Annotated in this window: 47 protein-coding genes and 1 riboswitch (1 of these 48 running past the window's edge); of the genes, 33 read left to right on the top strand and 14 right to left on the bottom strand. The window is 52.4% G+C overall.

All coding sequences use genetic code 11. From position 1 onward, the window contains the following. The 4 genes from H583_RS0101375 to H583_RS0101360 all read left to right on the top strand — a co-directional run. Positions 1–409: the final stretch of an LLM class flavin-dependent oxidoreductase gene (locus H583_RS0101375; RefSeq protein ID WP_028558904.1), read on the top strand. 962 nt of this gene lie to the left of the window's left edge; 409 of the gene's 1,371 nt are visible here — the last part of the coding sequence; its start codon lies beyond the left edge, outside the window; it ends in the stop codon at positions 407–409. 310 nt (positions 410–719) lie between these two features. Continuing rightward, the gene (locus H583_RS0101370; protein WP_028558903.1) at positions 720–1,688 is read left to right on the top strand and encodes an aldo/keto reductase; all 969 of its coding nucleotides are present in this window, start codon (positions 720–722) and stop codon (positions 1,686–1,688) included. A 27-nt stretch (positions 1,689–1,715) separates the two neighbouring features. Then, positions 1,716–3,932 (top strand): SfnB family sulfur acquisition oxidoreductase, encoded by a 2,217-nt coding sequence (locus H583_RS37310; RefSeq protein ID WP_211228300.1) that lies wholly within the window; start codon positions 1,716–1,718, stop codon positions 3,930–3,932. Positions 3,933–4,276: 344 nt separating this feature from the next. Beyond that, positions 4,277–5,998 (top strand): methyl-accepting chemotaxis protein, encoded by a 1,722-nt coding sequence (locus H583_RS0101360; RefSeq protein WP_028558901.1) that lies wholly within the window; start codon positions 4,277–4,279, stop codon positions 5,996–5,998. 94 nt (positions 5,999–6,092) lie between these two features. On the opposite strand, the gene H583_RS0101355 is transcribed toward H583_RS0101360, so the two are convergent. Continuing rightward, positions 6,093–7,076: an HD domain-containing phosphohydrolase gene (locus H583_RS0101355; RefSeq protein ID WP_028558900.1), complete on the bottom strand. Its 984-nt coding sequence runs from the start codon at positions 7,074–7,076 to the stop codon at positions 6,093–6,095. Between the two features lie 542 nt (positions 7,077–7,618). On the opposite strand from H583_RS0101355, the gene H583_RS0101345 reads away from it, so the two are divergent. From H583_RS0101345 to H583_RS31535, 5 genes are all read left to right on the top strand, one after another. After that, positions 7,619–8,635 (top strand): ABC transporter substrate-binding protein, encoded by a 1,017-nt coding sequence (locus tag H583_RS0101345; protein WP_081666927.1) that lies wholly within the window; start codon positions 7,619–7,621, stop codon positions 8,633–8,635. Between the two features lie 58 nt (positions 8,636–8,693). Further along, positions 8,694–10,019 carry an FAD-binding oxidoreductase gene (locus H583_RS0101340; RefSeq protein WP_028558898.1) on the top strand — a complete coding sequence of 442 codons (1,326 nt, stop codon included), beginning with the start codon at positions 8,694–8,696 and terminating at the stop codon, positions 10,017–10,019. 61 nt (positions 10,020–10,080) lie between these two features. Continuing rightward, positions 10,081–11,817, top strand: a complete 1,737-nt coding sequence (locus tag H583_RS31540; protein WP_081666926.1) for a CocE/NonD family hydrolase — start codon at positions 10,081–10,083, stop codon at positions 11,815–11,817. Between the two features lie 17 nt (positions 11,818–11,834). Next, positions 11,835–12,263, top strand: coding sequence for a cupin domain-containing protein (locus H583_RS0101330; protein WP_036708057.1), 429 nt, complete (start codon positions 11,835–11,837; stop codon positions 12,261–12,263). Between the two features lie 107 nt (positions 12,264–12,370). Next, positions 12,371–13,702 carry an amidohydrolase family protein gene (locus H583_RS31535; protein WP_081666925.1) on the top strand — a complete coding sequence of 444 codons (1,332 nt, stop codon included), beginning with the start codon at positions 12,371–12,373 and terminating at the stop codon, positions 13,700–13,702. Between the two features lie 211 nt (positions 13,703–13,913). Here the strand turns inward: H583_RS31535 and H583_RS0101320 are convergent, their stop codons facing one another. Further along, positions 13,914–14,423 carry a hypothetical protein gene (locus H583_RS0101320; RefSeq protein ID WP_028558896.1) on the bottom strand — a complete coding sequence of 170 codons (510 nt, stop codon included), beginning with the start codon at positions 14,421–14,423 and terminating at the stop codon, positions 13,914–13,916. Between the two features lie 888 nt (positions 14,424–15,311). On the opposite strand from H583_RS0101320, the gene H583_RS0101315 reads away from it, so the two are divergent. Both H583_RS0101315 and H583_RS0101310 read left to right on the top strand, forming a co-directional pair. Next, a complete protein-coding gene (locus H583_RS0101315) occupies positions 15,312–16,607 on the top strand; it encodes a homocysteine synthase (protein ID WP_028558895.1) in 1,296 nt (431 codons plus the stop codon). Between the two features lie 20 nt (positions 16,608–16,627). Further along, positions 16,628–17,107 carry a GAF domain-containing protein gene (locus tag H583_RS0101310; RefSeq protein ID WP_028558894.1) on the top strand — a complete coding sequence of 160 codons (480 nt, stop codon included), beginning with the start codon at positions 16,628–16,630 and terminating at the stop codon, positions 17,105–17,107. A gap of 200 nt (positions 17,108–17,307) precedes the next feature. On the opposite strand, the gene H583_RS0101305 is transcribed toward H583_RS0101310, so the two are convergent. After that, on the bottom strand, positions 17,308–17,811 hold the full coding sequence (locus H583_RS0101305; RefSeq protein WP_028558893.1) for a GNAT family N-acetyltransferase: 504 nt from the start codon (positions 17,809–17,811) through the stop codon (positions 17,308–17,310). Positions 17,812–18,124: 313 nt separating this feature from the next. Here H583_RS0101305 and H583_RS0101300 point away from each other — a divergent pair, with 313 nt between their 5' ends. Continuing rightward, positions 18,125–20,560, top strand: a complete 2,436-nt coding sequence (locus H583_RS0101300; protein ID WP_028558892.1) for a heavy metal translocating P-type ATPase — start codon at positions 18,125–18,127, stop codon at positions 20,558–20,560. 2 nt (positions 20,561–20,562) lie between these two features. On the opposite strand, the gene H583_RS0101295 is transcribed toward H583_RS0101300, so the two are convergent. Beyond that, entirely contained in the window at positions 20,563–20,919 is a 357-nt protein-coding gene (locus H583_RS0101295; RefSeq protein WP_036708052.1) for an aminoacyl-tRNA hydrolase, read from the bottom strand. 467 nt (positions 20,920–21,386) lie between these two features. Here H583_RS0101295 and pyrH point away from each other — a divergent pair, with 467 nt between their 5' ends. Next, on the top strand, positions 21,387–22,124 hold the full coding sequence (gene pyrH / locus H583_RS0101285) for a UMP kinase (RefSeq protein ID WP_028558890.1): 738 nt from the start codon (positions 21,387–21,389) through the stop codon (positions 22,122–22,124). Positions 22,125–22,172: 48 nt separating this feature from the next. Here the strand turns inward: pyrH and H583_RS0101280 are convergent, their stop codons facing one another. The 5 genes from H583_RS0101280 to H583_RS0101260 form a co-directional block, all read right to left on the bottom strand. Next, the gene (locus tag H583_RS0101280; protein WP_028558889.1) at positions 22,173–22,406 is read right to left on the bottom strand and encodes a hypothetical protein; all 234 of its coding nucleotides are present in this window, start codon (positions 22,404–22,406) and stop codon (positions 22,173–22,175) included. Between the two features lie 91 nt (positions 22,407–22,497). Next, positions 22,498–23,211, bottom strand: coding sequence for an ABC transporter permease (locus H583_RS31530; RefSeq protein ID WP_051235831.1), 714 nt, complete (start codon positions 23,209–23,211; stop codon positions 22,498–22,500). Next, complete coding sequence (locus tag H583_RS0101270; RefSeq protein WP_028558888.1) at positions 23,204–24,124, bottom strand: ATP-binding cassette domain-containing protein; 921 nt, start codon at positions 24,122–24,124, stop codon at positions 23,204–23,206. Before H583_RS0101270 ends, H583_RS31530 begins: the two co-directional genes overlap by 8 nt. Positions 24,125–24,208: 84 nt before the next feature. Beyond that, positions 24,209–25,162: a sensor histidine kinase gene (locus tag H583_RS0101265; RefSeq protein ID WP_028558887.1), complete on the bottom strand. Its 954-nt coding sequence runs from the start codon at positions 25,160–25,162 to the stop codon at positions 24,209–24,211. Continuing rightward, complete coding sequence (locus H583_RS0101260) at positions 25,159–25,866, bottom strand: response regulator transcription factor (protein WP_028558886.1); 708 nt, start codon at positions 25,864–25,866, stop codon at positions 25,159–25,161. Before H583_RS0101260 ends, H583_RS0101265 begins: the two co-directional genes overlap by 4 nt. Before the next feature lie 303 nt (positions 25,867–26,169). Here H583_RS0101260 and cas5c point away from each other — a divergent pair, with 303 nt between their 5' ends. After that, a complete protein-coding gene (gene cas5c, locus H583_RS0101255; protein ID WP_028558885.1) occupies positions 26,170–26,841 on the top strand; it encodes a type I-C CRISPR-associated protein Cas5c in 672 nt (223 codons plus the stop codon). 86 nt (positions 26,842–26,927) lie between these two features. Here the strand turns inward: cas5c and H583_RS0101250 are convergent, their stop codons facing one another. Together H583_RS0101250 and H583_RS0101245 are read right to left on the bottom strand one after the other, a co-directional pair. Further along, on the bottom strand, positions 26,928–27,224 hold the full coding sequence (locus H583_RS0101250) for a YesK family protein (protein ID WP_028558884.1): 297 nt from the start codon (positions 27,222–27,224) through the stop codon (positions 26,928–26,930). Positions 27,225–27,481: 257 nt separating this feature from the next. Then, the gene (locus tag H583_RS0101245; protein ID WP_028558883.1) at positions 27,482–27,847 is read right to left on the bottom strand and encodes a hypothetical protein; all 366 of its coding nucleotides are present in this window, start codon (positions 27,845–27,847) and stop codon (positions 27,482–27,484) included. Between the two features lie 237 nt (positions 27,848–28,084). Between H583_RS0101245 and H583_RS0101240 the strand changes: the two genes are divergently transcribed. The 3 genes from H583_RS0101240 to H583_RS0101230 all read left to right on the top strand — a co-directional run bounded on the left by H583_RS0101240 (position 28,085) and on the right by H583_RS0101230 (position 32,472). Continuing rightward, positions 28,085–28,894 carry a YwmB family TATA-box binding protein gene (locus tag H583_RS0101240; protein ID WP_028558882.1) on the top strand — a complete coding sequence of 270 codons (810 nt, stop codon included), beginning with the start codon at positions 28,085–28,087 and terminating at the stop codon, positions 28,892–28,894. Positions 28,895–29,186: 292 nt separating this feature from the next. Next, the gene (gene zwf, locus H583_RS0101235) at positions 29,187–30,743 is read left to right on the top strand and encodes a glucose-6-phosphate dehydrogenase (protein ID WP_028558881.1); all 1,557 of its coding nucleotides are present in this window, start codon (positions 29,187–29,189) and stop codon (positions 30,741–30,743) included. Positions 30,744–30,885: 142 nt separating this feature from the next. Beyond that, positions 30,886–32,472 carry a peptide chain release factor 3 gene (locus tag H583_RS0101230; RefSeq protein ID WP_028558880.1) on the top strand — a complete coding sequence of 529 codons (1,587 nt, stop codon included), beginning with the start codon at positions 30,886–30,888 and terminating at the stop codon, positions 32,470–32,472. Between the two features lie 137 nt (positions 32,473–32,609). Here the strand turns inward: H583_RS0101230 and H583_RS31525 are convergent, their stop codons facing one another. Next, positions 32,610–32,975, bottom strand: a complete 366-nt coding sequence (locus H583_RS31525; RefSeq protein ID WP_051235828.1) for a TM2 domain-containing protein — start codon at positions 32,973–32,975, stop codon at positions 32,610–32,612. A gap of 229 nt (positions 32,976–33,204) precedes the next feature. Between H583_RS31525 and H583_RS0101220 the strand changes: the two genes are divergently transcribed. The 16 genes from H583_RS0101220 (at position 33,205) to purD (ending at position 51,986) form a co-directional block, all read left to right on the top strand. Continuing rightward, entirely contained in the window at positions 33,205–34,368 is a 1,164-nt protein-coding gene (locus H583_RS0101220; protein ID WP_051235826.1) for a LacI family DNA-binding transcriptional regulator, read from the top strand. Between the two features lie 130 nt (positions 34,369–34,498). After that, entirely contained in the window at positions 34,499–35,662 is a 1,164-nt protein-coding gene (locus H583_RS0101215) for a Gfo/Idh/MocA family protein (RefSeq protein ID WP_028558878.1), read from the top strand. 24 nt (positions 35,663–35,686) lie between these two features. Further along, entirely contained in the window at positions 35,687–36,412 is a 726-nt protein-coding gene (locus H583_RS0101210) for a ThuA domain-containing protein (protein ID WP_028558877.1), read from the top strand. Positions 36,413–36,512: 100 nt separating this feature from the next. Continuing rightward, the gene (locus tag H583_RS0101205) at positions 36,513–37,601 is read left to right on the top strand and encodes a Gfo/Idh/MocA family protein (RefSeq protein ID WP_028558876.1); all 1,089 of its coding nucleotides are present in this window, start codon (positions 36,513–36,515) and stop codon (positions 37,599–37,601) included. 175 nt (positions 37,602–37,776) lie between these two features. Further along, positions 37,777–37,878, top strand: a riboswitch (purine riboswitch). A 272-nt stretch (positions 37,879–38,150) separates the two neighbouring features. Further along, entirely contained in the window at positions 38,151–38,636 is a 486-nt protein-coding gene (purE, locus tag H583_RS0101200) for a 5-(carboxyamino)imidazole ribonucleotide mutase (RefSeq protein ID WP_028558875.1), read from the top strand. After that, positions 38,633–39,808 (top strand): 5-(carboxyamino)imidazole ribonucleotide synthase, encoded by a 1,176-nt coding sequence (purK, locus tag H583_RS0101195; RefSeq protein WP_028558874.1) that lies wholly within the window; start codon positions 38,633–38,635, stop codon positions 39,806–39,808. Before purE ends, purK begins: the two co-directional genes overlap by 4 nt. A gap of 6 nt (positions 39,809–39,814) precedes the next feature. Continuing rightward, positions 39,815–41,110 (top strand): adenylosuccinate lyase, encoded by a 1,296-nt coding sequence (gene purB, locus H583_RS0101190; protein WP_028558873.1) that lies wholly within the window; start codon positions 39,815–39,817, stop codon positions 41,108–41,110. Between the two features lie 20 nt (positions 41,111–41,130). Continuing rightward, on the top strand, positions 41,131–42,030 hold the full coding sequence (locus H583_RS0101185) for a phosphoribosylaminoimidazolesuccinocarboxamide synthase (RefSeq protein ID WP_425414492.1): 900 nt from the start codon (positions 41,131–41,133) through the stop codon (positions 42,028–42,030). Positions 42,031–42,177: 147 nt separating this feature from the next. Further along, positions 42,178–42,420: a phosphoribosylformylglycinamidine synthase subunit PurS gene (gene purS, locus H583_RS0101180; RefSeq protein WP_028558871.1), complete on the top strand. Its 243-nt coding sequence runs from the start codon at positions 42,178–42,180 to the stop codon at positions 42,418–42,420. Between the two features lie 3 nt (positions 42,421–42,423). Next, positions 42,424–43,119 carry a phosphoribosylformylglycinamidine synthase subunit PurQ gene (gene purQ, locus H583_RS0101175; RefSeq protein ID WP_028558870.1) on the top strand — a complete coding sequence of 232 codons (696 nt, stop codon included), beginning with the start codon at positions 42,424–42,426 and terminating at the stop codon, positions 43,117–43,119. Beyond that, complete coding sequence (gene purL, locus H583_RS0101170) at positions 43,097–45,340, top strand: phosphoribosylformylglycinamidine synthase subunit PurL (protein ID WP_028558869.1); 2,244 nt, start codon at positions 43,097–43,099, stop codon at positions 45,338–45,340. Before purQ ends, purL begins: the two co-directional genes overlap by 23 nt. Next, entirely contained in the window at positions 45,325–46,803 is a 1,479-nt protein-coding gene (purF, locus tag H583_RS0101165; RefSeq protein WP_028558868.1) for an amidophosphoribosyltransferase, read from the top strand. Before purL ends, purF begins: the two co-directional genes overlap by 16 nt. Positions 46,804–47,067: 264 nt before the next feature. Next, positions 47,068–48,111, top strand: a complete 1,044-nt coding sequence (gene purM, locus H583_RS0101160) for a phosphoribosylformylglycinamidine cyclo-ligase (RefSeq protein WP_028558867.1) — start codon at positions 47,068–47,070, stop codon at positions 48,109–48,111. Next, positions 48,111–48,746 (top strand): phosphoribosylglycinamide formyltransferase, encoded by a 636-nt coding sequence (gene purN / locus H583_RS0101155; protein ID WP_028558866.1) that lies wholly within the window; start codon positions 48,111–48,113, stop codon positions 48,744–48,746. Before purM ends, purN begins: the two co-directional genes overlap by 1 nt. Before the next feature lie 133 nt (positions 48,747–48,879). Beyond that, on the top strand, positions 48,880–50,427 hold the full coding sequence (purH, locus tag H583_RS0101150) for a bifunctional phosphoribosylaminoimidazolecarboxamide formyltransferase/IMP cyclohydrolase (protein ID WP_028558865.1): 1,548 nt from the start codon (positions 48,880–48,882) through the stop codon (positions 50,425–50,427). Between the two features lie 278 nt (positions 50,428–50,705). Next, positions 50,706–51,986 (top strand): phosphoribosylamine--glycine ligase, encoded by a 1,281-nt coding sequence (purD, locus tag H583_RS0101145; RefSeq protein WP_028558864.1) that lies wholly within the window; start codon positions 50,706–50,708, stop codon positions 51,984–51,986. A 1,019-nt stretch (positions 51,987–53,005) separates the two neighbouring features. Here the strand turns inward: purD and H583_RS0101135 are convergent. Beyond that, positions 53,006–54,286: a glycoside hydrolase family 125 protein gene (locus H583_RS0101135; protein ID WP_051235823.1), complete on the bottom strand. Its 1,281-nt coding sequence runs from the start codon at positions 54,284–54,286 to the stop codon at positions 53,006–53,008. Between the two features lie 381 nt (positions 54,287–54,667). Further along, a complete protein-coding gene (locus tag H583_RS0101130; RefSeq protein ID WP_028558862.1) occupies positions 54,668–57,496 on the bottom strand; it encodes an alpha-mannosidase in 2,829 nt (942 codons plus the stop codon). Between the last annotated feature and the right edge of the window lie 175 nt (positions 57,497–57,671).

Below are 57,671 nucleotides of genomic sequence, written 5' to 3'. Positions count from 1 at the left end.
GGCGGAGTATAACGATCCTGAGGCTTACTTTGAATACAAGCACACCGAGCATGGACAATCCAGAGCGGCCTCCTTGACGAAGGAGGCGCCCAAGAAGCTGAAGGTGCGGGAGGTATTGGAGAGCTTTGACAAGTTGAACGGAAAGTTCACCATCCTGGGCAATCCGCAGGAGGTGGCCGACCAGATTCAGACTTATTTTGAGGAGACGGGTGTGGACGGCTTTAATCTGGCCCACTTCATCACGCCTGGCAGTTTGGCTGACTTTGTGGAGCTGGTCGTACCTGAGCTCCAGAGACGAGGCATATACAAGACTGAATATAAGCCGGGAACCTATCGGGAGAAGCTGTTTGGCCCGGGGCTGGCGAGACTTCCGGAGGATCATCCGGGTGCCAGACTGCGCACCTTTTGACAGCGTATAAACGGGAAATGATCATTGTTGGCTGCTGCGGATTTAGACAAAATACAGGGATCATTTTTGTCTCTTTGTAATGGGAGCGATTATTTTTCTACTACTATATACCCGAATTTACGGGGCTGAAATGCAAATCAATTAGAGCGGATTTCATATCTAAATCCGGTGACAGGGGAGTTAAAACACTTAAACTTACTTTACTTATGGGAATTGTTGTAATACCATCAGTTTAAAGTTGCTTAGGCGTTTCACGGTTACGGCTGCAATTACTTTTAATTACTTTTTCAATCGGGCGGTGTATGCAGGCATGGACTATAGGACAGTTGGGAAAACGGGCATTCAAGTTTCACCACTTTGTTTTGGCACGATGTCATTCGGGGGAAATGCGGATAAGGAGCATTCCAGGGCGTTGTTTCAGAGAAGCAGGGAGGCTGGCATTAATTTTTTTGATACCGCAGATGTGTATAACGGGGGATTGGCAGAAGAATGGCTCGGGGAATTTATCCGGGGCAGCAGGGATGAACTGGTGCTGACCACGAAGGCCGGCTTTCCTTCCGGCACTGATATTAATGCCCGCGGAGCTTCCCGCCGCCATTTGCGGCTATCGGTGGAGCGAAGCCTGAAGCGGCTGGGAACAGACCGAATTGAGTTTTATTTCATTCATCATTTCGATTCGTTGACGGCGATTGAGGAGACGGTACGGGCATTGGACGATTTGCAGCAGGAAGGAAAAATTTTGTATCCGGCAGTCAGCAACTGGTCAGCTTGGCAGATTGCCAAGGCTTTGGGTATTGCGGAGCGGGAGGCGCTTGCCCGCTTTGAACTGATTCAGCCGATGTACAATCTGGTGAAAAGGCAGGCGGAGGTTGAGCTGCTGCCGCTGGCTGCTTCAGAGCAGTTGGGTGTGATCAGTTACAGCCCTCTCGGCGGCGGTCTCCTGACGGGCAAATACGGACAAGGCAAGCAGCCGGAAGCCGGGCGGCTGGTGGACCAGGCGAACTATGCCAGACGTTATGGAGAGGCGGATTATTATACGGCTGCCGACCGGTTCAATGCATATGCCAGTCAGTATGGCGCGCACCCTGCTGCCTTGGCGGTCGCTTGGGTACTGCATCATCCGGCAATCACAGCGCCAATTATAGGGGCGCGGAGCGTGGAGCAGTTGGAGCCGTCAATTGCGGCACTGGATATCAGGCTAACCCCTGCAGCCCGCAGCGAGATTTCTTCCTTGTCGGCAGCGCCGCCACTGGCAACTGACCGCAGTGAGGAAGGATGACCCTAACATCAGGAAGCGAGGCATGATATGACCGTTATCATGAAATCAGATGTCACGGCCGTAAGCTCCGTCTTACCTTCTGCGCTTGCTCTGGCCTGGCAGCTTGGCGAGCTGCGGCTGGATTGCAGAAGGGGCGGTGTGAAGTTAGAACTGCTTGCCGCCGGAAGACAGCTGAGGCTTACGCTGCCTTCCGGAGGGAGCTTTACGCTGCAATGCTCAACAGTAACGGAATGGTTGAAGCTTCTGTCGGATACATCGTATAACAGGCTGCTGGGAACATGGGTTGTAAGGCGGCACCCCGTGCTGCTGGTAAAGGAAGAATCGTCATACCGCAAGGTGGCGGATTTGGCAGGTGCGCGAATCGGCGTTCCGGCAGATGGAGCTGAAGCGGCTCTGACAGGTGTTGACAGCCGGGCAATTGCCGAGGCGGAGGGCTGGCACCATGCAGAGATGCGTTGGACGGTTCTGGACATCGCGGAGGGGATTTCTTCACCCGGCAGGGAAGTCCTGGGGCTCGTCCAGGCGCTTGCAGCGGAAGAGGTTGATGCCGTCCTGGCAAATGGCATACAGGCGGCGCTCCTCCAGCCGCTGTTGGGCTTGCGCCCGCTGATTAGCAGCGCTGTGCAGCCGGAGCAACTGGTGCTGTCCGTATCCGGGCTGGAGCAGGAAGAGCAGCTGCATTGGGCGGGCAAGGTGCTGGCCCATCTCAGGCAGGCGGCGAGATGGGCAGCTTATCACCCGGCTGATGCCAGCCGTCTGCTGGCACAGCAGCTTGGCATTCCTGAGCAGGCGCTGGAGCTGGCTTATTCACCTCAACTGCACAAGGAGTTGGAGCCGCTGCTTGAGCCTGCTGCCCTTGGGGATCTGGAGCATTTGCGGAAGAGTCTGATTCAGGAAAGAGTGCTGGCGGAGGCTGTAGAAGTCGCTCAAGCCGTACAGCAGGAGATTGCCGATGCGGCTCAAGCCCTTCTTGACCGGGGTGAGATCGGTATGCCGCAGGCAGAAGGCTTGCCCCGGTTTGCATTGGAGGAGGTTCCTCCGGACTACTTTGTCCGCCGCAGGCCTGGCCGGGTCATTGCCGATGATGCAGAGGCGGTTGCCGCAGCACATGCCTATGCAGCCCGCATTAAGGCCGGGGCTTCCGAACGTGATCTCGGCCGCAGGCTGCCTTGGGAGGAGCTCCGGCTGCTTGGGGAAAGCGGCCTGCTGGGACTGATGGTGCCAAAGGCATACGGCGGGCCCGGAATTGCTGTAGCGACGCTGGTGGAGGTATTTAAAATCATTTCTGCCGCCGACGGCTCCATTGGACAAATCCCCCAGAACCATCATTTTTTTGTGAAAAGCCTGGAGCTGGCCGGTACCGAACAGCAAAAGGAATATTTTTTCAAAGAAGTGCTGGAAGGAGCCCAGTTGGGCAATGCGCTCGCAGAGCGGGGAATAAAAAGCATGAAGGAAATGAATACCCGCCTGACGAAGGAGGGGGAAGGGCAGTATCGGCTTTCAGGAACCAAATTTTATACTACAGGCGCACTGTATTCCCACTGGCTTCCGGTCACTGCACTGGATGAGGAGGGAAAGCGTGTCACAGTGTTTGTCCCCCGCGGAGCAGAGGGTGTTGATATTATCGATGATTGGAATGGCATTGGCCAGCGGACTACAGCAAGCGGCAGCGCATTATTCAGCGGGGTGCAGGTAAGCCCGGAGCAGATTGTAGAGCATTGGCGAATCTTCGAAGTTCCGCAGGTATTCGGTGCCTTCGGCCAGATTATGCATGCTGCGGTGGATATCGGCATTGCCCGGGCTGCCCTTGACGATGCCGCCTGGTTTGTCAGGGAAAAGACGCGTCCCTCCCCATTCAGCCAGGTTGCCAAAGCGTCGGATGATCCGGAGCTCATCAGGCGTTTCGGAGAGCTGGGCATCCGGCTGCAGGCTGCTGAGGCATTGCTGGATAAGGCTGCAGCTGCCATCGACAACGCTGAGCGCGGACTGACAGAAGAGAGCGCCGGACAGGCTGCGCTGCTGGTGGATTCAGCCAAATATTTGGCTGCTGAAATTTCTGTCGAAATTACAAATGCCCTGTTTGAAGTGGCAGGAACCTCTTCCATGGACCGCAAGTATAACTTTGACCGCCACTGGAGGAATGTAAGAATTCATACCCTGCATGATCCGGCCAGATTGAAGCTGCACCATGTGGGCGGCTTTATTCTGAACGGAGTTTACCATAATCCGGTCCCGCCGGGATAGGCTGCGTCAAAAATACAGTTACCGATGTGGTATATAAATGAAACTGTTATATTGAATGTACAAAGAAACCGTCCCTTTTTAAATGGTTGGATGCTCTTCCATTTTACTAAAGGAACGGTTTTTTTTGTGATTTAACAACAGGTTGGCCCCATTCTCTTTCATGACTTGATATAATAAGTAAAGTTGAGGTTTTCCCCCAGTAACATCTCCTTGTACTTGTTTAAATTTTTGACCGGCCATTCGCCGGATGAGCATGCTGCCATGAGGCGGTAATAGACCGGATTCAGCAGCAGTATGAATCATGAAAAGGCATACATATATAAAAATAAGCGGGGTCGAATTTATTGAAAAGCTTACATTTACGCATTATGCTTGTTTTTTCAGTTCTAATCATTGTTTCCGGCAGCTTGCTGGGTTACAGCATCTATTCATCATCTGTGCGGCTCATTACCCAGTCTATTGGGGAGCAAGCCCACAGTATCGCCCAGTATGCCGCCAGGCAGATTGATATTCGGCAATACCAGGAGATAACGCCCGAGACCGGTGAGACACCCTACTATACCGAGCTGCGCCTCAAATTCAATGAGCTGAGAGAGGCCAATAATCTGAAGTATCTGTACACAATGGCAGCAAGGGATAACGGCAGCAAGAAGGAATATTATTATATCGTGGACGGCCAGCCGCTGGATGCTCCCGAGGATGGCAGCTCGGAGCTGGGCGAGATTGAGATGATAGACAATCCGTACATGATTGAAGCGTTCGCTGAACGCAAGGCCCGGGTCGGGGAATTGACCAAGGATGAGGTGTATGGCGCGACGATTACCGCCTATGTCCCGATCGCAGGTCCAAACGGCGAATTTGTTGGTGTGCTGGGCGCTGATTTTGACGCCTCGAACATCTACGAACTGCTCCAGACAAATCGGCGCAATATGCTGATGATAGCCGGGGGGATATTGTTAGGGGCGGTGATTATGATTTATTTCTTCTCCAAAATGATCGTTTCCCCCATACTCAGACTTACCCGCAATATGAATACAATCGGGCAGGGAGATTTAACCGCCGCGATTGAGGTGAAAGGCAGAGATGAAATCAGCCGCCTCACGGAAGCGTTCCGTTCCATGGTGCAGGTGCTGCGGACCATGATTGAGGCGATGCGCGGCGGCTCAGGCAAGCTGCGGCAGTCTGTGCTGGAGCTGGCTCACAGCGCGGAGATGACCAATGCTTCCAGTGAGCGGATTAGCGGCCATTTGAAGGAAGCGGCAGTCAATGCTGAAGCCCAGGCGAAATACAGCAGCGAGACAGCGCGCGCAATCGGGGAGGTCGGCAGCGGAATGGAGCGGATCGCCGATACACTCTCGTATGTTGCCCGCGCTTCTGAGGGAGCAGCCGAGGTCTCCCGTACGGGTAATGGACTGATCCGGGAGGCTGTCGGGAAGATGGAGGCGATTGGACGATCCGCACAGGCGGCCTCTGGCGACATGGAGCAATTAGCTGAGCGGACTCGCGAGGTGAGCGAGATTGTCGGCGAGATCCGGGATCTGTCAGCACAGACCAATCTGCTTGCGCTGAACGCTTCGATTGAAGCAGCAAGGGCGGGTGAGCATGGTCAGGGCTTTACGGTCGTGGCGGATCAGGTGCGCAAGCTGGCTGTGCAATCTGAAGTATCCGCGAACCGCATCAGTGAACTGATGCTCGCCATGAATGAAGATACAGCCCGGGCAGTCAGCGGCGTGCGCGAGGAGACAGCACAGATAGAAGATGGCTTGTCGGCTGTACGTATGGCTGGCGGGGCGTTTGGAGACATTTTGTCCGAGGTGGAGAAGGTAGCCGGAGAAATTCAGGACATATCGGCCGTATCCGAGGAAATATCCGCAGGTACCGAGCAGGTAGTCGCTTCGGCTTCGGAAATGGAAAGTCTGTCCCGGCGCACATCTGATCATTTTAGCGGCATTGCCGCGGCTGCTGTGGAACAGCTTGATGCAGTCAAGCAGATGAAGACATCATCGGACCGGCTGGAGGAAATGTCCGCAGAGCTGGAGCAGCTGGCGAAGCAGTTCAGACTCTAAGTGAACGGGTATTCGAATGTATAGTCATAATTAAGCCGTAAAAAGCCGGCAGGCGTGAACCAAATTCACGCCTGCCGGCTTTTCGTTTATGCGGTTAAGCTTGCCGGATGATGGAGAGGAAGGACGTAATCATTTCCGGATCAAAGGCTTTGCCCTTCTGTTCTACCAGGTAAGCCAGCGCCTGCTCCTGATTCCAGATTTCTTTGTAGGGCCTGCGCGAGGTCAGGGCATCGAACACATCTACCACACTGACAATCCGTGCCTCAAGCGGAATTTCTTCTCCCTTGAGCTGATGCGGGTAGCCGGTTCCGTCCCATTTTTCATGATGATGCAAAATAATATTCCGCGCGACGGACATCTCATCCTTGAAGAAGCTGTCATTCAGCTCTGAATTGATTTTCTCCAATATATCGACGCCAATCAGGGGGTGCATCTCGACAATTTGCCGTTCATAGACCGTCAGAGGTCCGGGCTTATACAGAATGCCCTCGGGTACCCCTGATTTGCCGATATCATGCATAATGCTGGAATGGACGATGCTCTGCATATAGTCATGGTCGAGTCCGAGCGAGAGACGGTTATTATGGGCGTGGATCAGTTGTGCGGTCAACTGCTGAACCCTGGTCAGATGTTCTTCAATGGCCGGGTCCCGGATTTCACAGGAGATTGCCAGTACCTTGAGCAATACACCCTGAATGCTGCTGCGCCGCTCTTCGGCTACATAGATGCCTTCCGGAAGATGCTCAAGCTCGCGGAATACACCGATGTAATACCATGTTCCATCTGCCTGATAAGGAGTAATGGAGATCGAGGAATGCCATAATTGTCCGTTGCTTTTCTTATTAATGAATACGCCGGACCAGCCCTGCTTGCGGTTTAAGGCTGCGTGCATGCTGCTATAGGTGGAGGAGCTTGTGAATTGAGTCTTTACAATACTGGCACGGGCACCGAGAATCTGCTTCCGTTCAAAGCAGGTAATCCGTTCATAGGCTGCATTGACATCGACAATGTGGTGACGCTCATCTGTAATGATGACCGCATCTGTCAAGGCTAAAAAGGCTCGCAATGTTTCATTCATGAAATAAACTCCCCGCCTTGATTGAATTTCTGTCTTAAATTATAGGCCAAGCAGGGTCGGCACAGCAACAGGCAGGGGTCCTGTCAATGGAAAATAATAGATTTATCTATAATAGAATGCTAATGCACAAGGTTGGGTCACTACCGGCAGTCTATATGGCTGTGGCGATACTAGCAATACTTACGGATCCTGAAAGTGCACCAATGATAGTAGCAGTCGTTTAATGTCATATTAATGTTATATATATATATAAGAATTAGTTGTTTTTCTTTACTTATCTTTGTGAAAAACAGGTTTTAATGTTATGTAAATTAACATTAGTTATTGACGCCATTCTTTCAAATCGATATAATGTGTTTATCTTAGGTGAACGAATTGAATGTTTATATTGATTTTTTCAATCGAATAGTTTATTTTTACTTGAATTATTTAGATAAAATGAAATAAGTTTTATATTCTTCATTTTTGCAATTGTATTGGGCTGGTTGAACATGCTTTTTTGTTTGTTTGTAATGAAACATAACATAAAGGTGGTTTTGCTCATGATAAACAAAAAAAATCTACTGATGACATTGCTGGCTGCCATGACGCTGCTGGCCGCTTGCGGAAGCAAGACGGAGAGTGTGAATACCCCCGCTTCACCAGACGGCGGCTCCAATTCTGCTGCCGGCAAGACCACCAAAATCACCCAGGTAACCAACTGGTTTGCACAGGCTGAGCATGGCGGACTCTATGCGGCACTTGACCAAGGCTTTTACAAGGATGGCGGACTGGACATGACCATTCAGCCGGGAGGGCCGCAAATATCCGCTACCCAGATTGTTGCCTCCGGCAAAGCACAGTTTGGGATGGCGCAGGCAGATGAGCTGTTGCTTGCGAGGGAGAACGGCATTCCGCTCGTAGCGGTAGCGACGTCCTTTCAGAAGAGTCCGCAGATCCTGATGTTTCATAAAGGCGCGGGCATTCATTCACCCAAGGATCTGAACAACCGCAAGGTGTATGTGGCAAGCGGCGCGGCTTACTGGGAATATCTCAAGAAAGCGTACAAGCTGGACGGAGCCCAGGAGATGGCTTACACCGGTTCGATGGCCCCCTTCCTGGAGGATAAGAATGCCGCGATTCAAGGCTATATAACAAGCGAGCCATTTGAGATGAAGAAGCAGAATGTTGAGGTCGATTCCCTGTTGATTGCGGATGCGGGCTACTCCCCGTATGCCAATATTCTGTTCACAACCGAGCAGTACCTCAAGGATCATCCGGATATTGTAAAGGCGTACGTGGAGGCGACAGTCAAGGGGTTCAAATATTACGAGAACCATTACAGCGACATCAACAAGCTGATTCAGAAGGAAAATCCCGATCTTCCGCTTGAAAATCTGGATTATGCTGCGGGAACGATGATGCCGCTTGTATTCGGAGGAGATGCCGCATCGCACGGCCCGGGTTATATGTCCAAGGAGCGCTGGGAGGAGCTGGCGAAGCAAATGGTCGGGATCGGCATGCTGAAAACGATGCCGGATGTGACCGGGGCGTTCACAACAGAGTTTTTGCCCAAGTAACAAACAATAGCGCGAGGTTGTTCAGTTTCTATCCAATATGGCGAGGGAGTGTGTGGGCATGAGTGACAACTGGAAGACAAAGTTGCAAAATCAGCCGCATCTGGGGCTGCTGTGGGATGAGGCCTCGAGGATCAAATACTCGATGGATTATCATCATTTTTCTCCGATTCTTGTACGGGATTTGCAGGGCAGTCTTGGCGAGTGCATCGCCAGTCCGACGACGGAGGAAGAGCTGGATGAGCTGCTGGCCTTTGCAGCGCGGGAGAAGGTTCCGGTCACAGTAAGGGGGAATGGCACCGGGAATTACGGGCAGTGTGTGCCCGTCACCGGCGGCCTGGTCCTGAACTTGTCCAAGTACAACAAAATATTGGAGACCAGCGACGGAATAATGCGTGTACAGGCGGGGGCGCGCCTGGGCAAGATGGAGTCAACGGCCAGACGCGCAGGTTATGAGCTGCGCACAATGCCTTCAACCTTTCAATCGGCAACCATCGGGGGCTTCCTGTGCGGCGGCTTTGGCGGAATCGGCTCGATCCGCTGGGGGACGATCTGGGACGGCCTGGTGACCTATTTGAAAATCAAGACGGTTGAGCCGGTCCCGCGCACGATCGAGCTGTACGGCAGCGAGGTGCGACCATATTTGCATACTTATGGCACGATCGGAATTTTGGCCGAGGTGGGGATTAACCTCGCTCCCCGCATGGAGTGGATGCAATGGGCGGTTGCCTTTAACAGCTTCGCGGATGCTTTCCGCTTCGGGCGTGAAGCTGCGGAGGCGGCTGACATTGACAAGAGGCTGATTTCCGTCCACGAATGGCCGATCCCTGCCTGTTTTGAGCCGCTCAAGCTGGAGCCGGACCAGGCAGTTGTGCTGATGGAAGCGGATGAACAATCCGAGGAACAACTGCGGGCGCTAATTACGGCTCACCAGGGCAGTGTAGCGCTGAAAGTCGCAGCAGACCGCTATCATAAAGGTGTGGGAGTATCGGATTTTAGCTGGAATCATACGACACTATGGGCCCGCAAACAAAATCCGGATCTGACCTATTTGCAGCTTGGCTTTGACAATGCCCGTGCCGGGGAACAGCTTGCGCTGATGAAGCAGGAGCATCCTGAGGTGATGAACCATATCGAGTTCGCTTCTCAAGGGGGAGAGCTGCTGATTTCGGGCTTGCCGCTGCTTGCATACAAGTCGGATGAGCAAATCAACGGCATTATCCGGCGGTATGAAGAAATGGGGGTCAGCGTCAGCAACCCGCATACTTGGGATTTGGATGAGGGAGGACGCTCCTATTCAAATGAGAAGCTCTGGGCGATCAAGCGCAGTCAGGACCCGTATGAGTTGTTGAATCAGAAGAAGCTCAAGCAGGCCACGACAGGTTAGCCGGACTTGAAGAACGTAAGGCATTCTATAACAGGCTAGCTGAATCAGAGGAGGCGGAGCAATGAAATTCGGGAACGTCGCCATAGAGCGAAGGGTCCCTTGTGTGATGAGGGACGGCATTACTCTCTACGCAGATATTTATACGCCTGCTGTTCCCGGGCCGCACCCGGTGCTGCTGATGCGCCAGCCATATGGCCGGGCGCTGGCCTCGACGGTCAGCCACGCTCATCCCGTATGGTATGCGGACAAAGGGTACATGGTCGTTATTCAGGATGTCAGAGGACGGGGGGAGTCTGAGGGCTGGTTTGATCCGTTCGTTCATGAGGCTGAGGACGGCTTCGACACGGTCAAATGGGCGGCGCGGCTTCCGGGCTCAAGCGGCAAAGTCGGCATGTACGGATTTTCCTATCAGGGGCTGACCCAATGGGCGGCAGCCTCGCTCCGTCCTCCTGCTCTTGCGGCAATGGCTCCGAGCATGTGCCCGGCGGATTTGTATCACGGCATGTTCTATCCGCATGGTGCCTTCGCGCTTGGGGATCATCTGCCTTGGGCATTTCAGCTGGCACGGGATACGGCACGCAGGGCAGGTGATGATGAGGCGGTCATGCTGTGCTCCCGCATGATGCGCCAGCCGGACAATGAGCTGTGGAGCCTGCCGCTTGCCCGGAAGCATCCGGTCATGGAGCAGTATTTTCCGGCATACTACGACTGGCTTGCACATCCCTCTTACGACGCTTACTGGGCGCAGCGCAACTGGCTGCCTGAACTGCTGGCATCACCAATCCCCGCGCTACAGATTGGAGGCTGGTACGACAGCTTCCTGATGGGGACGTTGCAGTCCTATGAAGCCTTGCAGGAGCTTCCGCGGACCCGGGAATGCTTCCACCGGCTCATTGTTGGCCCGTGGTCGCATATTCCGTGGGGGCGGAAGGCGGGCGGTGTCGATCATGGAGCGGATGCCATGGGCGGCATCCATATGGAACAGGTCCGATGGTTCGACTACTGGCTCAAGGGCAGCCGCGATATAGAGTTGTTTGAGGAGCCGCCTGTCCGTTATTTTGAACGGGGAAGCCTTTCATGGAAGGCAGCGGAACGGCTGCCTGCATTGTCCGGCGAGAAGCCTGGCCGCCTGCTGTTCCTGTCCGGGTCGCAGGAGCCGGCAAATGGTGCGCTTGGCGGCGGACTTCTGACGGCATCCGGCGAGGCGATTCTGCCTGCTGCTCCCGACGTATTTGTCTACGATGCGAGATTGCCGATGCGCTCGGAAGGGTATCTGCCGGCAGACCGCAGCGCGCAGCAGGACAGGTTCGAAATTCTCGTCTATACAGGTGAACCGCTCAAGGACAGTCTGTCTTTGTTCGGTGTCCCGAGTGTCGAAGCGTGGGTTCAGGTACTGTCCGGGCCGACGGATCTGGTGGCCGTCTTGTCTGTTGTGGAGGAAAGTGGAGCCGCCCGCTTCCTGTCTGTGGGGCGGACGGAGATTGTGCAGGGAGATGGAGGGGCGGACGATGGCTGGGTGAAGGCGGTCATTGCCATGCGCCCATTGGCAGCCGAGCTTCCCGCCGGAAGCGCGCTCCGTCTGGAACTGAGCGGGAGCGCCTTCCCGCTGTTCACACGCCACCCTAACGGAGAGAATGGGGTTCGCCACACTGCCGGTGAAGGGGCGATGAATATGGCGTCTGTTGCGGTATCGAGCCGTCAGGATCGTCCATCCTGGATAGGGCTGCCGCTGCAAGGCGGGGGAGAGCAGCAAATGCTGAACTGGCAGAGAGATGTTATTGAAACTCAATTCATATAGAGAAAGGCAGATGTGTGATGGTTATTCCAGGCTTGGTTGCAGGGCATTTCGAGGATTGTCCGGTCTATAAAATTTCCGAAAAGGATACGAACAAATTCGTGCTCCTGTGCGACAGGGGACAGGTTCCTTTCGTCTCCTTCATTGAAATCTTTGATGTGGGCGGCAGAACGCCATCCAATGAGCATAAGGAAGCGTATGAGTATTTTTATGTGCTTAAGGGTGAGGGCGAAGCCAAGGTTGGTGATTATAGCACCCCGATCCGCCAGGGTTCATTTATTATTGTTCCTCCCGGCAATCATCATGATATTATCAATACTGGCAGCGAAAAGCTCTATACACTGACCACCATGGTTCCGGATGAGAATTTCTCCGATCTGATCAAGTCAGGCCCGAGGGTGAGCCTGGATGAGGAGGATCTGGAGGTGCTGCGCAAGCTGGGCTCCTGAACGTTCGTGCCCTGAAAGAGTGCCGTGCATGTATAGATTGGATGCATCCCGGGGCATCAGGGCATCCGATCTTGCCTGTAGTTTAATAGAGAGAAGAGGGTTGCGTAATGGAAGGTAAGAGATTGCATATCATTAACGCGGCTTTACCGTCTGTCGAAGGAGAGAGCAGCCAGTGTGGACAGACGGCGGGGCTCTACGAGCTGACTGCCGCAGGCGGCGTCTGGCAGTCGATAGAGAGGCAGAATGGCATAAATCCGGGGCAGCCCGGATTTATTTGTTTGGAGTCGTATGGAACCAATGTCTCGGAGCTTAACGAAGCGGTCTGTCTGGATTTACAGGGCAAACTGCTGCTGCCGGGACTAGTGGATGTTCATATGCATTTGGATAAGGCGTTCTCGCTGGAGTCTGCTGGCAATAAGAGCGGCACTCTTTTGGAGGCGATTCATAATTACAGCCATGCGGTGCAAGGCTTCACCAAGGAAGCGATCAAATCACGGATGATCAAGGCGGCGCTCATGGCACTGTCCTACGGAACGACTACAGTACGCAGCCATTTGGATTTCCATTTGGCGGGGGGCAAGGAGCTTGCATTCCGAACGATCGAGGCTGCGTTGGAGGCAAGAGAGGCGCTTCATGGAAAAATGAAAATCGAATATGTCCTTATGACGCCTTACCGTGAACTGGATTTGATTCAGGATGCGGTCAGAGAAGCGCTGGATATGGGCATTGATCTCATTGGCGGAGCACCCCATCTTGCGCCAGATCCGCAAGCGTCAATTGACTTTATCTATAAAATGGCTGAGCGGACAGGCAAGCCTGTCGATCTGCATGCGGATGAGAGTGATGACCCTGCTGCCCGTACAGTCGTCGAAATTGCCCGCATGACCAAGCAGTATGGGATGCAGGGCCGGGTAACTGTTGATCATTTATGCTCATTGTCAGCGATGACGGAGCCGGATGCAGAGGCGGTTATTCAGGAAATGGCTGATGCCGGGATATATGCGGTGACTCTGCCTGCGGTCAACCTGTATTTGCAGGGAAGAGGGGATAAAGGGCTGGTGCGCAGAGGGACAACACGCATTCGCGAACTGCTGGATGCCGGAATCGGGCTGGCTGCAGCATCTGATAATATTCAGGACCCGTTCCATCCGTATGGCCGTGGCGATTTGGCCCAGATTGCTGCGATGACCTCATACACCTCCCATATGGGCGGCGCGGCGGACATGCAGCGCATCCTCTCCATGATTACCACGATTCCGGCAACTATTATGGGATTGAAGACGTATGGAATTGCACCGGGCAATCCTTGTGAGATGGTCATAACCGGAGAGGATACGCTTCAGCAGTTCTATTCCGGCACGGCTCCCAGCCGCTGGGTGTACTCGCAGGAACAGTGGCAGGCTGTTACTGTTCACAGCCGCAGTTATATCGACAGATGATCCGGCGCAGCGCGTATCGGGATGCAGCGGCTATAGCTTGCAGCTGATAAAGAATCCCGGACAGACAATGCGGCAAAAATGTCTTAGTCTGCACCAGAGCTGGCTGGACACGGTGGCCACATCGTTGCATAAGATGTGCTGGAGCCGTTTGAATAGGCATGCTGAATCAGGCGTCGTGTGTCTAAGACGGAATTAGGGAGCGAAGGTGCTGTTACTGCCTTTTCTGAACGGCGGCAGACTTGTAGTAGAGCGAGGAACGGTTCAGTTTGAGCAGCTCCGTCTGCACATTCAGTGGAAGCTCCCGGCATTGATAGTCAACCCAGTTGGAGCGCTCTTTGCGGGAGGTGTTGGCAGCCAGCGTCGTCTTCAGCCAGTCGAGTTGGGCGGATTTCTTGTCCAGGGCTGCCTGTGTGCCTGTGAGCTGCTGCTGCAACTGGGCCTGGTTGTCCCGCAGCTGTTCCTGGCCTTGCAGTAATTTGCCGACGAAGGTTGCCGCCTGCTGTTCCCAACGGTTAATGCGCTCGACAGATATGCCAAGCTCCTGCGCATATTGGGCGGCTGATTTTTTGTTTTGCCAAATATCCATATACACGTTTAGTTTCTCTTCCGGTGTAAACCACGTTTTGTCGTTTGTATGCAGTGAAGGTGACGGTGCGGAGTACGTAATCATTTGCAATTGAAGCAGCTCCTCTCCCTGGTTTAAAGAATGAATTCCTGTCATTGCCTTCTCTTTTTCTAACTATTCACCTTTATTTAGTCGGAATTAACTTATGACTTATCCATAATATGAAGAGCCTCTTCCCGGAAGTGCAAGAAGAGGCTCTATTCATGAAGAACAGGCTGCCTCTACAAACGCATGCTGCAATGCAGAGCCGGCACAGTTCTGATGGTTCAGTCACTTGTGTGGTTCAGGTTGGTACTTAATCTACCATCCCGGATTTGTCTTGTCAAGGCTCGATTTGCCTGATTTTGGCTTGAGGGTGGACCATCGGGAAAGGAGAAGGTCTTCAGGCAAAATTGAATTGGCCGGCATGCTTCCGGACAGGTTGTTCAACTGGTGATCTCTCATTTCAGGTCAAAGACTAGAAAAAAAACCAAATCCAATTTTAGACAATTTATAGAGGGGAAGTCAGGGCTCAACGAGCCATACAGGTTGAATATAAAAACGGAACCCGGATAGCCGGATAGTGAAAGGATTATGGAGAAGGGGAGTGCTCGCCGTCGTTCCCGGATTTTCTCTTTATCTATCGTTCATTTCTTGTCTAAATGCTGTTCAAAGTGAAAATAATGTCTTTAAACCAACTTTACTTATAGGAATTATTGTAATAACATCAACATACAGTATTAAATGCCAGCAGTATTCTTCAAATTGCCTGGCACTATTAATGAATGGCTCCTCATCAAAAGCCAGGCGATTAATTAGCTTGGGATATATGCAATGAGCGTATAGCGGATTTGAGGCAGTCAGAAAGAAGTTAAATCGGGTTGGTGTCAGGCCTGTACAGGCAAAGATCCGGCGGATGCCGGTGCGGCGTTGTCTGTCCGGGATTTTATACAGCTGCAAGCAGAACAGGAAATTATTCTTAATTGTACCGGGAGGTTTTTACCTATGGCAGAAGAGAGACAATATTTACCTGAAACGTTGGCGATTCATGCCGGACAGCAGATTGATCCGACTACACAGGCACGGGCAGTGCCGATTTACCAGACAACATCCTACGGCTTTAAGGACACGGAGCATGCCGCAGACTTGTTCAGCCTGAAGGAAGAGGGTAATATTTATACACGGGTTGGCAATCCGACGACGGCTGTGTTTGAGCAGCGGGTTGCGGCTTTAGAGGGCGGCGCAGGAGCGCTCGCTGTCGCATCCGGCGCTGCGGCCATTACGTATTCCATATTGAACATTGCTTCGTCAGGTGATGAGATTGTCTCCTCTGCGAGTTTGTATGGCGGCACTTACAACCTGTTTTCCACGACATTGCCGAAGCTGGGCATTAACGTCAAATTTGTCGATTCTTCAAGCCCGGACAATTTCCGCGGTGCGATCACGCCGAAGACCAGGGCGATTTTTGCCGAATCAATCGGCAATCCGCGCGGAGACGTACTGGATATTGAAGCTGTAGCGGCAATCGCACATGAACATGGCATTCCGCTTATTATAGACAATACGTTCCCGAGCCCGTATCTGTTGCGTCCGATCGATTATGGCGCTGATATCGTCGTGCACTCGGCAACGAAATTCATCGGCGGCCACGGGACGACAATTGCGGGAGTTATCGTGGACGGGGGCAAGTTCGACTGGGCGCAAAATGACAAATTTCCGGGTCTGACGACACCTGATCCGAGCTACCATGGACTTGTGTATACGGAGGCGGTTGGAGAGCTTGCTTATATTATCAAAGCCCGTGTACAACTGCTGCGGGATTTGGGCGCATCATTGTCGCCGCTTAGTTCATTCCTGCTGCTGCAGGGGCTGGAGACGCTGCATCTTCGTCTGGAGCGCCATAGTGAGAATGCGCTGGCGGTGGCCCGATTCCTGGAGTCGCAGGACGCGGTGGAGTGGGTCAGCTATCCGGGACTGGAAAGCCACGCTTCCTATGAACTTGCCCAGAAGTATTTGCCGAAGGGGCAGGGAGCGATTATCAGCTTCGGAATCAAGGGCGGAGTGGAAGCAGGCAAGAAGCTGATTCATGGCGTACAGCTATTTTCTCATCTGGCGAATGTGGGAGACTCCAAATCGCTCATTATCCATCCGGCGAGCACAACGCATCAGCAGCTTGGAGAGGCAGAGCAGCTTGCATCCGGCGTTACACCGGGGCTGATCCGGCTGTCCGTCGGAACGGAAGCGATTGACGATATTTTGTATGATCTGGAGACAGCCATCAAGCTCAGCCAATCCGAATAAGGATTCAAAGGAGCGGTTCTATGTTTTCCAAAGCAAGCTATTCCGGAACAAGGGAAGAGAATTATGAGCTGCTGTTGAAGCAGCTTCAACATTTGATTGAGGACGAACCGGCCCCGATTGCGAATTTGGCGAATGCGGCGGCCTTGTTGAATCAGTTTTTAGACGATGTCAATTGGGTCGGCTTTTATTTGCTGGAAGGCGAGGATCTGGTGCTCGGGCCTTTTCAGGGACTTCCTGCCTGTACCCGCATCCCTTCCGGCAAAGGGGTGTGCGGCACGGCAGTAGCCAAGGAAGAAGCACAGCTTGTTCCTGATGTACATCAATTCCCCGGGCATATAGCCTGTGACGGAGCGACCAATTCCGAGCTTGTCATCCCGTTGAGCAAGGACGGCAGGACGGTTGGCGTGCTGGACGTTGACAGTCCTTCATTTGAACGCTTTGACCAGCTTGATCTGGACTATTTGACACGGTTTAATGAAATTCTTAGTCCGTATGTGTAAGTTGAAGGCAGTATCATGCTGGCTTCCAGCCGGAACGCATGGCCTTAAGACTCCTTTCTCACTTTAGCGTGAGAGGGAGTCTTTTCATTTAAGTATGAATATACAGAGCAGGGGTACCAGGCAGGGTGCCACAGGTTTGCGGGGAACGATACTGTGCGGTTAAAGGCACCGGCACCCGTTTGCAATTAAACCGGAATGGTTCAAAGCTGCTTGCCCAAAATAACGAGGTCGCGCTTGATGCCATCAAGCACGGCAACCTCCGGCAAATGTCCGTATTGGGTAAAGCCATATTTGCGAAGCAAAGCGAGGCTTGGTTCATTAAGACCAAATACGAAGCCGAGCAAATTGTTGATGCCAAGCTGCGGGCACTGCTGCATCACATGCTCCAGCAGCATCTTGCCGATGCCTGTCCCGCGGGCGGCTTCAGCGACATAGATACTGAATTCAGCAGTGCCGGCATAGGCGGGGCGGCCATAGAAGGCGCTGAGGCTTGCCCAGGCAATCAGCTTCTCATCCTTGATAGCGACCCAGATTGGATGCTTGTCCGGTGTATGGTTCGCGAACCAGTCCATCCGGCTCTCCACGGTGACAGGCTCCAAATCCGCCGTTACATTTCTGGAAGGAATCGTGGAATTATAGATGGAGACGATTTCCGGCAAATCCGCTTCTGTCGCATATCTGATTGTAAAGTCAGTGGCACTCATTGTATGTTCGCTCCTTATTCGGCAGGTTCATTTCCGGCTGTTTGCTCTGATAGACATGATGCATGTTCCAAGCTCACGTTCGTTCTAAATCAGCCTAATGCTAATGCTCATATTCATATGAAAGCTGATTGTCTTGAGCATAATTGTATCATGAAACGAGCGCCATATGTCCGGGATAAAGCTGATTTGTTTCATGTATATTGTGTTATACTATACTACATAGGGGTATGATGCCGAGATTAAATATTATTTTTTATCTCCTTGACATACATAAGGGGGGTATCGTATATTGAAATAAAGAGAGGTGAGCGTAATGGAAAAAGCGAATAGTCAGCCGCAAAGCACGGAACGGCAACAGCAGCTCAGAATTACAGGGATGACCTGTGCGGCCTGTGCCGGAAGGATAGAGAAGGGCTTGTCCCGGATGGAAGGTGTGCGCAGCGCAGTCGTCAATCTGGCTACAGAGCAAGCTTCGGTTGTCTACGATGCGAATGCCTTGGACCGCAAGAAGCTCGAGGATAAAATAGAAGCTCTGGGTTATGGAACGGTGCAGGATAAGGTAGATCTGCAGATCGGAGGTATGACGTGCGCAGCTTGTGCGACCCGGATTGAGAAAGGTCTCAACCGCCTTCCGGGCATTCAGACGGCTTCCGTCAATCTGGCACTGGAGACTGCCCATGTCGAATATGACAGCAGTGAAGCCAGTGTTGCGGATATCATCCGCAAGGTGGAGCAGATTGGCTATAAGGCGTCGCTAAAAGCGGATCAGGCCGAAGCGGGAGATCATAAGCAAGAAGAAATCAAGCGTCAGAAGCGCCGGGTGATTGTATCGGCAATCTTGTCCTTCCCGTTGTTATGGGCGATGGTCAGCCATTTCTCCTTTACTTCGTGGATCTGGCTTCCGGATATATTCATGAACCCGTGGGTGCAATTTGCCCTGGCTGCCCCGGTGCAGTTCATTATCGGACGGATCTTCTACATCGGTGCGTATAAGGCACTGCGCAATGGCAGCGCGAATATGGATGTGCTCGTCGCACTCGGAACCTCGGCGGCATTCTTTTACAGTTTATACCTGTCCATCAACAGCATCGGTCACGGTCACCACAATGTTGAGCTGTATTATGAGACGAGTGCAGTTCTCATTACGCTCATATTGCTCGGCAAGCTGTTTGAAATGCTCGCCAAAGGCCGCTCTTCCGAAGCGATCCGCTCGCTTATGAGCTTGCAGGCGAAGTCAGCACTGGTTATTCGTGACGGGCAGGAGCAGCTTATTCCGATTGAAGAGGTTGTCGCGGGAGACCGGCTGAAAGTAAGACCCGGCGAGAAAATACCGGTAGACGGCGAGGTGCTTGAAGGCAGTTCCGCTGTAGATGAATCGATGCTGACGGGGGAAAGTCTGCCGGTATCCAAGCGTCAGGGCGATAGCGTAATCGGGGCAACCTTGAACAAGAACGGATCGCTGACCATTCAGGCGACCAAAGTAGGCAAGGATACGGCACTGGCCCAAATCATCAAAGTCGTCGAGGAGGCTCAAGGCTCCAAGGCTCCGATTCAACGGATCGCTGATGTGATCTCCGGCATTTTTGTTCCGATTGTTGTGGGCATCGCCGTTGTCGTCTTTCTGCTGTGGTATTTCTTCATTGAGAAGGGGAATTTTGCAGGTGCGCTGGAAAAAAGCATTGCCGTGCTCGTCATCGCTTGTCCGTGTGCGCTTGGCTTGGCTACGCCAACCTCGATTATGGCAGGCTCGGGACGGGCGGCAGAGACCGGAATTTTATTTAAAGGCGGCGAGCATCTGGAGGGCGCACACAAAATCACAGCCGTTCTGCTGGATAAAACAGGAACTGTCACAAACGGCAAGCCTGAGCTTACCGATTACAAATCTGCACAAATGGAAGAGAGCAGATTCCTGGCGGTTGTCGGAGCTGCTGAACTTGGTTCAGAGCATCCGCTTGCTGAAGCGATTGTGGCAGGAGTACGTGCCAAAGGAATTACACTCTCAGAGCCGTCTGACTTTGAAGCGATCCCCGGCTATGGTGTACGGGCGACTGTAGACGGCAGCGAGGTACTGGTCGGAACGCGCAGGCTGATGGAGAAGCATGGGGTAAAGGTACAGCAGGTCGAGCAGGAGATGGTCCGGCTCGAAGGGGCAGGCAAGACCGCCATGCTGGCGGCAGTGGATGGCGAGTACGCGGGAATAATTGCCGTGGCGGACACCGTCAAGCCGACCTCCAAGGAAGCTGTGCGCAAGCTGCGCGGGCTTGGCCTGAAGGTCATCATGCTGACAGGCGACAATGAGCGCACCGCCAAGGCAATCGCAGCCGAGGTGGGCATCGAACACGTTGTCGCAGAGGTGCTTCCTGCCGGCAAAGCGGATGAGGTCAAGCGCCTGCAGCAGGAAGGCCACAAGGTTGCGATGGTTGGTGACGGTATTAATGATGCCCCTGCACTGGCGACTGCGGACCTGGGAATTGCCATTGGCACCGGAACGGATGTCGCCATGGAAGCGGCGGATGTTGCCCTGATACAAGGGGACTTGAACAAGATTCCCGATGCGCTATTCTTGAGCAAGCGGACGATGGTGAATATTAAGCAAAACCTGTTCTGGGCGCTTGCTTATAATGTTATCGGCATTCCTGTAGCAGCCGCAGGCTTTCTGGCCCCGTGGCTGGCAGGAGCGGCGATGGCGCTCAGCTCCGTATCGGTCGTGCTCAATGCGCTTCGTCTGCAGCGTGTGAAGTTGAAATAATTCTACAGCTCTCTCAGGCCTTCGAGCAGAGGAGCGGCATCATCCCGGTTCATAGGCGGCAAGGCAACGATTGTCAATGGCGCTTCTTCTCCCCGGCTTAGCTGTCCGTCGCGGACAGACAGGTAGCCGCGCTCGGCAAGCTGGAGCACCTGCTGCTCGGAGCCTGTCAAGACGGTTTTGCGCTGACCGGTTTCGAGCCAGGAACGAAATGCTTCTTGCTCCTTGCCGTTCAGCAAATAATGCAGCGCCAATGTAGTTGCAGCATGAGCGACCTGAACAGCAGTTGTGCCGGGGGACAGATTCAGGTCACGATTTAGAATGTAATATTGGATCCATTCCGGCTGGTTGGTTTCTGTCATAGATTCATAATCTCCTTTTTAACGAAATAGTACTGGGATTCAACATGTAACGGCATTGTCAGGAGCACCGGAGCAGCAAATCCGGTCCTGGACAAGCTTCATGCACCCCTTCAGCCCTGATCCGGGCTGCTATGATCTATTTGTATCGATTGCGGGAGGCAATTATGACAGTTGATTTTTACCCGGGCTAAGGATAAAATAAATTGATGAAAAAAATGAATGAAGCGGGGTGGGAGTATGAGGAGAAAACCGTGGGACTGCAATGATCCGGCTGTGTTGATCTTTCATATTTCCATTCCGTTCAAACACTAAAGCATTTATTGCTTTAGTGTTTTTTTATTTTACAGACGAAATGTAGGACGTTGCCTGTCGGATATTGTCTTTTTTTGTGCGAAACACTGCTGCATGAATGATCACAGGTTCAAAGCTGCGGCAGCCGTTTACGCTTCACTCGGAGGTGCATGGAAATGAACAGGTACAAGAGGGTGCTCATTAAACTAAGCGGCGGTGCAGTAGCCGGTCAAACGGAATTTGGCTTCGAGCCGGAGAGTCTGGATCATATCGCCAATGAAATTATGTCCGTGGTCAGTCTTGGTGTAGAAGTATCCCTTGTGATAGGCGGCGGCAATATCTTCCGCGGGAATATGGCGGAGCATTGGGGCATCGAGCGGGCTGAGGCGGACAATATCGGGACGCTGGCTACAGTCGTCAACAGCCTGATGCTGCGTGGTGTTCTCAAAGCGAAAACGGACAAAGAAGTGCGTGTCATGACAGCTCTGCCTATTGCCTCTGTCGCCGAGCCGTATATCCGCCTAAGAGCTGTTCACCACCTGGAAAAGGGCTACATTGTCATCTTCGCAGGCGGGAACGGGCAGCCCTATGTCACAACAGACTACCCTTCGGTGCAGAGAGCAATTGAGGTTGGCTGCGATGCCCTGCTTGTTGCCAAACAGGGGGTAGACGGTGTTCTGAGTGCAGACCCGAAGTATGACAAGACAGCCCGTAAATACAAGTCCCTCCATTACAATGATGTGATCCAGCATAATTTGAAGGTCATGGACCAGTCGGCCTTCATTCTTGCCAGAGACTATCATTTGCCGATGCATGTATTCAATTTTGACAAGCCGGGAACGATGAGAGAAATTTGCGAGGGGAAAAATAACGGGACATACATTAGCGGCGATTCTGCGCTTGTATTGGAATAATTCATCCGAAATTGTTCGCCTATATGGTACAGCGGCCAGCGTATGCAATCAAATTGTGCACCATACCGAATCAGAAAAGGAGCACCCGGGAAAGTGCTCCTTTTCATTTGATTGTTCCCGCAGCTCCAGTCTCATCCGCTCCGCTTCCTCGACCGTCAGTACCCCGATATGCTTGACCAGCCGGTGCTTTCTCCGGCCGTGTTCATCCGTGTAGGCCGCGACGACCCGGTAATAATGATAAATCTTTCCGTTGCGTACAACCGTCTGTTTTTTCAGGAACATACCCGTACTCCTTTCTTGAAGCTTATTCGATGTTGGGGACGTTTCGGGGACGTTTATTTGCTAATCAAGGGGACGGGAGAAAGATGATGTCCTAGTTAATGTCCACCGTATTAATATTGCGAATGGTAATGATCACTACGATTATTCCTGCAATCGCAGTCAGCAGAGGAATGACAATGAACTGGTTCAAACTGAAACCATGCGTATTCTGGTTCAGCAGGCAGGCTACAATAACTGCGGACAGAATGGTGGCGGTCGCAGAGTGCTTGCGCATGCCGAAATAGAGCGGGATCATGCCGATGCCGGCTGAACAGACGGATCCTGCAATAAGCATCGAGAAACCTCGAATGATAATTGCAGCAGACAGCGGCTCCGGTATGACCTTAACGTACATCTCCGAAATCAGCATTAGCCCCCCGATCAGACCACCGCTCACCATAGACCCGATGAATATCCATGCGGCAACAATAATAAGCTTGGCGGCGATAATTTTCCGGCGGCTGACCGGATAGGTAAACATCAAATAGATGGTCTTGTTCCGGAATTCGCTAATGATGAGCCGGGATATGAGTGTAGCACCTAAGACAATATAGGCAATATTGACAAGGGTTCCAATAATAGAAAATGCTTCTGTATATGTATTAAAGAGAGTCGTACCATCACCTTCAATTCCGTTTTCGAACAGGAAATGGTCAAAATAAAAAAATGCGAACAGCGCAGTAAGAACAAGCGTGACGATGAGCGATCTGACGAGCATGCGGGCCAGCCTGTATTTTCTGAATTCCAGTCTGATCAGATTAAGCATGGAGGCCGCTACCCCCGATCAACTGCATAAAGTATTCCTCAAGCGACTGTTTTTTCCGGTTAATGGATTCAATCGGCACATCATGCATAATGAGTTGCCTGGACAGCTCGGATTGCGGTATTTCAAGGTCATAAATGCGGATCATTGACTCTCCATAGAGCTTGAAATTCGGCAGCTTCAGGTGATGCTCCAGTACAAAGACTGCCTTGAGCCGGTCGGATGTCTGAATTTCGATATATTCGGTATCCATGCCGCGAATTTCATCCATGGCAACTTCCCGAATCTGTTTCCCTTTATCCACTACACAGATTGTATCAGCGATTTGCTCCATTTCGCCCAGAATGTGGCTGGAGATGATGAGCGTCATGCCGTACTCCTTGCTCAACCGGTAAAATAAATTACGCATCTCGCGAATGCCTACAGGATCGAGCCCGTTGATCGGCTCATCCAGAATGAGCAGCTCCGGCCGTGTCGTAATGGCCCGTGCGATACCGAGCCGCTGCTTCATACCCAATGAAAATTCCCTCACCGGTTTTGTATCCACATCTGCAAGCTGAACGAGCTCAAGCGATTCATGAATGGCTTTCTTATTATAGAAGCCCATATATTCACAGTGAAGCTCCAGATTATCGATTGCGGTCAGCTTGTCATAGAAAACCGGAAACTCAATGATACTGCTCATCCGTTTCAGTATGTCATAGGGCGCTGAGGCGAGGTTCTGTCCGAAAATTTCAATTTCCCCGCTTGTCGGTTTGACGAGTGTGGTGAACATGCGCATCAGCGTCGTTTTGCCGGCCCCGTTTGGTCCCAGAATCCCGTAAATTTCTCCTGTTTTGACTTGCATATTGATGCCGGAAACAATCTCCCTGCCACGAACAGATTTGGTCAGTCTGGATGTCTGCAATAAGTGCATCTCCGCAGCCCCTTTCGATTTTGATTATACGTCCATCATAGCGGAGGGGATTTTCTTTTCTATTACTCAATTCTTAAGAAATTCTTACTCTGCTCTTTTCCCTTCAATCATTCGGTGAAGCTTGACCGTAAAAACGGTCTCTTCGAACGGTCTGCTGCGCAGTTGAATGCTCCCTTGCAGCTTATCGGCCAGCCGCTTCGTAATTGTAAGGCCGAGGCCGCTGCCCTGATAGGATTTATTCCGTGAATCTTCCAGCGTATACATGCGCTCAAACACCTGATTCTGATCCTTCTCGGCAATACCTTTGCCTTTGTCTGTCACATCGATATATACCGAATCTTTGTCGGCCCGAAGAGCCAGTCCCAGCATTCGTCCGTCCCGTCCGTAACGGATGGCATTGGAGAGCAGATTGTTCAAAATCCGCTTCAGAGCTTCCTCATTGGCAAAGGCATAAAGGGGTGTATCCGGGATATCGATCCTCACCTCGAATTGTTGTGCGCTTAATGTCTCATAGAACTCCAGAATGCTCTGCCTGCACAACTCATTCAACGCAATACGTGATAAGGGAAGATTCTTGTCTGCGGACTCCAGAACGGCCAGATCGAAGAATTTGTTGATAAGTGACAGCACCTCCAGTGCCTTGCGGTTCACCTTGTCCAGCATGTAGCGGCGTTCTTCCGGCGGCATGTCCGGCGTATGATGCAGTGTCTCAATATAGCCGACGACGACGGTCAGCGGAGTTTTTAAGTCATGGGAGATATTAGAGAGCATCCGTTTCATCGACATCTCCGTCTTGGCATATCCCGCTGTTGCTTCCTGATTGGCTTCAAGCAGGTGATTCACAGCACGGAGCAGCTCACGCAGAATCGGCTCGTCCGTCATCATCAGCAGCTTCTCTCCGCGATGGCTGTCTCCGGTGATCTGTTCCAGCTTGTCCGAGATATAGCGGATATCGGACCGCAATTTACGCGACGACATATATTGATACCCATTAAAGGAAAGCAGGACGATGACAACCGTTATTAGCAAAGCTGTCATGACTGGAATTCGCCCAGCTTGTAGCCGATGCCCCATAGTGTAAGGATATAGCGGGGAACGGATGGATCATCCTCGATCTTCTCCCGGAGCCGCCGCATATGTACATTAATGACGTTCTCGTCCCCGTAATAAGCATCGCTCCATACTGACTGATAGATTTGCGCTTTTGTATATACCCGGCCAGGGCTTGTGACGAACAGCTTCAGAATATGAAACTCTTTGGCGGTCAGCTTAATAGCCTCTCCCCGGCGGGTCACCGTGAAATTGGAGAGTTTCATCTCCAGCTCATGAACCCGGATGATGTCAGATGGAGCAGCAGGAGGCTCCGGACGGGAATAGCTGGTGGCACGGCGGAGCGCAGCCCTGATTCTGGCTGTCAGTTCGATCATGGAGAAGGGCTTGGCAATATAGTCATCCGCTCCGAAGCCAAGGCCAAGCGCCTTGTCTGCTTCACCGTCCTTCGCCGATAAAATAAGTACCGGGATAACGCTCGTCTCGCGCACCTGCTTGAGAAACTCCATTCCATTCAGCTTAGGAAGCATCATATCCAGCAGAATCAGGTCGTAACAACCGGAGGCAAACAGGGCGGCGGCCTCAGCTCCGTCATAGGCGGCGGTAATCGTGAAGCCTTCCTTGACCAGATAGCGCCGGACCATCTCGCTGATTTCCGTATCATCTTCTACGAGCAATATATGGGCTTGCATGATAATCTCCTTTGTCGTGTAGCACTGGAATAATTAACTACCATTATGTGAGACTTTGGAAGTTTTGTACAGAGATACCGGGCTGGAATGGGGGAGGAACGGCAGAGAAGGGGCATACAGGCAGAGTGGAGGCGCTTACAGACATATGCGACAAATGACATTGCAAAACGATTTAGTCTAGTAAAATCATACTACACATATAGACCTATACCGAGTATACTAAAAGAGTATATTCCAAAACTGGAAGGGGGAGGTAAGGTACCATTAACGCTTTACGGCTTTATATTTAGGGGAGGAGAAATAATGGGGTACGGAATCCGGCTTCTGGTTTGGGGAAGCTATGCTTGCTTTGCCCGTCCGGATTATAAGGATCAACGGGTAAGCTATGATGTAATGACTCCTTCTGCTGCGAGGGGAGTATTGGAATCGATTCATTGGAAGCCGGCGATCCGTTGGATTGTGGATCGGATTGATGTTATCAATGAAATCCGGCTGGAGAGAGTTTCACGAATAGAGATGGATCAGGCGGTAGCGGTATCCGGCATTAGAGAGCCGATGAGCGCCAAGCGTCCTCTATTGTCTCCGGTGCTCACGGAGGAGCAGAGTGATCAGGAGAGCCTGCTGCTGCGGGATGTGAAGTATGTCATTCATGCGCATTTTGACATGACGGAGCGTGCGGGAGAGCAGGATCATCCGGAGAAGCACTATAATATTTTTCTGCGGCGTGCCCGCAAGCGTCAGTGCTTTTACCATCCGTATCTCGGGAGCAGAGAGTTCCCGGCCTTTTATACCCTGCTTGAGGACCAGGATGTTGCCCCGGTGTCTTATTATAAGGAGCAGCCCGACCGGGACCTGGGATGGATGCTGTGGGATCTGGATTTTAAGCAGAATATGAAGCCTTTGTACTTCCGGGGAGCGATGAAGAAAGGAATGATCGCGGTACCGGATTTACATCAGAAGAATTTGAAATCATAATGTGTCTTATGAGAGTCTTGGATACAAAAAACACCCTGATATCGATATCGGGGTGTTTTTTAATAGCGGCAGTAGGGAACGGGAAATCAAGGAGCATCCTTGCGCCGCTTTTGATTGCCGATGTAGGCAAGCAGTGCAATTCCGATGACGCCGATTATGCTGCCGGCCCCTGCAGCCGCGCTGAGAATCCCGTATCCAAGACCGCGGAAACCGCCTGTGTTCATGCTGATAATGAACGTTACAGCGCAAAGCAGCAGAGCAACTCCCGAGGGGAGAAAAAGCAGCACCGGCTTATCCGGGGAACGCTGGTACATGAAGTGGGCAATAATCAGCAAAATAAGTGCGGCGCAACCTGCCACAGCTATTAGAAATATAAAGTCCATTGTAAACACCTTCTTGTGCGAATTTGTCCTGCTGTAAATTATACCACAATACTTATTCCCATAAATTTGAATTCACCCTGTCAAACCAGTAAAATAAAACTATGTAATAAACGTGCATACAGACAACAAAGAGGCTCTAGCTTGGAAGATTCAGCTGGGGCCTCTTCTGTTTACTGATGGATGCCGGCACGGACAGACAGGAAAATAAACTGCTCATGCGATATAAAAGCGTTTATCTGTAAGTTCTCCAAAGGGTATTAAAGGAGCAAGAAGAGGAAAGCGACCTCTTCCAGATCAAGTCCTGTCGGCGGGCCAAAGCGCGGTTGGTATCCGTTAGGTACGGAAGGCTCTGCAACGCCTTGTGGCTCCAGTGAGGTGGCTTGAATCTGCTTTTTCTGTTGCTTGCGTCCTTTCTTGCCGCTGCTCTTTCCCGCTGCGCCTGCGCTGCTGTGAGGATGGTGGTAAACATGCCGGCCTCCTTCCGGACCATTCAGGACGAGCCGTCCGTTGCGGCACGAATGCAAAATACCGAGATAACGCTGCCCCTGTTTGTTAACGGCACAAACGACATGTCCGCTAAGCGGTTGAATACGTTCTTCATTTAATGGAAAGACGGGTTCCATTCGTTAAGCACCTCCAGTGAATTCTATGAGCAGTCTATGCAGGGCAGGGCACATGCGTATAGATGGATACCCATTTTACAGTACAAGATTTTAGGCGGCTGCAACTTGTCTTGCAGGGAATGCAAAATGCAGGCAGGACAATAGCTGCTGGACAACACATGTAATCAAAACGGATACAATGTTCATCTGGTAAATTGCTTTTCAATGGATGAACCGGTTAAGGAGGAAGGGGTCAGTATGGTACATGAAATGATGCGCGGCAATTCCGGCAGGCAGCGGAAGGACAGGGGAAAGGGGATTCTTCTGGCGCTGCTTGCTGTACTCGCTCTGGGAGCGTGGCTGGTCGGTACGGAGGGCGGCAAAAAAACGATGGATACCGCAATCGGTACAAGCTCGCCGCTCCAGCATGACGCCTTGATGCTCTGGCAGTGGGCTGATCCGCTGCTGTCGGGAGGATCGGCTTCGGCTGCCTGGTCCTTTCGCTGGGATGCGAAGGGAGCGGCTGCAAGAGAGCAGGCCGATCAGGTGGCGGAGGGGCTTGGCCTCGCTGACGGTCCGGATACGCTCAAGGAGAACGGGGCGGGAGAGAAGGTTTGGCAGAGCCCGGATACAGGAGATTCTGAACGTGTAACCTTGTGGTACCGGACGCAGACAGACGGCAAGGGCGGTGACCAGGGACTGCTGGTGCTGCTCCTCGACAATACTGAAGGGACACCTCAAGGCCAAATAGAGAAATCCTACAGCAAAATTGAAGATGCGCTCAAGGGGGCTGGCGTTTCTTCTTCCCCAAGCGTTACCTTCCGGGGGATTGCGCTATCGGCAGATGCAGCCAAGAAGCTGGTAGACAAGGCGGAAGCCCAGCGGCTGGAGAGCTATTCGGACAAGCATACCTTGAGTGAGACTTACTGGACGGAGCAACTGAACAGTGTGGCGCAGAGCGGCATGTACAAGGTGAACTTGCAGCTGGCGACCCGGCAGGATCAGGAGACCGGACAGACCCGGCTCATCGGGGGCGTGCCGCTTATTACGGGCGATTATTTGCAGTAACTGCTGCCATGTAATCTTTTTTTCACTCTAGGGATATTAAAAGCTTTTTTTTGAAAATAACGCTAGATCATAGAATCTGAATGTTTTATAATTGAAAATGATTATCAATGAAAAAACCAGCCAAGGAATGGATAAATTACAGGCAAGTGATTAAAAATAATTGATGCCTTCATTAGATTTTTTTATAGACCAATTCATAGCGATTCAGGGGCATATATGCTACACTACATATCATGTAACCTGAAAATTGATGATGCAACCTATAAAATGACATAGGAGAGAATCTAGTACGATGACAGATCAACATAAATCAGAAGCTCTGGCAGCTTCAGGCGCTGTTTATTACCTATTCGGGGCGACAGGTGACCTTGCCAAGCGCAAGTTGTTCCCTGCGTTGTTCAGCTTATATAAAGAAGGCAAGCTCGCCGAGGATTTTGCAGTGGTCGGACTGGCGCGCAGAAGCCGTACAGATGAGCAATTCCAGGCTGAGGTTTATGAATCCATCAACGAATTTTGCCGGTACAAGGCGGATGATGCGGAGCTGTGGAACCGCTTTGCCCAGCATTTTGTCTATATGTCTTTGGATATTAACGATGTGGAAGGTTTTCGCGAGCTTACCCGTCTGTCAGAAAAACTGGATGAGCGCTTCGGCATTCCGGGCAACCGCCTGTTCTATCTGGCGCTCGCTCCTGAGCTGTTCGGACCGGTTTCCTTCAACCTGCGCGATGGCGGCCTGCTGGAGAGCAAGGGCTGGCACCGCGTTGTCATCGAGAAGCCGTTCGGGTACGATCTTCCGTCTGCCCAGAAGCTGAACGAACAGATCAATCAGGTATTTAAGGAAGAGGAAATTTTCCGTATAGATCATTACCTCGGCAAGGAAATGGTTCAGAATATCGAAGTGATCCGGTTTGCGAACGCATTTTTCGAGCCGCTCTGGAATAACAAGCATATTGCCAACGTGCAAATTACGCTTTCCGAGACGGTAGGCGTAGAAGACCGCGGCGGTTATTACGACAAGTCCGGCGCCCTGCGCGATATGGGACAAAATCATATGCTGCAAATGCTGACGATGATTGCCATGGAGCCGCCTAGCCGTCTGCATGGAGAGGACATCCGCGATGAGAAGGTAAAGGTGCTTCGTTCCCTTCGCCAGTACGAGACCTTTGAGGACGTCCGCAACAATGTCGTGCGCGGCCAATACTCCGAAGGCGTGCACAAAGGCAAGCCGCTTCCGGGCTACCGCCAGGAGGAATCGGTTGCGGGCGATTCGGTAACCGAGACCTATTTTGCCGCAAAGGTTGCAGTGGATAATTTCCGCTGGGCGGGTGTGCCGTTCTACATCCGGACAGGCAAGCGTCTCCCGGTTAAAACAACCGAGGTTGTGATCGAGTTCAAGAACATGCCCGAAAATGTATTGTTCGCGAGCCGTCACAATTTGGCGCCGAACCTGCTTGTTATCCGCGTTAACCCGATGGAGGGCATCTACATCAAGATTAATGCCAAGCAGCCGGGGTCGGATACACAAATTCAGCCGGTTGCCATGGAATTCTGCCAAAGCTGCCAGATCGGCATCAATACGCCAGAGGCATATGAGCGCCTGATTTATGACGCGGCCCGCGGCGACTCCACGTACTTCACGCGCTGGGATGAAGTATCCCAGGCATGGGCGTTCGTTGATCAGATCGCTGCTGCATGGCGTGACGATACATCTGATATTCGTCCGTATCCGGCAGGATCATGGGGGCCGACAGAAGCGGGCGATCTGCTCAAGCAGGACGGCTTCCGCTGGTGGCCTGTGAACGGCCAGGAAGAAGACAATGTCATTTGGATTAGCAATACAGGCAAATAACGGAGCTGTTGCCCCGTTAATATAACGCATAACAAGGGCTGGGGGTTCTTCGATCGTTGAAGAGTCTCCAGCCTTGCAGCGTAATTTTGCATGATTCGGTCATCATCAATTTACTGAATCTCAAGACGAGAGGACGGCTGGAATGAGCACGAATATAAAGGATGAAATTAAACAGGAAGTAGAGCGGAGAAGGACCTTCGCCATTATTTCTCACCCGGATGCGGGGAAAACAACGCTGACGGAAAAGCTGCTGCTGTTCGGGGGCGCGATTCGGATGGCCGGTACGGTCAAAGCGAGAAAGGCAAGCAAGCACGCGACATCCGACTGGATGGAAATCGAGAAACAGCGTGGAATCTCGGTTACATCAAGCGTTATGCAATTCGATTATCTGGGCCATCGGATAAATATTTTGGATACCCCGGGTCACCAGGACTTCAGTGAAGATACTTACCGGACACTGACAGCGGCGGACAGCGCGGTCATGCTGATCGACGTTGCCAAAGGGGTCGAGGCGCAGACGATCAAGCTGTTCCAGGTATGCCGCAAGCGCGGAATTCCGATCTTCACCTTCATCAACAAGCTCGACCGTGAAGGGCGCAGCCCGTTCGAGCTGATGGAGGAGCTGGAGCAGGTACTGGGCATCCGCTCCGTGCCGATGAACTGGCCGATCGGAATGGGACGTGACCTGTGCGGCGTGTATGACCGGATGAACAATCAGGTCGAGCTGTTCCAGGGGAATGACCACAGCAAGATTGAAGTGCGCAAGGTTGAGGACTACAATGATCCGATTATCCGTGAGATGGCGGGCGACTTCCTGCATGACCAATTGGCAGGCGAGCTGGAGCTGCTGGATGTAGCGGGCGATCCGTTCGATTATGAGAAGGTCAGCCGCGGCGAGCTGACGCCGATCTTCTTCGGCAGCGCGGTCAATAACTTTGGCGTTCAGACCTTCCTGGAGAATTTCCTCAAGCTGGCGCCTTCACCGACTCCGCGTCAAAGCACAGAGCGTCTGGTGGAGCCGACAGAGGAGAAGTTCTCCGGTTATGTATTCAAAATCCAGGCGAACATGAACCCGGCTCACCGTGACCGCATTGCGTTCCTGCGCATTTGCTCCGGCCGCTTCGAGCGCGGAATGAGTGTCAAGCACGTGCGGGTGGGCAAGGATATCAAGCTGTCCCAGCCGCAGCAGTTTTTGGCGCAGGACCGTGATATCGTTGAATCCGCATACCCTGGTGATATTATCGGCCTGTTCGATCCGGGCATCTTCCGGATTGGCGACACGTTATCCCAGGCGGGCGAGCTGAGTTTTGACGAGCTGCCGACGTTCTCGCCTGAAATTTTTGCGAAGGTTACCGTCAAGAATGCGCTCAAGCATAAACAGTACCAGAAGGGGATCGACCAGCTTACAGAGGAAGGCACGATCCAGGTGTTCAACTCGACGAGCGGGTTTGACGAGACCATTCTGGGCGTTGTCGGCCAGCTCCAGTTCGAGGTATTCGAATACCGGATGAAAGGCGAATACGGCGTAGACATTCAGCTTCACCGGATGACCTACCAATTCGCGCGCTGGCTTGTCGATGACAAGATCGATCCGTCCAAGTTCCGTATTAACTCGGTACTGGTGAAGGACAAGAAGGATAATTATGTGGCGCTCTTCGAGAATGAGTATGCGATGCGTACCGCAATCGAGAAAAATCCGACCACCAAGTTTTTAGAAATGGCGCCTTAACTATAGCAAGGCCCGCCATACAGCATCTGACGTCCCGGTGATATTCCGGAGGACTCAGAAGGCTGTGTGGCGGGCCTTTTTAAAAATATAAGAAAGTATAAGTTTCACCATTCATGGACACTACAGAGGTCCTCCGGTCAATGGACAAATACAGAAGGATGCTCATAGTAAAACAGCCGGGATTTGAATTGCTGCTGCATATCGTTATTATAGCTGTGCACCCATTTGTGAAGGTAAAAGGCATCGACCGCCCACCAGACCAGGGTCAGCGGCAGGCCGGCAATCGTCAGGGAGAGCGCGAGTTGCGCCCAGCCGCTTTTGCGTCTGCCTGTATAAAAGCGATGGCCTCCGAACAGTCCGAGGAAGTACCAGATGATATACGCAAGCACCCGGTTTTTGATCAGATGCCCGGGCGGCTCTTCGAGTGCATTCAAGTCCGGCCGTTGCGGGACAGGCTGCTGGTACGGATAGTATGGGGTTAACGCAGGAACGTTGTGGTTCATAAGACTTCACTCCCTTGTTTGCGGGTTGGATCATGTTCTTATAATGAAATTATATGGAAAATTAGACAGCATCACAAGTTCCCCATTGACATGAAACGGCTTTCATGTAACAATGTACGCGTGTACATTGTTGATTGGCACAGGGTTTGTATTTCATTTCCCGCCCTTGCCCTGTGTCAATAAAGCGGAATAACTTGCTTAAGCGGATTGCCTGTGTTGCAGCAGGCGGATGTTCGCTTGCACAGCACCAGGTCTGTCCGCGCAAACGAAAGTGGAGGAATGCAATATAGGCAGCAGAAAAGAAGTCGCAAAGCTGGCCGGCGTGTCAGAAGCAACAGTATCAAGAGTATTGAACGGTGTTGGCCCGATTCGGGAGGAAACGAAGCTGAAGGTGCTGGAGGCGGCCCGGCAGCTCAACTACGTGCCGAATGTTCTGGCGCAGCAGCTTGCCCGCAGGAGAAGCGGGAACCTGGGGGTCATCTTGCCCTATGTACCAAAGGTCAAGCTGTTCTCTGCCTATTATTTCGCTGAGATTTTGAGCGGAATCGGCGAGACGGCAAGGCGGATGGGCTATGACCTGCTGATCATCCCGCTGTCCCCGGTCGAGGCGCGCAGCTATACGAACCTGTTCCAGACGCAGAAGGTCGATGCCTGCATTATGCTGGGCTCGCAGGATACGGCTGAGGAGCGGGGGGCGCTCAGACAGCTTCATGAGGGCGGCTATCCGTTCTGTCTGGTGAATCAGCGCTTCGATGACGAGCCGTTCAAGACGATTGAGGCTGATCATGTCAAAGGCGGACAGCTTGCCGCTTCCCATCTGATCGGGAGGGGCTGCCGGCGCATTGCCTTCCTCAACGGCCCGGATGCCTATTCCAACAGCCGTGACCGGATGAAGGGCTACAGTCTGGCGCTGCAGAAGCATGGCATTGCAATGGATAATGAGCTGCTGTACCGCGGGAACTACAGCCGCACGAGCGGCTACCAGTATGCGGAGCAGCTTGCGGAGGCAGTCCGGGCTGGCCGCGTAGACGGCATTGTGGCGGCGAATGACCGGATGGCGATCGGTCTGCTCCAGGGTTTGCGGGAGCACGGTATTGAACCGGGCAAGGACGCAGCCCTGATCGGTTACGATGATGCGGATGGCGCCCGGTTTACAGAACCGCAGCTTTCCTCCGTAGCGGTTCCCTTCTACGAGATGGGAGAGCAGGCTGCACAGTGGCTGCTGGATAGCTTGAGTGAACCGGGCGCCCAGCCGGATTCGTCGGCTTCAGCGGAAGGACAGTCTGTGCAAGGGGCAGGGGATGCTGTGCGTCCTGTCATTCAGCTTCCGGTCCGGCTTGTTCCCAGAGCGTCATCGCTTCGTTATCCGGATTTGGAATCCGGACAGCTGTAGATGTGCAGGAATGGGAAACAGGCAGCCTGCTGCTGTAATGTCAGTTTCGCAGCGAATTGCAAGCCAATAATGAATTAGATTCGATATAGGTCATACAATACATTCATTCAATCGGGAGAGGTGCAGGTTCATGAGTAATGTTCGTATTGGCATGGTTGGCTATAAATTTATGGGGAAGGCGCACAGCAATGCATACCGCGCTTTGCCGATGTTTTTCCCGGATGTGCTGAAGCCGGAGCCGAAGGTCATTTGCGGGCGTGATCCGCAGGCTGTCGAGCAGGCCAGAGCACAATTCGGATGGGAGAGCGCAGTGACAGACTGGCGCGACCTGGTCAGCCGAGATGACATTGATCTGGTCGACATTAATGCGCCAAGCGATGCGCATAAGGAGATTGCACTGGCAGCGGCGGCAAACGGCAAGCATATTTTCTGCGAGAAGCCGCTCGCGCTCGATCTGAAGGATTCCAAGGAAATGCTGGAGGCTGCCGAGAAGGCGGGCATCAAGCATATGGTCGGCTTCAACTACCGGTTCGCTCCGGCTGTGCAACTGGCGAAGAAGCTTGTCAGCGAAGGACGCATCGGCAAGGTATATCATTACCGCGCCTGGTTTTTGCAGGACTGGATCATCGATGAGCAATTCCCGCTTGTATGGCGGCTGCAAAAGGAAATCGCCGGTTCTGGTTCGCATGGTGATCTGGGTGCGCATTGCATCGATTTGGCCCGCTACCTGGTCGGGGAGTTCAAGGAAGTCATCGGCATGAGCGAAACGTTCGTGAAGCAGCGTCCGCTGCCGTCCGAGATGACGGGGCTGACTGCCAAGGGAAGCAAGGATGCACCGTTGGGCGATGTGACCGTTGATGATGCAACCCTGTTCATGACCCGCTTCGAGAACGGCGCGCTGGGCAGCTTTGAAGCAACCCGCTTTGCCGCCGGGCACCGCTGTACGAATTCTTTTGAAATCAACGGCAGCAAGGGAAGCATCAAGTTTGATTTTGAGCGGCTGAATGAGCTGGAGGTGTTTTTCACCGAGGACCATGAGGATGTACAGGGCTTCCGCCGCGTACTGGTTACGGATGCGCCGCATGCCTACATGGACGCCTGGTGGCCGACTGGTCATACGATCGGTTATGAACATACCTTCACCCATGAAATGCATGAAATGATGAAAGCGATAGAGGAGGACCGCCAGCCGGTTCCGAACTTCGTCGACGGCGTGAAATGCCAGGAAATTCTTGAAGCGGTTGATCGTTCGATTGAGGAGCGCCGCTGGGTTTCGATCGAGGAAATGGAATAACAAATAGAAAGGGAGGCGTTAAATGTGAAAAAAGCATTGATCGTATGGGGCGGCTGGGACGGACATGAGCCGCAGCAGGTGGCCGGAATTTTTTCGGATGTGCTGAAGCAGGAACAATTTGAAGTAGAAGTTTCAGATACCTTGGAGGCATTCGCGGATGCGGAGAAGCTGAAAGGGCTTGACCTGATCATTCCGGTATGGACGATGGGCCGGATCGAGCAGCAACTGGTCGATAATGTATCGGCGGCGGTTCAGAGCGGTGTCGGACTGGCTGGCTGTCACGGCGGAATGTGCGATGCATTCCGTGAAAATGTTGACTGGCAGTTCATGACTGGCGGCAACTGGGTCGCTCACCCGGGCAATGATGGTACGGAATACGTTGTTAACATCAAGCAGAGCTCCAGCCCGCTGGTGGAAGGAATGAAGGACTTCACGGTGAAGTCCGAGCAATATTACCTCCATGTCGATCCTGCCGTTGAAGTGCTGGCGACGACCCGCTTCCCGATCTCCGATGGCCCTCATGCAGCGAATGGGGCAGTAGATATGCCGGTCGCCTGGACGAAGCGCTGGGGAATCGGCCGCGTCTATTACAACTCACTGGGCCATGTCGCGAATATTGTGGATATGCCGGAAGTGAAGGAAATGATGCGCCGCGGCTTCCTGTGGACTGCGGAAGGCAAGGAGAACGCAGCCCGCCAGGGACTTGAGGCAGGTGCGGCTTATACAGGCATGGCGGATAACCAGTTGTAAAAAAAGTGTAAAGAGGCGGTATGGGGTGAACTGGCCGCAGCAACTTCAGATAAACGTTCAGTTCATAAATATTTCCCAGGAGAGGGACGGAAGACGAGCGATGGAAAAGATGAAGGTAGGCATTATCGGATGCGGCAATATTAGCCGAATCTATTTTGAGAATCTGCAAAAATACGATGAGGTTGAAGTGTACGCCTGTGCGGATCTGGACATCAGCCGCGCAGAAGCGCGGGCGGCCGAGTTCGGCGTGCCGAAGGGCTGCTCGGTAGAAGAGCTGATCACGGATCCTGAGGTGGAGATCGTCGTTAACCTGACGATTCCCCAGGCTCATGCCGCAGTATCCATCCAGGCGCTGGAGGCCGGCAAGCATGTCTACGTAGAAAAGCCGCTGGCTGTTACCCGCGAGGAAGGGCTGAAAATGCTGGAGACGGCCCGCAGCAAGGGGCTGCGCCTGGCAAGTGCCCCGGAGACGTTCCTGGGCGGCGGCATTCAGACCTGCCGCAAACTCATTGATGATGGTGCAATCGGCACTCCAATATCCGTAAGCGGCTTTATGTTGTCTGGAGGCCATGAGAGCTGGCATCCGGATCCTGCTTTCTATTATCAGATCGGCGGTGGTCCAATGTTCGATATGGGACCGTACTATTTGACTGCATTTGTAACTCTGCTTGGCCCGATACGCCGCGTAACCGGCTCAGCAGTCATCTCCTATCCGGAGCGGACGATTACCAGCGAGCCAAAGCGCGGACAGAAGATCAAGGTGGAGACGCCGACTCACCTGGCCGGTGTTCTGGACTTCGAAAGCGGAGCAGTGGGCACGCTCATTACTAGCTTTGATACAATGGGCGGAACCTCGCTGCCGAATATCGAGATTCACGGCAGCGCCGGTTCACTGCTTGTTCCGGATCCGAACGGCTTCGGCGGTACGGTGAAGCTGCGGCGGGTGGGAAGCCATGAGTGGGAGGAAATCCCGCTGACTCATGGATATACCGACAATAACCGCGGTATCGGTGTTGCCGATATGGCCCGGGCCATCCGTGAGGGCGGACAGCATCGCGCCAATGGAGAAATGGCGTATCACGTGCTGGAGGCGATGCACGGCTTCCACGATGCTTCGACCGAAGGACGCCATTATGTGATGCAGAGCAGCTGCCAGCGTCCAGCGCCTATGCCGTCATTAGCACCCTGATAACTGGGAAAAAGATGAATATGTCATATATGCTCCCGTCCACTGGACGGGAGTTTGTTTTAAACACGAACTTTCACTTCTAAAATAATTGGAATGTTCGTGTTTTGGCGTTGACAAGCCTTGTAAGGATTGCTAAACTAAAAGAGGTTATTTTGGGAGAAAGCATTCCCGGCCGCTGTCGAAATTTGAAATGACTCGTATAAATTTGGGGATATGGCCCGAAAGTTTCTACCCGAGAACCTTAAATTTTCGGACTACGAGCATTGTATAAGGAACAGGTTGTCTCTACACAAGGGACAGCCTTGTGCTTTCTTTTTGCTACGTTCCTTCTCATTGCTTGTTTTGTCCCTCAGTCGTGCAGTTCAATAACAGCACAGCGGCTGGGTTTTTCTGTTTTAATGAGGATTTTTATTGTGAAAACTAAGATTTGATATGGCTAATCGCCGAACATTCTTATTTTTTATTCCGCGAAACGTTCGCTGCTCTGGGATTTGAGGGAAGCAGCAGTTCGCGCTTATCCTATACTTTAAATGGAAAGTGGGTTATGACATGTCTCCGAAAGTCGGCGTCATCATGGGCAGCAAGTCAGATTGGGATACGATGAAGTTAGCCTGTGACGTTCTGGACGAATTGGGAATCAGCTATGAGAAGAAGGTTGTATCGGCGCATCGGACGCCGGATTTGATGTTTGAATATGCGGAAACGGCTGCTGAGCGCGGATTGAAGGTTATCATCGCGGGAGCAGGCGGTGCCGCGCATTTGCCCGGTATGGTCGCTGCGAAGACGGCTCTACCGGTTATTGGCGTTCCCGTCAAATCATCAAATCTGAACGGCATGGATTCCCTGCTCTCGATTGTACAGATGCCGGCAGGCATTCCGGTCGCAACGGTTGCGATCGGCAATGCGGGCGGCTCCAACGCCGGGCTCCTGGCGGCGCAGATTCTCGGCGCATTCGATCCTGAGGTGCAGGCGCGTGTTGTTGCCCGCCGCGAGCAGACGAAGCAGGCTGTGCTGGAAAGCAGTGAAACTCTATGACGCAGAGCGGGAATCAGGCTCAGCCGAAGATCATCCGGCCGGGTGCAACGATTGGCATTCTTGGCGGAGGCCAGCTTGGACGGATGATGGCACTGTCCGGCAGCAACATGGGCTACCGCTTCGTTGCCCTTGAGCCCGTGCAGGATGCGCCATGCGGACAGGTAGCAAGCCAGATCGTCGCGCCCTATGACGACCGCGGGGCGGCAAGGGAACTGGCGAAGCAGGCGGACGTGATCACCTATGAGTTTGAGAATGTCGACTCCGGCGTAGCTGCGATGCTGATGGAGGAATCCTACGTGCCGCAGGGCAGCCAGCTGCTGTACACGACGCAGCATCGGCTGCGCGAGAAGCGGGCGATTGAGGCGGCAGGCGTGCAGGTTGCCCCGTATGCCGAGATCGGCAGTGAGCAGGAGCTGCGGGAAGCGGTAGAGCGGCTGGGCTTGCCGAGTGTGCTCAAGACCGCGACTGGCGGTTATGACGGCAAAGGGCAATGGGTGCTCCGCAGTGAGGCGGATATTGCCCCGGCCTATGCCGAGCTCAGCCGTTCCGGCGCCCAGCTGGTGCTTGAGCAGTTTATCCGCTTCGATAAGGAGCTGTCGGTCATCGCCGCCCGCAGTCCGCTGGGTGAGATCAAGACGTTCCCGGTAGCGGAAAACATTCATGTAGATAACATTTTGCATCTGTCCATTGTCCCGGCGAGAATTTCGGCAGAGACAGCGGAGCGGGCGAGAGAGCTTGCGGTGAAGATCGCTGAAGGGCTGGGCGCAGTCGGACTGATTGCAGTGGAGATGTTCCTGACAGCAAGCGGCGAATTGTACGTGAATGAATTGGCGCCGCGTCCGCACAACAGCGGACATTATACGATGGAAGCCTGCCGGACCTCGCAGTTCGAGCAGCATGTACGGGCAATCTGCAGTCTCCCGCTCGGCGATACTTCCCTTATGACGCCAGTCGTTATGGTGAATGTGCTGGGCGAGCATGTGGAGCCGGTAATTGAACGGTTCACACAGGCGGATGCAGCGGCTGCAAGGCTCGGTGTTGCACCGAAGCTGCATTTATACGGCAAGAGCGAGGCAAAGGCAAAGCGCAAGATGGGGCATATCAACGTATTGGCCGAATCTGTAGAGCAGGCGCTGGCGTGGATCGACGAAACGAATATATGGAGGGCATAGACACATATGTTGGAACGTTATAGCAGACCGGAAATGAGAGCAATCTGGACGGAAGAGAATAAATTCAAGGCATGGCTGGAAGTGGAGCTGTGCGCATGTGAAGCATGGGTGGAGCTTGGCGTTATTCCGAAGGAAGATGTAGAAGCGCTGCGCAGCAAAGCAACCTTTGATATCGACCGGATTTATGAAATCGAGCAGGAAACACGCCATGATGTTATTGCCTTCACGCGTGCGGTATCCGAGACAGTAGGTCCGGAGCGCAAGTGGGTGCACTACGGCCTGACCTCCACAGACGTTGTGGATACAGCCAACGGATACCTGCTTCGCCAGGCAAATGAAATTTTGCTGCGCGACATCGAGCAGTTCATCGAAATTTTGCGCGACAAGGCGAAAGCCTACAAAGATACGCCGATGATGGGACGGACGCATGGCGTCCATGCCGAGCCGACTACATTTGGCCTGAAGATGGCACTGTGGTATGAAGAAATGAAACGGAATCTGGAGCGCTTCAACCATGCTGCGGATGGCGTGCAGTTTGGTAAAATCTCCGGTGCCGTGGGCACTTACGCGAACATTGATCCGTTCGTTGAGGAATTCGTATGCCGCAAGCTGGGCACGAAGCCGGCTCCAATCTCGACCCAAACGCTGCAGCGTGACCGTCATGCGGAGTACATGGCAACTTTGGCGCTGATCGCAACATCTTTGGACAAGTTTGCAACTGAAATCCGCGCCCTTCAGAAGAGTGAATTCCGCGAGGTTGAGGAAGCATTCGCCAAAGGGCAAAAAGGTTCGTCCGCAATGCCGCATAAGCGCAACCCGATCGGCAGCGAGAACATCTCCGGTCTGGCGCGCGTGATCCGCGGGCACATGGTATCCGCTTATGAGAACGTGCCGCTCTGGCATGAGCGCGACATCAGCCACTCCTCGGTTGAGCGTGTTATTTTGCCGGATGCAACAATGCTGCTGAACTACATGCTGAACCGTCTGGGCAACATCATCAAGAACCTGACGGTGTTCCCTGAAAATATGAAGCGCAACATGCAAGCGACATACGGTGTGCCGTTCTCCGGCCGCGTCATGACGAAGCTGATCGACAAGGGCTTCAGCCGTGAGCAGGCGTATGATACGGTGCAGCCGCGTGCGATGCAGGCATGGGAAGGGCAGCTCCAGTTCCGTGATATTGTCGAGTCGACTCCGGAAATTACCGAAGTGCTGTCTGCCGAAGAAATCGCAGATTGCTTTAACCCGGCTTGGCACCTGAAACATGTGAACACGATCTTTGAACGTCTTGGCTTGAACTAAGAGAGAGGAGCGGCATCCTAATGGCAACAAGCGCAATGAACAGCGAAGCCATCGCTACCGCACAGCCCTTTGTCAAGGCTCCCCTGCTGTACAAAGGGAAAGTGCGCGAGCTTTATGATCTGGGAGAGCATTTTCTGATTGTCGTAACGGACCGCATCTCCGCCTTTGACTATGTACTCGAGCCTGCGGTTCCAAACAAGGGCAATGTCCTCAACCGTCTGAGCGCTTACTGGTTCGAGCAGACTGCGGACATCATGAGCAATCATGTGGTGCATACCGATGTGGACAAGCTTGGCGATCTGATTACACGCCCTGACCTGCTGCGGGACAGAATTATGGTGACGCGCAAGGCGGAGCGGATTGATATCGAATGTGTAGTTCGCGGCTATATCACGGGAGGCGGCTGGAGACAATATGTAAAAACCTCCGCGATCAACGGGATCGAGCTGCCTGCCGGACTGCGCAAGAATGAACGCTTTCCGAATCCGATCTTCACTCCGGCGGCGAAGAATGATGTCGGCCATGACGAGGACATTCCGTTCTCCCGCATGCAAGAGATGATCGGCGCCGAGCTGGCTGAGGACCTGCGTGACCGAAGTATCCGATTGTACGAGTTCGCTCACGCTCACTGCGAGAAGCAGGGCATCATCCTGGCAGATTGCAAATTCGAATTCGGTCTCATTGACGGCGAGGTTATCGTGATCGACGAAATTTTCACCCCGGATTCCTCGCGCTTCTGGGCGAAGGACAAGTACGAGCTGGACACCGAGATCGACAGCATGGACAAGGAGCCTGTGCGCACTTATCTGCTGCAGTCGGACTGGGACCAGAGCGGTCCTCCGGCTCCGCTGCCTGAGCAGGTTGTTGCCGAAACCTCGCGCCGCTATCTGGATATTTATAAGCGGCTGACCGGGAACTAGTTTCCGGGTCAAGAAGGCAGCCCGCGAAGCCGGTCTGCCCTCAAGTTTCATTATATATGCTGCTGTTAAGGCTTTTCTTCAAGCACGAATGAAAGACCATTATAAATGAAATCAGTCATCTCTCATTTCTAGGAGGAGTAACAAGCGATGAAAGCAACCGTATATGTCACGATAAAACAAAATGTATTGGACCCTCAAGGAAGCGCTGTACAAGGAGCATTGCACACGATGGGCTTTGAAGAAGTCGGTAAGGTTCGCGTCGGCAAATATCTGGAGTTTGAACTGGACACGACAGACCGTTCCGAAGCGGAAGCGCGCCTGACAGCCATGTGTGAAAAGCTGCTTGCGAATACGGTAATTGAAGATTACCGCTTTGAATTGGAGGGCTAATCAATGAAGTTTGCAGTAATCGTATTTCCAGGCTCGAACTGTGATATCGACTGCTATAAGGCAGTAGAAGATGCGATCGGCCAGAAGGTTGATTACGTATGGCATACAGCAACAGATTTATCGGACTATGATTGCATTCTCGTACCGGGGGGCTTCTCCTACGGGGACTACTTGCGCTGCGGCGCGATCGCGCGTTTTGCACCGGTAATGAATGAGGTGGTCAAGGCGGCTGCAGCCGGCAAATACGTACTGGGTATCTGCAACGGCTTCCAGATCCTGACCGAAGCCGGCCTGCTCCCGGGCGCTTTGCTGCGCAACAACGGCATGAAATTCCGCTGCCACAATACGCAGCTTGAAGTGGTCAACAACAACACAGCCTTCACTAACCAATATGCGGCAGGCGAGATTATCAATATCCCGATCGCACATGGCGAAGGCAACTACTATTGTGATGATGCCACACTGGCTGAACTGAAAGCGAACAATCAGATTGTATTCCGCTACGCAGCGGGTACCAATCCGAACGGTTCCCTTGAAAATATCGCAGGCGTAAGCAACAAGCAGGGCAATGTAGTGGGCATGATGCCGCATCCGGAGCGTGCAATCGATCAATTGCTCGGCTCTGAGGATGGCAAACGGATGTTTACATCGATTTTGAATGCATGGAGGGAACAACATGGCGCAGCAATTAACAGCTAAGGAACCGACGCCGGAGCAGATTGCCGATCAGCAAATCTACAAACAAATGGGCGTAACGGACAAAGAATTTGAACTGATCTGCGGTTTTCTTGGACGCCAGCCAAACTATACAGAGATTGGCGTATTCAGCGTAATGTGGTCGGAGCATTGCTCCTACAAAAACTCCAAAAACGTCCTGAGACGTTTCCCGACAAGCGGACCAAAAGTATTGATGGGACCGGGCGAGGGCGCTGGTATCGTGGATATCGGCGATAATCAGGCTGTTGTATTCAAAATTGAATCCCATAACCACCCGTCGGCAATCGAGCCTTATCAGGGTGCGGCAACAGGGGTAGGCGGAATTATCCGTGACATCTTCTCCATGGGTGCCCGTCCGGTAGCATTGTTGAACAGCTTGCGCTTTGGCCGTCTGCAAAATGAGCGCGTGCGGTACCTGTTTGAGCATGTAGTCAGCGGAATCGCAGGCTATGGCAACTGTATCGGAATTCCGACAGTAGCTGGCGAAGTCATGTTCGACGAGAGCTATGAAGGCAATCCGCTTGTTAACGCGATGTGTGTCGGCCTGATCGACCATGACAAAATCCAGCGCGGTGTAGCAAAAGGAGTAGGCAACCCGGTATTCTACGTAGGCCCTGCAACCGGACGCGACGGTATTCACGGCGCAACCTTTGCCTCAGAGGAGCTGACAGAGGAGTCCGAAGCGAAGCGCCCTGCGGTACAAGTAGGCGATCCGTTTATGGAGAAGCTTGTAATGGAAGCTTGTCTGGAATTGATCGATACGGGCATCGTGCTTGGCATTCAGGACATGGGTGCAGCAGGTCTGACCTGCTCCAGCGCAGAGATGGCTTCCAAGGCAGGCAACGGTCTGGAGCTGTATCTGGATGAAGTGCCGCAGCGTGAAGAAGGCATGACACCTTATGAAATGATGCTCTCCGAATCCCAGGAGCGTATGCTGTTCGTTGTTGAGCCGAAGGATGAGGCGCAAGCTCTCGAGATTTTCGAGCGTTGGGGCATCATTTGCGCCAAGGTTGGCAAAGTAACGGATGACGGACGTCTTCGTCTGTTCCACCAAGGCGAGCAGGTAGCGGATATGCCGGTTACTGCACTCGTCGATGAGTGTCCGGTATACGACAAGCCTAGCAAGGAGCCTGCTTACTACGGTGAAAATGCGAAGGTCGATACGGCAGCTTATCCTGAAGTGAAGGACCTGACGGATGCATTGAAGCAGGTGCTGGCTTCGCCGACAGTGGCAAGCAAGGAGTGGGTTTATAACCAGTATGACTACATGGTTCGTACCAGCACGGCTGTACAGCCGGGATCGGATGCTGCGGTTGTGACCATTCACGGTACCCGCAAGGCGCTGGCGATGACCACGGATTGTAACGGACGCTATGTGTACCTGGACCCTGAAGTGGGCGGACGGATTGCTGTGGCTGAAGCTGCGCGCAATATCGTATGCTCCGGTGCAGAGCCGCTGGCGATTACGGACAACCTGAACTTCGGCAACCCGGAGAAGCCGGAAGTATTCTGGCAGATTGAAAAAGCAGTCGACGGCATGGCAGAAGCTTGCCGCGAGCTGGACACGCCGGTTATCGGCGGTAACGTGAGCTTGTACAACGAAAACGCCAAAGGCGCAATCTACCCGACACCTGTAGTCGGCATGGTCGGCCTTGTGCATGATGTGGATCACATTACAACCCAAAGCTTCAAATCCGAAGGCGACCGCATTATTCTCATCGGCAACACCAAGGCAGAGCTGGGCGGCAGCGAGCTGCAATATGTCGTGCATGGTGTGACCGAAGGACGTCCTCCGGCACTGGATCTGGCGGAAGAAAAGAAATTGCTGGATGCTGTCCTTGGCGCAATCCAGAAGGGTTATGTCGCTTCTGCGCATGACCTGTCCGAAGGCGGACTGGCAGCTGCGCTGGCAGAGTCCTGCATCAGCGGCAAGCTGGGCGCGCAAGTGAATGTACAAAGCGACTTGCGTCCGGATATCGCATTGTTTAGCGAAAGCCAATCGCGTATTTTGCTGACGGCCAAACCCGAGCAGGCAGAAACGCTGGGCAAATGGCTGGCAGAGCAAGGCGTAGCAAGCGCAGAAATCGGTGTCGTAGAAGGAACAGAACTGAGCATTCAAGTGAACGGACAGCCGGCTGTACAATCACCGGTTGAACAACTGGAGAAGGTCTGGAAGGATGCGATTCCATGTCTTATGAAGTAAGACAGCTCCCTAAGCTGTGGACTGGCGACCATTATAACGAAGGTATCGGCCGGGATGATATTTTTGACAAGCTGAGAGAGGAGTGCGGCGTGTTCGGGGTATTCGGTTACCCCGACGCTTCCGCGCTTGCTTATTACGGTCTGCATGCGCTTCAGCACCGCGGCGAGGAAAGCTGCGGAATCGCAACAGTGGATTCTGAGAGCAAAGGCTTCCACTATCATCGCGGTATGGGCCTGGTCAAGGAAGTATTCCAGCAGTCCCAGCTTGATGAGCTGGCTGGCGACAGAGCCATCGGCCATGTGCGTTATTCGACATCCGGCTCCAGTAAGCTGGCGAATGCACAGCCTCTGATCTTCAAATACAGAGACGGCGATCTTGCAGTTGCAACCAACGGCAATATCGTCAATGCTCCTGAAATCCGGCATGAGCTGGAGATGCAGGGCTCGATCTTTCAGACTACGAGTGATACGGAAGTTATTGCGCATTTAATTGCGCGTTCGCCGAAGGACTTTGTCACGGCGACGAAGGAAGCGCTGCAGCGGATTACCGGCGGATTCGCCTTCCTGATTATGACCAACGACAAGCTGATTGTCGCTTCTGACCCGAACGGCCTGCGCCCGCTTTGTATGGGGCGTCTTGGCAACGGCTATGTTTTCGCCTCCGAGACCTGTGCACTGGAGACCGTAGGGGCGGTCTATGAGCGTGATGTGCAGCCGGGCGAAATGCTGGTTCTGGACAGCGCCGACATGACCGAGGATTCTTATGCGGTCATGGAGCGCCGCGCTATTTGCTCGATGGAATACATTTATTTTGCCCGCCCGGATTCGGATATTAACGGTATCAACCTCCATTCTGCACGCAAGCGGATGGGTTACCAGATGGCGATGGAATCCTTTGTGGATGCGGATGTTGTCACAGGTGTACCGGATTCCAGTATTTCCGCGGCGATCGGCTATGCCGAGCAGACGGGCATCCCGTATGAGCTTGGACTGATCAAAAATAAATATACAGGTCGGACCTTCATCCAGCCTTCTCAGGAGCTGCGCGAAAAAGGTGTCAAGATGAAGCTGAGCGCGGTGCGCAAGGTTGTTGAAGGCAAGCGGGTTGTCATGATCGATGACTCAATCGTGCGCGGTACGACCTCCCGGCGCATTGTGAATATGCTGCGTGAAGCGGGAGCGACCGAGGTGCATGTGCGCATTACTTCGCCGCCTTTTGCCAACCCGTGCTACTACGGTATTGATACGCCTGACCGCAAGGAACTTATTGCATCGGAGATGACAGCGGAGGAGATTTGCAAGGTGATTAACGCGGATTCCCTCGCTTTTATCAGCAATGAAGGCTTCATTGAATCGGTGGGCGGCAATGACGGCGAGTACAAGCGGGGCATGTGCATGGCCTGCTTCGACAATGATTACCCGACAGTAATCGATGCGGAATCGGAAAAAAGCTGCAGCTGCTAAGACAGCCGTGGTCTGGAGCCGAAGATGAATCGGTAGCTTGCCGGAACTTTATAGACAGGCTTTAAGAGAGCCACAAGTGGAGTGCCTGAATTGGGTGAAATGGGATCGAACATGATTTGGGCTTTGGAGTCCTCAGCTATAAGCATGAGTGTCTTTAACGTCAAAAGCCTTAAACGTAATATAGCCTCAAACGTAATACAGCCTCAAACGGAATAAGTGAACGGTGAACGCGGATATTTCAATCTTGATAGGGAGTTGAATCGAGTGGCTGAAGCATACAAGCAGGCCGGAGTCGACATTGCCGCGGGCAATGAAGCGGTCGAGCGCATGAAAAAGCACGTGAAGAAGACATTTCGTCCGGAAGTACTGACGGATTTGGGTGGCTTTGGCGGCTTATTCGGACTGAACAAGGACAAGTATGAGGAGCCTGTACTCGTATCGGGCACAGACGGCGTCGGCACGAAGCTGATGCTGGCATTTGCCATGGACAAGCATGACACAATCGGTATTGATGCGGTTGCCATGTGTGTGAACGATATTGTCGTACAAGGGGCGGAGCCGCTCTTCTTCCTCGATTATCTGGCTTGCGGCAAGGTTGTGCCGGAGAAGATCGAAGCGATCGTCAAAGGCATTGCTGACGGCTGCGTGCAATCCGGCTGTGCGCTTATTGGCGGGGAAACAGCTGAAATGCCGGGCATGTACAGCGAGGAAGAATACGATATCGGCGGATTTACAGTAGGTGTTGTCGACAAGAAGAAAATTATCGACGGCAAAACGATCGCTCCTGGCGATGTCCTGATCGGTCTTGCTTCCAGCGGTATCCACAGCAACGGCTTCTCTCTTGTCCGCAAGCTTCTGCTTGAGAAGTGCGGTTATGCACTGACGGATGAGCTGCCTGAGCTTGGCGGCAAACATCTTGGCGATGTGCTGATCGAGCCGACCAAGCTGTATGTGAAGCCGGTGCTTGCTCTGATCGAGAAAATCAAGGTGAAGGGTATGGCTCATATTACCGGGGGCGGCTTCATCGAGAATATTCCGCGTGTGCTGCCAGAGGGCGTGAACGCTCACATCGAATACGGCTCCTGGCCGATTCAGCCGATCTTCCAGCTGATGCAGGAAAAAGGCGCAATCACAAACCGCGACATGTTCACTACTTTCAACATGGGTGTGGGAATGGTTGTTGTTGTTCCGGCGGATCAGGCAGAGGAAGCGCTTCGTATTGCAGGCGAGCTTGGCGAGCAGGCTTACCGGATCGGGACCGTTACAGAGGGCAACCGCATTGTTACCTTTACGGGGGCGGAAGTCTGATGGCGGGTTTGAAAATCGCCGTATTTGCTTCCGGGCAGGGAACGAACTTCCAGGCTTTGGCCGATGCGGTGAAAGAAGGGCGGCTCGATGGTTCCATCGAGCTTCTTGTTTGTGATAAGCCGCAGGCTCCGGTCGTAGAACGGGCCGAGTTTGCCGGCATCGAGACATGGCTGTTCAAGCCTAAGGAATATGCTTCCCGTGAAGCATATGAGACGGAAATTCTGGCGGAGCTTGAGCGCCGCGGCATCGAGCTGATCGTGCTGGCAGGCTATATGCGCATTCTCACCCCTGTATTGGTGGAGCCGTATTATGGGCGGATGATCAATATTCATCCATCACTGCTCCCGGCGTTCCCCGGGGTGAACGGTATTGGACAAGCGCTGGCGTATGGCGTAAAAATGACAGGCGTCACCGTGCACTACGTGGATGGCGGCCTGGACAGCGGTCCGATTATTGCCCAGCGCGCCGTCGAGGTAGCGGATGACGATACGGAAGAAACGCTTGCCCCGCGAATTCACGCGGCGGAGCAAGCGCTGCTTCCATGGGTTGTGCAGCAGATTGCACATGGACGGGTACAACTGGACGGACGCAAGGTGAACCTGTCTCTGGCAGGGACAGCAATTGCAACGAATTAATCAGACAGCGGTTCATGTATACGGTGGCACAAACCGTTGTTTTGATATAAACCGCTGTCCTGACATAAACCGGCAGGCGGCAGCTTGCAGGCATGTACGGCAAATTTTATCCATTTCAGGAGGGTGACAAGCGTTGGCTATCAAAAGAGCGTTAATCAGTGTATCGGACAAAACAGGCATTGTAGAGTTTTCACGCGAGTTATCGAAGCTTGGCGTAGAAATTATTTCGACAGGCGGCACAGCTACACTTCTGGAGAAGGAAGGCGTTCCGGTAATCGGCATCTCCGATGTGACGGGCTTCCCTGAAATTATGGACGGCCGCGTTAAAACCCTGCATCCGGCTGTACACAGCGGATTGCTGGCTGTTCGGGATAATGAAGAGCATCAGAAATCGATGAAGGAGCTTGGTTTGGACTACATCGATCTCGTCATTGTGAACCTGTATCCATTCCAGCAGACGATTGCGAAGCCGGATGTATCCTATGAGGAAGCAATCGAGAATATCGATATCGGCGGACCCACGATGCTGCGCTCTGCTGCGAAAAACCATGCGTTCGTAACCGTTGTTGTAGATGCTGCGGATTATGCTGCTGTTCTGGAAGAAGTCCGTGCCGGAGAAGATACTACGCTGGAGACGCGCAAGCGCCTGGCCGCCAAAGTATTCCGCCACACGGGAGCTTATGATGCGCTGATCTCGGATTATCTGTCCAAGCAGACGGGCGAGCCGCTTCCTGAGCGTTATACCGTAACGTACGAGAAGGTACAGGATCTGCGCTACGGCGAGAACCCGCACCAGAAGGCCGCCTTCTACCGCAAGCCGCTTGCTGAGCAGGGCAACATTACGACAGCTGAGCAGTTGCACGGCAAGGAACTGTCCTATAACAACATCAATGATGCCAACGCTGCGCTCTCAATCGTCAAGGAATTCACTGAGCCTGCGGTTGTAGCGGTCAAGCATATGAACCCTTGCGGCGTCGGAATCGGCAAGGACATTCATGAAGCTTACCAAAAAGCATACGCTGCTGACCCGACATCCATCTTCGGAGGAATTGTTGCTGCCAACCGTACGGTTGATGAAGCAACTGCATTGCTGCTCAAGGAGATTTTCCTTGAAATCATCATTGCGCCGGATTTCACGCCTGCTGCATTCGAGATTCTGTCAGCGAAGAAGAACATTCGACTGCTCAAACTTGGCGAGCTGACCAGCTCCGCAGACCGCAAGCCGGAATGGCTCGTGACGAGCGTAGACGGCGGCATGCTCGTACAGGAGAGCGATGTACACAGCATTTCCGAAGCGGACCTGAAGGTTGTGACCAACCGCCAGCCAACAGAAGAAGAGCTGAAGCAGCTGCTGTTCGGATGGAAGATCGTGAAGCATGTAAAATCCAATGCGATTCTGCTCGCGGCTGACAACATGACCGTTGGCGTAGGCGCAGGGCAAATGAACCGTGTAGGCGCGGCTCGTATTGCCATTGACCAGGCTGGCGAAAAGGCAAAAGGAGCAATTCTCGCTTCCGATGCATTCTTCCCAATGGGCGATACGCTGGAACTGGCCGCCAAAGCGGGCATTACAGCAGTTATTCAGCCGGGAGGCTCCATCCGTGATGAAGAGTCCATTGCAGTAGCCAATGCGCATAACATTGCGATGGTCGTAACGGGCGTCAGACACTTCAAGCACTAATACAGCACGCAGATACGGATATGAAGACAAGGAGCAACTGGTAAAGTTGATTAAGCCGATTAAATCGGTTAAACCGGTTTAACCAGTTAAGCTTGTTAGCTTTCAATCCCGTTAATCTGTGACCACATAAATAATCAATTGCATGAATCATACAGCTGGTTAAAAGTAAGCGGCATGAATGATGCAAAAAACCGCATCCGGCAGAACGCCCTTCGCATCGTTGGCGCGAAGCCGGGTGCTTGTTTTATACTGGAAGACATTATGAGGGGGAATTATACGTGCGTTTATTAGTCGTCGGCGGCGGTGGCCGTGAGCATGCTATCGTATGGGCACTGAAGAAGAGCGAGAAAGTATCGGAGATCTATTGTGCGCCGGGAAATGCAGGCATTGCCCAACTGGCAGAATGTGTTCCGATTGCGGTGGACAAGTTCGATGAGCTGGTCCAATTTTCGGTTGATCATGCTATTGATCTTGTTGTTATCGGTCCGGATGATCCGCTCGCTGCGGGTATTGTCGATGCCTTTGAAGCCAAAAACATTCCGGTCTTTGGACCGCGCAAGAATGCGGCTGAGATTGAGGGCAGCAAGATTTTCATGAAGGGACTGTTGAAAAAGTACAACATCCCTACAGCCAAATACGAGACGTTCACGGATTATGCTGAAGCTTCCGCTTATCTCGCCGAGCAGGCACTGCCGATCGTCATCAAGGCGGATGGACTTGCTGCTGGTAAAGGCGTAACGGTGGCTTTTACAATGGAAGAAGCACAGCAGGCACTGCAAGATATGATGGTCAACAAAGTGTTCGGCGAGTCCGGAGACCAGGTTGTAATTGAAGAGTTCCTAGAAGGACAAGAAATGTCCATTCTGGCATTTGTTGATGGTGAAACGGTACGCGCGATGGTTCCTGCACAGGACCACAAACCTGTATTCGACGGTGATAAAGGACCAAATACAGGCGGTATGGGCACGTACACGCCGCTGCCGCATATCCCGCAATCCATTGTGGACGATGCGATTGAGAATATTATCAAACCGACAGCAAAAGCAATGGTCAGCGAAGGGCGTCCGTTCCGTGGCGTGTTGTTTGCCGGTCTGATGATTACGAAGGACGGTCCGAAGACGATTGAATTCAATGCTCGGATGGGTGATCCGGAGACCCAGGTTGTGCTGCCTCGTCTGAAAACTGATTTGGTCGACATCATACTTGCTGCACTGAACGGTCGTCTGGATCAGTTGGAGATTGAATGGAGCGATGAAGCGGCAGTATGTGTCATCCTCGCATCCGAAGGTTATCCTGCCAGCTATCCGAAGGGACTTCCGATCTCTGGGCTGGAGGAAGCTGCGAAGAAGGACGGCGTGCTGATTTTCCATGCAGGTACGGCAGCTAAGGATGGACAGTTCGTGACGAACGGTGGCCGCGTGCTTGGTGTTGTAGGTGTAGGCTCAGATACGGCGGATGCACGTGACCGTGCTTATGCTGCTGCCCGGACAATTCAATTCGATGGCGTGCACTATCGTTCGGATATTGCTGTAAAAGCGCTCCAGGGCTTGAAAGCATAAGATTACTAGAGCAATGCATGCAGCCCGGTTTATAGGGAGGAAATGTCCTTTTGTGGAGGACATTTCCTCCTTTTTTGTCTATCAAATAGTGGACACAAGAGCAACAAGGGCGAAGGTAGAGGATGAGATGATAAATCTATATATAGATTTTTATTGAAATAAATATCCATATACAGATTGCGATTCGTGAGGGGAATGGTATATCCTGTGTCCACCATTAGCTGGACAAATTCAAAAAAATCCATTGTGAGAGGACAGATCCCAAAGATTGCGGAAAGTTAGGTTGGCGGAGAGTAGATTGAATTTTAAATATTTACAGTACATCCAGATTAAAGTTGCCGACATTTAAATAGAACATCCAAAGTGATGATACAAATAGAACATTCAAATAGAACACCCAAAGAGAGTATACAAAAAGAACACCCAAAAAGAACACCCAAAGAGAGTATACAAAAAGAACACCCAAATAGAACACCCAAAGAGAGTATACAAAAAGAACACCCAAATAGAGCACCCAAATAGAACATTCAAAAGAACACCCAAATAGAGCACCCAAATAGAACATTCAAAAGAACATCCAAATAGAGCATTACAAAGAGAACAAATAAAAAGAACATACAAAAGAAGGTGGTTTGTAAAGAGTGTAGGGCATCCAAAAGAGTATTTTGTCTTCTTGGAGTGGACGTTTTCGCTTTTTTGTCTGTCAAATGGTGGACATAGGGGATATACAGGCAAGGGGAGCGGAGTTTTTTGAAAATTCCACATATGGTTGTCACTCAAACTGTGATGTCCATATATGGGATACGAGTTTCCGGAGGAAAGGTATGCTCAATGTCCACTATTTGCGGGACAAAATACAGAAAAAATCCACTGTAGACGGACAAAATTACAAAAAATGGTTCAACACTATTATTAGTCAAGAAAATAAGAAGAAAAAGCGTCCACCCTAATAAGGAAAGGCGTCTTTTCCTTTTCAGGGTAGACGCCTTCAACACTTGTATTACTTTGAAATTTGTTGCTTACACCAGGCCCCTGTCCATCGCTTTGACAATCAAAGCGGCGAACAGGCTGTTGGACCAGGCGAACCATTCACGGGAGAAGTCCGCCGGATTATCCGGGTGGAAGCCCTCATGCATGAAGCCGGTATCGGCATCGGTATTGATCAGCATTTCGATCAGCTCTTTTATTTCCTCATCGTTATCCGAAGTGAGCGCCTGCATGGACAGCGCCATATGCCAGACATAACCGCCCGGTGTGTGCGGGCTGCCGATGCCTTTGGCAAACTTGCCCTCAAAATAAAACGGATTGTCAAAGCTAAGCGCGAATCTGCGTGTGTTCTGATAGATCGGGTCATCCGCACTGCAATATCCGAGATACGGAATAGACATCAGCCCCGGCGTGCCGGCATCGTCCATCAGGCAATAGTTCCCGAAGCCGTCCGTTTCATAGGCATAGATTTTGCCGTAAGTCGGGTGATGCATAATGCCGTAGGCGCGAATTCCGTAATCAATTTCTTTGCGCAGCTTCTCCGCACGATCTGCCAGTCTCGTATCCTCGTAAATTTCAGCAGCAATTTCTGTAATATAGCCCAGTACCACGACAGCGAACATATTGTTCGGGATGTTGTAACCAAACAGGCAGGCATCATCGCTCGGACGGAAGGCAGACCAGGTCATGCCGGTATAGTTGACAGGGAGTCCGAGTCCGTCGTTTTGCAAGGTTTCGGTATCCAGCTTTGTTTCGCGTACAAAGCGGTAAGGCGATTTTTCAAAGTGGCGCTGCTCAGTAATCATGACATTTACGATCGAAGTCAGCGCTTGATAGCAGGCGTCTGTAAATGCATCGGTCTGTCCGGTCTCTTTCCAGTACGAATAAAGAAGCTGCACGGGGAAGCAGAGGGAGTCGAGCTCATACTTGCGCTCCCACATCCACGGGTTCAGATCACACTGGTCGGTAGCCCGGTAATGCTTGTCACTAGCTGTTTCATTGAAGGCGTTGGTATAAGGATCAATATTAATATAAAACATCTGCCGCGCAATAAGTCCGCTCAGAATACGCTGTAGATCCTTATCCTCCTTGGCCAGCGGGATAAAGTGGCGTACCTGCTCTGTAGAGTCGCGAAGCCACATTGCCGGAATGTCTCCTGTGAAAACAAAGGTAGTGCCATCATCCAGCAGCTTGGTGGTTGTCTCCAAGGTATTGGGGAAGCAGTTACGGAACAGCTTTTGGAGCTTGGGACGATGGGCGAGACGCTTGTCGGCCTCATCCAGGAATTGGATCACAGCGTTTGGTAAGTTCATATATGAAAGACCTCCGATTGTAAGCAGTATGTTGGTGCATGATTGCACGTTTGGTTGTTGGTCGTTTGATGGTTGGTTGATATGGACACGTCATTTGATACGTAATGAATTTTGTGCAATGCATTTCTAATATGATGAATGCGTCCATCTATCGGTGCCCGAATGTATTGTGCGCAATGGGTTTGTTCGAATTAATGGATGAATGCACAAATAATCAATGGTTTAGCAATAGTCTGATATGGGTTCGTTAATGGTTTATTAATAGCAGACATTTGCTAGTAGACATTTGCTAGTGAACATTTGCTAGTGGACATTTACTAGTAGGTATTTGCTAGTAGGTCTTTTTCTAGTAGGTATTTGCTAGTGTGCATCTGCGAGCTGTTATTTGCATTGCGGCGATAGCGCATACGTTACGATTTGGGCTTTGCCTACCTCTGTGCTGAGCTGTCCGCCCGACAAATTCAACTCTTGATGGCGACGCTCAAGAATATCGCTGGCAAATAGCTTTTGAATAGCGAAGCCGGGTTCAATTGCCAGCGTTGTTGCCTTACGGTCCAGATTATACAAGCGGAGGATGACATCCTCATGCTCAAGGGACATTTTGAAAGCGGACAGCGCAAGTGTCGAGCCTTCCCATTTGAGCGGCTGCCAGGTGGTTGGCAAGGAACCTTCCTGATATGCCGTCTGCGAATGGAACCATGGCGTCTGATACTGGTATGCACGGGCAAATGCGCCGGATTCGATGGCAGAATTGGAATGCGGGAGTATCGCGTACTCAACTGTCTGCTCACCGGTACATTGCGCTTCAGGTGTCGGGAATACGCCCCAGTCCCCAAGCTCGGACACGCTGCGCAGCAATGTAATTGCAATCGTATTGCTGCCATCCTGCAGAACCTCATACTCGTTTAGCCCTTTATTGGCTATTGTGAGTCCGGCGTTTTTGCCTGATGCAGCACTATGGCCAGACACGCTGACGAAAGCCTGCTGATGCTGGGCATTGCTCGGATTCACCCATTCCTCTGCCGGAACGGTGTCACGCTCAGCCGCCTCAAAGATGGAATCTGCCAAATGGGTGTTGGCGTCCAGTCCAGTCGGGAACAGCACACGAAGCCTGTGATCCTTTGCCTGATTGTTGAAGGAGGTCGATACGAGCACACCTTCCCCGGATTGTTCCAGACTCAGCCTCGTTACGATACGCAACGGAATTGTGCTGGAGGATCTTCCGGCCTGGCGTTTGCGGAAGGGAACCATTTTTCGTTTCTCTTCTGTAAAAAGCTCATCTGCGGACGCCGGAACTTCCCACTCATGGACAATTTCATAGGTGACGCGATAAGGCTCATTTTCCACAAGACGGATGCTTGCCGGAAGGCCGCGGGTAGTCAGGGCAGTATCCCCGTCAGGCTGGCGGAATACATACTCATTGCCAATATCGCCGCAGTTCTCATAAATACCAAGTCCGGCGAACACTTGCCCGCTTCGCTTGTCTGTTATGGTGTAGGAACCGTCCGGATGAATATCGACCGCGATGTTATTGTTGGCCATCCCGTTATCCGCTGCGAGAAGTGATGCTGCGTTCTGGCGGAGCGGATCAGCGGAATTCGAAATTGTTCCCTTCTCATTCGGCTTCAATACGCCATTTAGGGCGGCATCCGGTTCCCAGGCATAAGTTCTAAATCCGAGCGCAGGCACTGTGGATGATTCAAAGGTAACGGCAATTTTGCGGGCCATGTATGGCTTCCGGAATTGATCCTTCGGCAGCTCATAGCCAAAATGTGTACCGAGGTCCTCGAAGGCAGCGGCGATACGGCGTCCCTGATCATCCAGCAGGCAGCTCCTATCAAGCTCTAATGACAGCGCATCCAATTGTTCGGCGATGGCAGGCGGGTTTGGCCCTTGCTTGAAATATTTTTTATGCACAATCAGTTCAACCCGAACGGTTCCGCTGCGCTCCCAGCCTGTTGTGTTATGAATGGCAAAAGGAATGCTGGCGTCGCTCCATGCCTCAACTTGCGCAGTGTTGATCTCTCCGGCTATCGCTTGCAGGCTTTCCTGAATGACGGCTTCCGCAGCATGGCGGCTCTTCTCAAAGCGCCCGACCATTTCGCGGTGAACCTCGTCGACACTGCACCCGCAGATGCTGTCATGCGGATGATTCTGCATCAGTGTCTTCCAGGCATAGGTCAGCCATTGATGCGGATACGGCTTGCCGCTGACGAGACGGGCCAGGGCAGCAAGCGGCTCAGCGCCTTTTTCCAGGAGAGTTTGTCCTAACTGATTCATTTGCTTCAAATAAATGCGGGCCGAAGCGGTATTGACGAGCGTGCCCCAGCCGTCGGTATGCTGGCTTCGCAGCTCCCCATGCACGGTGACCAGATTATCCGGCAGCGTGCTTCTTAGCTCATTCAGATAATCGTCAAAGCTTGAATGGACAAATTCGACATCGGGATAGAGCTTCCGTGCTGTCTCCAGTGCATCGCCCAAATCCTTCTGAACGGGCTGGTGATCGCAGCCATTCATGAACAGCAGATGCGGTGTGGAGGCATAGCGGCTGGCATCGGCAAGGCGTTTGTCCCAAAATATTTTCGCTTCATCTGCATCCGTGGGAACCTCATTGCCGTTGCTGTACCAATTGGCAAACAGTAGGCCGATCACTTTGGAACCGTCCGGTGCTTCCCAATGCATCTCGGAATAGGGGGACTCGTAGTTGGAACTGATCGGGTCGCCGACCATATTATCGAATCCGGTAGGCTTGACGCCGCGGCCGAATACGGCTGTATCGATATCCGCTTGCCGAAGCAGCTGAGGGGCCTGTCCCATATTGCCGAATGAGTCCGGGAAATAACCAAGCTTGGAAATTACGCCATAGGCCTGGGCATCCTGATGCCCAATCAACAGATTGCGGACATTGGCCTCAGAGCTTGTCAAAAACTCATCCTGCAGCACATACCACGGACCGATAATAATCCGGCCCTCGCGGATATAGGCTTCAAGCTGTTCTCTCTTCTCCGGGTGCACCTGCAAATAATCTTCAATAATGATCGTCTGACCGTCCAAATGGAAATAACGGTAGCGCTCGTCCTTTTCCAATGTATCCAGCAACTCGTTCATCAGCTCTGCCAGCAGATAATGATGATGCTCGTAAGGCATGTACCATTCCCGGTCCCAGTGGGTGTGGGAGATGAGATGAGCGGTTTTGCGGTTGTTGTTCATGTCATGCATACCTCCTGATTGAATTGAATTGAGACGATACAACTCGGCTCTTGAAGCTTCTTAAAGTTATTCAATCGCTTTCATAATCGTTTTCATATTTTTGTTCATTTTGTCGCTGATTGTGGCTATTTGTCGCTGGACATTTCTTACAAATGTTCCTGTCTTGTCTTTTCCT

Origin of the sequence: Paenibacillus pinihumi DSM 23905 = JCM 16419, assembly GCF_000422505.1 — a bacterium.
Taxonomy (GTDB): domain Bacteria; phylum Bacillota; class Bacilli; order Paenibacillales; family Paenibacillaceae; genus Paenibacillus_D; species Paenibacillus_D pinihumi.
The sequence above is the reverse complement of the archived record's forward strand: the minus strand, read 5'-3'. Positions and strand labels throughout refer to the sequence as shown.

Bases quoted from the DNA above. Each gene is read 5' to 3' on its own strand.
- H583_RS0101370 (WP_028558903.1), top strand. From the start codon at position 720: ATGGACTATAGGACAGTTGGGAAAACGGGCATTCAAGTTTCACCACTT.
- H583_RS37310 (WP_211228300.1), top strand. From the start codon at position 1,716: ATGACCGTTATCATGAAATCAGATGTCACGGCCGTAAGCTCCGTCTTA.
- H583_RS0101355 (WP_028558900.1), bottom strand. From the start codon at position 7,076: ATGAATGAAACATTGCGAGCCTTTTTAGCCTTGACAGATGCGGTCATC.
- H583_RS0101345 (WP_081666927.1), top strand. From the start codon at position 7,619: ATGATAAACAAAAAAAATCTACTGATGACATTGCTGGCTGCCATGACG.
- H583_RS0101340 (WP_028558898.1), top strand. From the start codon at position 8,694: ATGAGTGACAACTGGAAGACAAAGTTGCAAAATCAGCCGCATCTGGGG.
- H583_RS31540 (WP_081666926.1), top strand. From the start codon at position 10,081: ATGAAATTCGGGAACGTCGCCATAGAGCGAAGGGTCCCTTGTGTGATG.
- H583_RS0101330 (WP_036708057.1), top strand. From the start codon at position 11,835: ATGGTTATTCCAGGCTTGGTTGCAGGGCATTTCGAGGATTGTCCGGTC.
- H583_RS31535 (WP_081666925.1), top strand. From the start codon at position 12,371: ATGGAAGGTAAGAGATTGCATATCATTAACGCGGCTTTACCGTCTGTC.
- H583_RS0101320 (WP_028558896.1), bottom strand. From the start codon at position 14,423: ATGACAGGAATTCATTCTTTAAACCAGGGAGAGGAGCTGCTTCAATTG.
- H583_RS0101315 (WP_028558895.1), top strand. From the start codon at position 15,312: ATGGCAGAAGAGAGACAATATTTACCTGAAACGTTGGCGATTCATGCC.
- H583_RS0101310 (WP_028558894.1), top strand. From the start codon at position 16,628: ATGTTTTCCAAAGCAAGCTATTCCGGAACAAGGGAAGAGAATTATGAG.
- H583_RS0101305 (WP_028558893.1), bottom strand. From the start codon at position 17,811: ATGAGTGCCACTGACTTTACAATCAGATATGCGACAGAAGCGGATTTG.
- H583_RS0101300 (WP_028558892.1), top strand. From the start codon at position 18,125: ATGGAAAAAGCGAATAGTCAGCCGCAAAGCACGGAACGGCAACAGCAG.
- H583_RS0101295 (WP_036708052.1), bottom strand. From the start codon at position 20,919: ATGACAGAAACCAACCAGCCGGAATGGATCCAATATTACATTCTAAAT.
- pyrH (WP_028558890.1), top strand. From the start codon at position 21,387: ATGAACAGGTACAAGAGGGTGCTCATTAAACTAAGCGGCGGTGCAGTA.
- H583_RS0101280 (WP_028558889.1), bottom strand. From the start codon at position 22,406: ATGTTCCTGAAAAAACAGACGGTTGTACGCAACGGAAAGATTTATCAT.
- H583_RS31530 (WP_051235831.1), bottom strand. From the start codon at position 23,211: ATGCTTAATCTGATCAGACTGGAATTCAGAAAATACAGGCTGGCCCGC.
- H583_RS0101270 (WP_028558888.1), bottom strand. From the start codon at position 24,124: ATGCACTTATTGCAGACATCCAGACTGACCAAATCTGTTCGTGGCAGG.
- H583_RS0101265 (WP_028558887.1), bottom strand. From the start codon at position 25,162: ATGACAGCTTTGCTAATAACGGTTGTCATCGTCCTGCTTTCCTTTAAT.
- H583_RS0101260 (WP_028558886.1), bottom strand. From the start codon at position 25,866: ATGCAAGCCCATATATTGCTCGTAGAAGATGATACGGAAATCAGCGAG.
- cas5c (WP_028558885.1), top strand. From the start codon at position 26,170: ATGGGGTACGGAATCCGGCTTCTGGTTTGGGGAAGCTATGCTTGCTTT.
- H583_RS0101250 (WP_028558884.1), bottom strand. From the start codon at position 27,224: ATGGACTTTATATTTCTAATAGCTGTGGCAGGTTGCGCCGCACTTATT.
- H583_RS0101245 (WP_028558883.1), bottom strand. From the start codon at position 27,847: ATGGAACCCGTCTTTCCATTAAATGAAGAACGTATTCAACCGCTTAGC.
- H583_RS0101240 (WP_028558882.1), top strand. From the start codon at position 28,085: ATGGTACATGAAATGATGCGCGGCAATTCCGGCAGGCAGCGGAAGGAC.
- zwf (WP_028558881.1), top strand. From the start codon at position 29,187: ATGACAGATCAACATAAATCAGAAGCTCTGGCAGCTTCAGGCGCTGTT.
- H583_RS0101230 (WP_028558880.1), top strand. From the start codon at position 30,886: ATGAGCACGAATATAAAGGATGAAATTAAACAGGAAGTAGAGCGGAGA.
- H583_RS31525 (WP_051235828.1), bottom strand. From the start codon at position 32,975: ATGAACCACAACGTTCCTGCGTTAACCCCATACTATCCGTACCAGCAG.
- H583_RS0101220 (WP_051235826.1), top strand. From the start codon at position 33,205: ATGTTCGCTTGCACAGCACCAGGTCTGTCCGCGCAAACGAAAGTGGAG.
- H583_RS0101215 (WP_028558878.1), top strand. From the start codon at position 34,499: ATGAGTAATGTTCGTATTGGCATGGTTGGCTATAAATTTATGGGGAAG.
- H583_RS0101205 (WP_028558876.1), top strand. From the start codon at position 36,513: ATGGAAAAGATGAAGGTAGGCATTATCGGATGCGGCAATATTAGCCGA.
- purE (WP_028558875.1), top strand. From the start codon at position 38,151: ATGTCTCCGAAAGTCGGCGTCATCATGGGCAGCAAGTCAGATTGGGAT.
- purK (WP_028558874.1), top strand. From the start codon at position 38,633: ATGACGCAGAGCGGGAATCAGGCTCAGCCGAAGATCATCCGGCCGGGT.
- purB (WP_028558873.1), top strand. From the start codon at position 39,815: ATGTTGGAACGTTATAGCAGACCGGAAATGAGAGCAATCTGGACGGAA.
- H583_RS0101185 (WP_425414492.1), top strand. From the start codon at position 41,131: ATGGCAACAAGCGCAATGAACAGCGAAGCCATCGCTACCGCACAGCCC.
- purS (WP_028558871.1), top strand. From the start codon at position 42,178: ATGAAAGCAACCGTATATGTCACGATAAAACAAAATGTATTGGACCCT.
- purQ (WP_028558870.1), top strand. From the start codon at position 42,424: ATGAAGTTTGCAGTAATCGTATTTCCAGGCTCGAACTGTGATATCGAC.
- purL (WP_028558869.1), top strand. From the start codon at position 43,097: ATGGCGCAGCAATTAACAGCTAAGGAACCGACGCCGGAGCAGATTGCC.
- purF (WP_028558868.1), top strand. From the start codon at position 45,325: ATGTCTTATGAAGTAAGACAGCTCCCTAAGCTGTGGACTGGCGACCAT.
- purN (WP_028558866.1), top strand. From the start codon at position 48,111: ATGGCGGGTTTGAAAATCGCCGTATTTGCTTCCGGGCAGGGAACGAAC.
- H583_RS0101135 (WP_051235823.1), bottom strand. From the start codon at position 54,286: ATGAACTTACCAAACGCTGTGATCCAATTCCTGGATGAGGCCGACAAG.
- H583_RS0101130 (WP_028558862.1), bottom strand. From the start codon at position 57,496: ATGAACAACAACCGCAAAACCGCTCATCTCATCTCCCACACCCACTGG.